This is a genomic window from Bacteroides sp. 2_2_4, assembly GCF_000157055.1.
GTDB classification, from domain to species: domain Bacteria; phylum Bacteroidota; class Bacteroidia; order Bacteroidales; family Bacteroidaceae; genus Bacteroides; species Bacteroides ovatus.
This window is the reverse complement of record NZ_EQ973369.1, coordinates 45,860-103,530: the sequence shown is the minus strand read 5'-3', so window position 1 is coordinate 103,530 and position 57,671 is coordinate 45,860. Positions and strand designations below refer to the sequence as shown.

At 39.6% G+C, this 57,671-nt stretch carries 51 protein-coding genes and 1 pseudogene (1 of these 52 cut by a window edge); 16 read left to right on the top strand and 36 right to left on the bottom strand.

Translation table 11 applies throughout. The annotated features are described in order from the left end of the window. The 6 genes from BSCG_RS04000 to pstC all read right to left on the bottom strand — a co-directional run. Positions 1-796, bottom strand: the 5' portion of a protein-coding gene (locus tag BSCG_RS04000) for a hypothetical protein (RefSeq protein WP_004321177.1). Its footprint begins 89 nt before the window's first position; the window shows 796 of its 885 coding nt (coding positions 1-796); its start codon is at positions 794-796; the stop codon falls past the left edge of the window. Positions 797-1,243: 447 nt separating this feature from the next. Further along, positions 1,244-3,052, bottom strand: coding sequence for a site-specific integrase (locus BSCG_RS04005; RefSeq protein WP_004321178.1), 1,809 nt, complete (start codon positions 3,050-3,052; stop codon positions 1,244-1,246). Positions 3,053-3,464: 412 nt separating this feature from the next. After that, positions 3,465-4,154 (bottom strand): phosphate signaling complex protein PhoU, encoded by a 690-nt coding sequence (gene phoU, locus BSCG_RS04010; protein WP_004296659.1) that lies wholly within the window; start codon positions 4,152-4,154, stop codon positions 3,465-3,467. 55 nt (positions 4,155-4,209) lie between these two features. After that, positions 4,210-4,968, bottom strand: coding sequence for a phosphate ABC transporter ATP-binding protein PstB (gene pstB / locus BSCG_RS04015; RefSeq protein ID WP_004296658.1), 759 nt, complete (start codon positions 4,966-4,968; stop codon positions 4,210-4,212). Between the two features lie 8 nt (positions 4,969-4,976). After that, positions 4,977-5,852, bottom strand: coding sequence for a phosphate ABC transporter permease PstA (gene pstA / locus BSCG_RS04020; RefSeq protein ID WP_004303878.1), 876 nt, complete (start codon positions 5,850-5,852; stop codon positions 4,977-4,979). A gap of 1 nt (position 5,853) precedes the next feature. Continuing rightward, positions 5,854-7,050, bottom strand: a complete 1,197-nt coding sequence (pstC, locus tag BSCG_RS04025; protein ID WP_004303879.1) for a phosphate ABC transporter permease subunit PstC — start codon at positions 7,048-7,050, stop codon at positions 5,854-5,856. 177 nt (positions 7,051-7,227) lie between these two features. Here pstC and BSCG_RS04030 point away from each other — a divergent pair, with 177 nt between their 5' ends. From BSCG_RS04030 to BSCG_RS04045, 4 genes are all read left to right on the top strand, one after another. Beyond that, positions 7,228-8,040: a PstS family phosphate ABC transporter substrate-binding protein gene (locus BSCG_RS04030; RefSeq protein ID WP_008777192.1), complete on the top strand. Its 813-nt coding sequence runs from the start codon at positions 7,228-7,230 to the stop codon at positions 8,038-8,040. A 48-nt stretch (positions 8,041-8,088) separates the two neighbouring features. Beyond that, positions 8,089-9,828 (top strand): glutamine--tRNA ligase/YqeY domain fusion protein, encoded by a 1,740-nt coding sequence (locus BSCG_RS04035; protein WP_004296654.1) that lies wholly within the window; start codon positions 8,089-8,091, stop codon positions 9,826-9,828. Positions 9,829-9,930: 102 nt separating this feature from the next. Next, the gene (locus BSCG_RS04040) at positions 9,931-11,382 is read left to right on the top strand and encodes a tetratricopeptide repeat protein (protein ID WP_004296653.1); all 1,452 of its coding nucleotides are present in this window, start codon (positions 9,931-9,933) and stop codon (positions 11,380-11,382) included. 30 nt (positions 11,383-11,412) lie between these two features. After that, on the top strand, positions 11,413-12,057 hold the full coding sequence (locus tag BSCG_RS04045; RefSeq protein WP_008777191.1) for a DedA family protein: 645 nt from the start codon (positions 11,413-11,415) through the stop codon (positions 12,055-12,057). A 169-nt stretch (positions 12,058-12,226) separates the two neighbouring features. Here the strand turns inward: BSCG_RS04045 and BSCG_RS04050 are convergent, their stop codons facing one another. Both BSCG_RS04050 and tpx read right to left on the bottom strand, forming a co-directional pair. Further along, the gene (locus tag BSCG_RS04050) at positions 12,227-13,111 is read right to left on the bottom strand and encodes a DUF3078 domain-containing protein (RefSeq protein WP_004296651.1); all 885 of its coding nucleotides are present in this window, start codon (positions 13,109-13,111) and stop codon (positions 12,227-12,229) included. A 198-nt stretch (positions 13,112-13,309) separates the two neighbouring features. Beyond that, entirely contained in the window at positions 13,310-13,810 is a 501-nt protein-coding gene (gene tpx / locus BSCG_RS04055) for a thiol peroxidase (RefSeq protein WP_004296650.1), read from the bottom strand. Positions 13,811-13,947: 137 nt separating this feature from the next. Between tpx and BSCG_RS04060 the strand changes: the two genes are divergently transcribed. From BSCG_RS04060 to BSCG_RS04075, 4 genes are all read left to right on the top strand, one after another. After that, on the top strand, positions 13,948-14,511 hold the full coding sequence (locus BSCG_RS04060; protein WP_004296649.1) for an HdeD family acid-resistance protein: 564 nt from the start codon (positions 13,948-13,950) through the stop codon (positions 14,509-14,511). A gap of 83 nt (positions 14,512-14,594) precedes the next feature. Then, a complete protein-coding gene (locus BSCG_RS04065; RefSeq protein WP_004296648.1) occupies positions 14,595-15,074 on the top strand; it encodes a DUF4494 domain-containing protein in 480 nt (159 codons plus the stop codon). A 6-nt stretch (positions 15,075-15,080) separates the two neighbouring features. Continuing rightward, positions 15,081-15,749: a YggS family pyridoxal phosphate-dependent enzyme gene (locus BSCG_RS04070; RefSeq protein WP_004296647.1), complete on the top strand. Its 669-nt coding sequence runs from the start codon at positions 15,081-15,083 to the stop codon at positions 15,747-15,749. A gap of 23 nt (positions 15,750-15,772) precedes the next feature. Further along, positions 15,773-16,750, top strand: coding sequence for a dihydroorotate dehydrogenase-like protein (locus tag BSCG_RS04075; RefSeq protein ID WP_004296646.1), 978 nt, complete (start codon positions 15,773-15,775; stop codon positions 16,748-16,750). A gap of 120 nt (positions 16,751-16,870) precedes the next feature. On the opposite strand, the gene BSCG_RS04080 is transcribed toward BSCG_RS04075, so the two are convergent. Continuing rightward, positions 16,871-18,196: a PhoH family protein gene (locus BSCG_RS04080; protein ID WP_004296645.1), complete on the bottom strand. Its 1,326-nt coding sequence runs from the start codon at positions 18,194-18,196 to the stop codon at positions 16,871-16,873. 131 nt (positions 18,197-18,327) lie between these two features. On the opposite strand from BSCG_RS04080, the gene BSCG_RS04085 reads away from it, so the two are divergent. Next, complete coding sequence (locus BSCG_RS04085) at positions 18,328-19,818, top strand: bifunctional folylpolyglutamate synthase/dihydrofolate synthase (protein ID WP_004303885.1); 1,491 nt, start codon at positions 18,328-18,330, stop codon at positions 19,816-19,818. Here the strand turns inward: BSCG_RS04085 and BSCG_RS04090 are convergent. After that, on the bottom strand, positions 19,786-20,160 hold the full coding sequence (locus BSCG_RS04090; protein WP_004303886.1) for a RidA family protein: 375 nt from the start codon (positions 20,158-20,160) through the stop codon (positions 19,786-19,788). The two genes, BSCG_RS04085 and BSCG_RS04090, sit on opposite strands and share 33 nt — an antisense overlap. 95 nt (positions 20,161-20,255) lie before the next feature. On the opposite strand from BSCG_RS04090, the gene BSCG_RS04095 reads away from it, so the two are divergent. From BSCG_RS04095 to BSCG_RS04105, 3 genes are read left to right on the top strand one after another with little or no spacing between them, the layout of a single operon-like run. Then, a complete protein-coding gene (locus BSCG_RS04095; protein WP_008777189.1) occupies positions 20,256-21,872 on the top strand; it encodes a formylglycine-generating enzyme family protein in 1,617 nt (538 codons plus the stop codon). Positions 21,873-21,893: 21 nt separating this feature from the next. Beyond that, entirely contained in the window at positions 21,894-22,562 is a 669-nt protein-coding gene (locus tag BSCG_RS04100) for a hypothetical protein (protein ID WP_004310258.1), read from the top strand. A 20-nt stretch (positions 22,563-22,582) separates the two neighbouring features. Further along, the gene (locus tag BSCG_RS04105) at positions 22,583-25,864 is read left to right on the top strand and encodes a CHAT domain-containing protein (protein WP_004321205.1); all 3,282 of its coding nucleotides are present in this window, start codon (positions 22,583-22,585) and stop codon (positions 25,862-25,864) included. On the opposite strand, the gene BSCG_RS04110 is transcribed toward BSCG_RS04105, so the two are convergent. The 6 genes from BSCG_RS04110 to BSCG_RS04135 form a co-directional block, all read right to left on the bottom strand. After that, the gene (locus tag BSCG_RS04110; RefSeq protein ID WP_004303891.1) at positions 25,839-26,132 is read right to left on the bottom strand and encodes a RyR domain-containing protein; all 294 of its coding nucleotides are present in this window, start codon (positions 26,130-26,132) and stop codon (positions 25,839-25,841) included. The genes BSCG_RS04105 and BSCG_RS04110 overlap by 26 nt on opposite strands. 22 nt (positions 26,133-26,154) lie before the next feature. Beyond that, a complete protein-coding gene (locus tag BSCG_RS04115; protein WP_004310255.1) occupies positions 26,155-27,222 on the bottom strand; it encodes a RyR domain-containing protein in 1,068 nt (355 codons plus the stop codon). Between the two features lie 4 nt (positions 27,223-27,226). Continuing rightward, the gene (locus tag BSCG_RS04120) at positions 27,227-27,799 is read right to left on the bottom strand and encodes a sigma-70 family RNA polymerase sigma factor (RefSeq protein ID WP_004296637.1); all 573 of its coding nucleotides are present in this window, start codon (positions 27,797-27,799) and stop codon (positions 27,227-27,229) included. Between the two features lie 4 nt (positions 27,800-27,803). Next, positions 27,804-30,062, bottom strand: coding sequence for a hypothetical protein (locus BSCG_RS04125; RefSeq protein ID WP_008777188.1), 2,259 nt, complete (start codon positions 30,060-30,062; stop codon positions 27,804-27,806). Positions 30,063-30,188: 126 nt separating this feature from the next. Beyond that, positions 30,189-30,695 (bottom strand): DUF805 domain-containing protein, encoded by a 507-nt coding sequence (locus tag BSCG_RS04130; protein ID WP_004303897.1) that lies wholly within the window; start codon positions 30,693-30,695, stop codon positions 30,189-30,191. A 137-nt stretch (positions 30,696-30,832) separates the two neighbouring features. After that, positions 30,833-31,192 carry a hypothetical protein gene (locus BSCG_RS04135; RefSeq protein ID WP_004303898.1) on the bottom strand — a complete coding sequence of 120 codons (360 nt, stop codon included), beginning with the start codon at positions 31,190-31,192 and terminating at the stop codon, positions 30,833-30,835. A gap of 152 nt (positions 31,193-31,344) precedes the next feature. Between BSCG_RS04135 and BSCG_RS30945 the strand changes: the two are divergent. The 4 genes and pseudogenes from BSCG_RS30945 (at position 31,345) to BSCG_RS29100 (ending at position 35,047) form a co-directional block, all read left to right on the top strand. Continuing rightward, a pseudogene (locus BSCG_RS30945) lies at positions 31,345-33,673 on the top strand (DUF3987 domain-containing protein). Positions 33,674-33,929: 256 nt separating this feature from the next. Then, positions 33,930-34,418 carry an HU family DNA-binding protein gene (locus BSCG_RS04145; RefSeq protein ID WP_004296631.1) on the top strand — a complete coding sequence of 163 codons (489 nt, stop codon included), beginning with the start codon at positions 33,930-33,932 and terminating at the stop codon, positions 34,416-34,418. A gap of 70 nt (positions 34,419-34,488) precedes the next feature. Beyond that, the gene (locus BSCG_RS30155) at positions 34,489-34,587 is read left to right on the top strand and encodes a smalltalk protein (RefSeq protein WP_004303901.1); all 99 of its coding nucleotides are present in this window, start codon (positions 34,489-34,491) and stop codon (positions 34,585-34,587) included. A gap of 16 nt (positions 34,588-34,603) precedes the next feature. After that, positions 34,604-35,047 carry an N-acetylmuramoyl-L-alanine amidase gene (locus BSCG_RS29100; protein ID WP_008020284.1) on the top strand — a complete coding sequence of 148 codons (444 nt, stop codon included), beginning with the start codon at positions 34,604-34,606 and terminating at the stop codon, positions 35,045-35,047. Between the two features lie 62 nt (positions 35,048-35,109). Here the strand turns inward: BSCG_RS29100 and BSCG_RS04150 are convergent, their stop codons facing one another. The 20 genes from BSCG_RS04150 to BSCG_RS04240 all read right to left on the bottom strand — a co-directional run. Further along, on the bottom strand, positions 35,110-35,343 hold the full coding sequence (locus tag BSCG_RS04150) for a DUF4248 domain-containing protein (RefSeq protein WP_004296628.1): 234 nt from the start codon (positions 35,341-35,343) through the stop codon (positions 35,110-35,112). Positions 35,344-35,706: 363 nt separating this feature from the next. Then, complete coding sequence (locus BSCG_RS04155; protein WP_004309206.1) at positions 35,707-36,510, bottom strand: glycosyltransferase; 804 nt, start codon at positions 36,508-36,510, stop codon at positions 35,707-35,709. Positions 36,511-37,079: 569 nt separating this feature from the next. Next, a complete protein-coding gene (locus BSCG_RS04160; RefSeq protein ID WP_004313287.1) occupies positions 37,080-38,297 on the bottom strand; it encodes a glycosyltransferase family 4 protein in 1,218 nt (405 codons plus the stop codon). Further along, entirely contained in the window at positions 38,298-39,515 is a 1,218-nt protein-coding gene (locus BSCG_RS04165) for a hypothetical protein (RefSeq protein WP_004313286.1), read from the bottom strand. 40 nt (positions 39,516-39,555) lie between these two features. Next, positions 39,556-40,686, bottom strand: a complete 1,131-nt coding sequence (locus BSCG_RS04170; RefSeq protein ID WP_004309203.1) for a glycosyltransferase family 4 protein — start codon at positions 40,684-40,686, stop codon at positions 39,556-39,558. 12 nt (positions 40,687-40,698) lie between these two features. After that, positions 40,699-41,439: a glycosyltransferase family 2 protein gene (locus BSCG_RS04175; protein WP_008771196.1), complete on the bottom strand. Its 741-nt coding sequence runs from the start codon at positions 41,437-41,439 to the stop codon at positions 40,699-40,701. A 74-nt stretch (positions 41,440-41,513) separates the two neighbouring features. Next, entirely contained in the window at positions 41,514-42,596 is a 1,083-nt protein-coding gene (locus BSCG_RS04180; RefSeq protein ID WP_004309201.1) for a glycoside hydrolase family 99-like domain-containing protein, read from the bottom strand. Between the two features lie 34 nt (positions 42,597-42,630). Next, positions 42,631-43,206, bottom strand: coding sequence for an acyltransferase (locus tag BSCG_RS30830; protein WP_008777184.1), 576 nt, complete (start codon positions 43,204-43,206; stop codon positions 42,631-42,633). Positions 43,207-43,236: 30 nt separating this feature from the next. Further along, positions 43,237-44,304: an acyltransferase family protein gene (locus BSCG_RS04185; RefSeq protein WP_004309199.1), complete on the bottom strand. Its 1,068-nt coding sequence runs from the start codon at positions 44,302-44,304 to the stop codon at positions 43,237-43,239. Position 44,305: 1 nt separating this feature from the next. Beyond that, complete coding sequence (locus BSCG_RS04190) at positions 44,306-45,178, bottom strand: alpha-1,2-fucosyltransferase (RefSeq protein ID WP_004313284.1); 873 nt, start codon at positions 45,176-45,178, stop codon at positions 44,306-44,308. Further along, on the bottom strand, positions 45,178-46,704 hold the full coding sequence (locus tag BSCG_RS04195; protein ID WP_008771199.1) for a lipopolysaccharide biosynthesis protein: 1,527 nt from the start codon (positions 46,702-46,704) through the stop codon (positions 45,178-45,180). Before BSCG_RS04195 ends, BSCG_RS04190 begins: the two co-directional genes overlap by 1 nt. A 273-nt stretch (positions 46,705-46,977) precedes the next feature. Next, entirely contained in the window at positions 46,978-47,991 is a 1,014-nt protein-coding gene (locus BSCG_RS04200) for a glycosyltransferase family 2 protein (protein WP_004309195.1), read from the bottom strand. Positions 47,992-48,053: 62 nt separating this feature from the next. Continuing rightward, a complete protein-coding gene (gene glf, locus BSCG_RS04205; RefSeq protein WP_004309194.1) occupies positions 48,054-49,208 on the bottom strand; it encodes a UDP-galactopyranose mutase in 1,155 nt (384 codons plus the stop codon). Beyond that, positions 49,195-50,115, bottom strand: coding sequence for an NAD-dependent epimerase/dehydratase family protein (locus BSCG_RS04210; protein ID WP_004309193.1), 921 nt, complete (start codon positions 50,113-50,115; stop codon positions 49,195-49,197). The genes glf and BSCG_RS04210 overlap by 14 nt, the downstream gene beginning before the upstream one ends. After that, positions 50,112-51,191: a CDP-glucose 4,6-dehydratase gene (gene rfbG / locus BSCG_RS04215; protein WP_004309192.1), complete on the bottom strand. Its 1,080-nt coding sequence runs from the start codon at positions 51,189-51,191 to the stop codon at positions 50,112-50,114. The genes BSCG_RS04210 and rfbG overlap by 4 nt, the downstream gene beginning before the upstream one ends. Before the next feature lie 3 nt (positions 51,192-51,194). Then, positions 51,195-51,974, bottom strand: coding sequence for a glucose-1-phosphate cytidylyltransferase (rfbF, locus tag BSCG_RS04220; RefSeq protein WP_004309191.1), 780 nt, complete (start codon positions 51,972-51,974; stop codon positions 51,195-51,197). Between the two features lie 171 nt (positions 51,975-52,145). Beyond that, complete coding sequence (locus tag BSCG_RS04225) at positions 52,146-53,555, bottom strand: undecaprenyl-phosphate glucose phosphotransferase (RefSeq protein WP_004309190.1); 1,410 nt, start codon at positions 53,553-53,555, stop codon at positions 52,146-52,148. A gap of 20 nt (positions 53,556-53,575) precedes the next feature. Beyond that, complete coding sequence (locus BSCG_RS04230; protein ID WP_004309189.1) at positions 53,576-54,712, bottom strand: chain-length determining protein; 1,137 nt, start codon at positions 54,710-54,712, stop codon at positions 53,576-53,578. A 12-nt stretch (positions 54,713-54,724) separates the two neighbouring features. Continuing rightward, a complete protein-coding gene (locus BSCG_RS04235) occupies positions 54,725-57,139 on the bottom strand; it encodes an SLBB domain-containing protein (RefSeq protein ID WP_008777182.1) in 2,415 nt (804 codons plus the stop codon). Then, the coding region (locus tag BSCG_RS04240) for a UpxY family transcription antiterminator (RefSeq protein WP_241762169.1) at positions 57,117-57,671 on the bottom strand (555 nt) is incomplete at its 5' end. The genes BSCG_RS04235 and BSCG_RS04240, both read right to left, overlap by 23 nt.

Here is a 57,671-nt window from a genome sequence, read left to right as displayed (position 1 = left end):
CAATCCGCAACTTCTCTGTTGCTTCAATGCTGTTTAACACATTACAGACTGTATCAAAGTCATATTGCGAGATGCAATAATTAATGGCCTTAATATATCTGGTTTGTTTTGCAGCTTTCACGCCAAAGGCTTGTACTGTTGCCTTCATCAATTGCTCTGCCTGCGCATAAGTTCTATATTCTTCTTTAAAAAGAGAAGAACTCATAGCAAGGGCTTTGCTTTGTAATAAAGAAACAGTAGTGCTTATACCAAAATATCCCTGTACGGCAGTACCGGACATAGAGTACATTATGCCGAACTTGCGGATATTCAGAAATAATTCATCTCCTGTTACAATTCCGGCATATCCTATCCACTCATCCTTTGAAGGACATTGGGAGAGATATGCAGTTGTTGCTACTCTGTGATAAGCGTCAGCAACGCTATCACATTCCACTAATTCAGCTTGTAGTGGCTCATCCGTCAAACCGAGCAAGTTAACATTGTCGGCTTTATCCAGATAGACCATTACGGCCGGAGCATTATCGGGAAGATTCTTTATTTTATTACCAACGTAATCGTATAGAGGAACATTCTCTGCATAGAATGGTTTTGCATCACAGAAGCAAAACACAGTCGGCAGGAGCTTGCTCTTATCTATAGCTTTAAACACTTTGTCCTTCTCAAAGTTTTTATGTTTGAGAGAATAGTCGGTGAAGGCAGGAATGATTTCCAGTTCTTCGCCATTTACTAATATAGTGGTAACAAAGTACCACTTGGGAGCTTCTTCGCTCCCTAGGTTCTTAATATTTGTCATAATTCTAAATAGTTAAAATTATTAAGCGGTATATAAGAGCGGGCATACTTACTTATACCTTCATATATACTCGGCAATCCGAGAATTGCCTAATTAATAATATTAACAATTATGAACTAATTGCCACAGCTTATCACTTCCAAGCAAAAAGTGATAGCTTAAAGCACCGAGGTGCTGGGGTCGAATTGTACATGATGTCAAAGAGCGGGTTGTTCAATGCTTACTCATCAACAATATGAGTTAATCATTTAACTGCTGCAAAGATAAACCATTTTACTGATAATATCCAAATTCTACAATCCATTATGGTTGATTTCGTCCGGATTATTGTACAAATATAGATTGTCTGTTAACGTCAGTTAATGAGATTTTACCATACCTCCTTACAGCCGTATCTGTCTGGGGGAGAATATGGCGGTTTGGGTAGTATTCCGTACCAGAATCACTTTACTTGTCTTTAGCCTTCAATATTGCCGCTACAATTTCTTTCATGTCATTAAGGCTGTCATTATCCAGAATCCCCATTTTGAAAGCCTTATCAACAATCTGCATGACAGTTTCCACATTTACCTCTATCTTTATACATTTGACAATTAACAGCTTAAGCTCGTCCCTCAAATTGGACAGATTACCAACAGACAGCCGTTCCACATATTTATGGGCTACTTCAAGGCCGGAGGCGGGAGATTGCATATAAGCCTCTATTTCTTTCACAATACCACTTATCTCGCTATTGTAATCATATAGTTTGCCGTTCTTCACATATCCCATACGTTCAAACATGTCACTGGCTTTATTGATTTTAGATGCAAAAAATTGAGTGTCTAACAGAGTATCGAACGTAATACCATTTATAGTATTTTGATACTGTTTTAAAATATTAATGGCTTCTTTGTTACCTTCTTGACTAATAGTAGTAGGTACTTTATCAGATTGCCTTACTTTTGTAGATTCTGTTTCCAACATTAGTAAAGCGGCATCCTCAGAGGTTAATCTTACATATTTCTTAAAAGACTTTGCATCATTATGTCCTGTTATCTTCATTATAATATGACTATCATAGCCATGTTTTAGCATATTACAGATAAAGGAACGTCTTGCTGTATGCGTTCCTATTAGTTCGTATGCTTTCACTTGTGTTGTAACAACTTCTCCTCCCCTATCCTCTGTTACATTATGTAATCTTGTTATACCTGCTTTTTCACCTATGTTCTTTAAATAGTTCAAAGCTGTTTGATTGGTATAAATAGGAAAACCATTTTTATACTTATTCAGAATATCTATAGCAACAGGTAAAAGAGGAATTGATACTCTATGCGTTTTCTTTTCTTGCACAATTTCTATTACTTTCCCTTTACCATTAGGCGCTTCCTTTATAATCCCCTCATTAATTGCTTGCGTATCAGAGAAGCGTTGCCCTATCCAACATTGTAATACAAACAAATCTCTCACTTCTTCTTCCCTTCCTGTTAAGCGCAAAGCATATATTTTATCTATTTCATCTTCCGTTAAATAAATCTCATTTTCATCACCTTGTCTACTTTGGGGCTTTTTATACTTGTCCAGTTTGGATTCGTGAATATCAATCATGCCTTGCTGCTCTGCTCTTTTAAGAATACATATTATCTTCTCTACCTTATTACCAACCGTAGTAGTTTTCGTTGTTTTACCTTTACCAACTTCCTTATTAAAAAGATAAGATTCATAATCCTTTATCAATGGTAAATTTATATCACTAAAATTAATAGGATATTTACCTACTTCATTCAGAAAAGCTTCAAAGAACTTTATTTGTTTCACATAATCAGCTCTTGTACTATCTTTTATAGTTCTATCTAAAGCTAATGTATTACGTAACCAATGTACTGCATTTATATTTTGCTTTTCTTTCTCCATAGTATCTTTGTATATAAACTTCTTTAATATCTTAACACTATTTCCGATTTCGTTGGGATTGTCACAAAGATAACGCTTATATTGCAGAAAGCGATTTTTAATCTCAATTATTTTCGTGTTAACAATAGTATTATTGAGATTATCAAGTTCACTTAACCTACAACTGATATAAGCCTCTTGCTTCTTCACATTCCAATGTTCTGGATATACCTTAACACCCGTAGAAAGTCTTATTTGCTTCCTATCTATCCTGCATACCAAATAGATATTAGTAGGCTTGTTTGATTTGGGTTCTCTCAAATTAAACTTAGCCTGTACTTCATAAAAAAAAATCTGTCCCGTTTGAGCCTTGTTATTCATTTCTGTGCTTCAATTTCGTAATTCAAACTCGTACTTCAATTTCGTGCTTACAAGGCTTTAGCTAACAAAATATCAAGAAGAATCCTCTCTTACAGTATTGTAGAACGCCAATTTACTATCATCAATAAGAGCAAAAAAAAATGGGGCTTTTCACAAAGCTCCATTTTTCAGTTTTCAATAGGTATTAGTTTTTTTTTAAGGTAAAAAGATTGTTTTCAGGATAACGGTGCAAATATAGGCGGTTTTACCGATACTATCCAAATTATAAAACATGTCATATAACATCTTTTTGAAAATTCTTTGGATTTATTATCATTTGAAGCAAAATCTCCTGTAACTTGTCCGTTACAGGAGACAAATATAAGATAATTTTTTAAGGAGCCCTAATTTCTGTTTAAAAATCGGCAGAAAATTACTTTTCCGGGTAATTTTCATCGGTTTTTCCACGATGTTTTAACACTTTGGCATCAATGAAGAATACAATCTCCTCGGCAATGTTGGTAATATGATCTCCCGAACGTTCCAGTTTACGGAACACGCTGACTAAATCTACGCAAGTATGTACAGCTTCCGGATGTTCGATAATATAGTCTGAAAGAATCCCTGTTGCATCCGCATTGATTTCATCTAGCAAATTATCCTTAGCAAACACTCCTGCCGCCAAATCATTACTCTCTTCATTCAAGGCACGTTTTGCCAGTTCCAGCATCGACAACACCTCTGCCTGCATCTCTGCCAGGCGAAGACGAGACAACAGCTCCGCATCCAATACCGGTTCTTTGCAACGAAGTACAAAACGGGCGATCCCTTCCGCAAAGTCACCCAAACGTTCCAGATTTGTGTTAATCTTCAACATAGCCAACACAAAACGAAGATCAATCGCCACCGGATTATACAATGCGATAATATCTTCCACATCACTATCTATCTTCAATTCAAAAGCATTCACCCTGCGCTCGCGAACCATCACCTGTTGAGCCAGCTCCTTGTCAAGGGTCAACACAGCCTCTCCGGCACGGTCAAGCTGGTTGTACACCAAGGTCCACATTTCATCAATTTCCTTCTTCAATAGGATGAGTTCCGATTCTATAAACTTTACCATAGTCTATTATATATAAATGATTAATATTCTATCAATTGGGTTCCAGATACCCGGATTACCCAAAACGTCCCGTTATGTAATTCTGGGTAGCCTCTTTCTCCGGATTGGTGAATATCTTTTTCGTCTGATCGAACTCCACCATTTCTCCCATATAGAAAAACGCCGTCTTATCACTGACACGGGCCGCCTGCTGCATATTATGCGTAACGATTACAATCGTATAATCCTTCTTCAGTTCATGAATCAACTCCTCCACTTTCGCCGTAGAAATAGGATCGAGCGCAGACGCAGGTTCATCCATCAGCAATACCGAAGGAGAGACAGCCATCGCACGGGCGATACAAAGACGCTGCTGCTGTCCGCCGGACAATGCATAAGCCGATTCCTTCAACTTATCTTTCACCTCATCCCAAAGAGCCGCTCCTTTCAATGTTTCCTCCACACGCTGGCGAATGAAAGCATTATCTTTTATTCCGTTCACACGAAGTCCGTAAGCCACATTCTCGAATATGCTTTTCGGGAAAGGATTGGGACGCTGGAACACCATTCCCACATTCTTGCGGAGTTCGTCCACTTCCACGCCTTTCGCATAGATATTATGTCCGTCGATACGGATTTCTCCCTCCAGACGGGTAGCAGGAATCAAATCATTCATCCGGTTGAAAAGCCGGAGGAAAGTAGATTTGCCACAACCGGACGGTCCGATAAAAGCAACAACCGATTTTTCCTCAATCTGCATGCTGATGCCCTTCAATGCATGAAAGTCCCCATACCAGAAGTTCACATCACGCGCATCTATTTTCACTGTATCCATATACTAATTTAGTTCGTTTTTACTCTTTTCTCAAAATACTTTCTCAAGGCATTAGCCAGCAGATTCACCAACAGGATAATCATAATCAATACCAATGCCGTGCCATAAGCCAGCGGCAGTTGTGCCTCCATATCCGTTCCACTGGTGGAAATCACATACAAATGATAAGGCAAGGCCATACACTGATCCAAAATGCCGGTAGGAAGTTGCGGCAGGAAATATGCGGCACAAGTAAACAGAATCGGCGCCGTCTCTCCCGAAACACGTCCCAAGGCGAGAATCAACCCAGTGATAATGTTCGGCATACCCATCGGCAAAATAACATGCCATATCGTCTGCAACTTCGTCGCTCCCAATGCCCGGCTACCTTCACGCATACTGTCGGGAATGGCTTTCAAGGCTTCCTCCGTTGTCCGGATGACCAAAGGTACGCAAAGCAAACCTAATGTCAAAGAACCTGCCAGAATACTATCACCAAACCCCATATAATTGACAAACAGCGCCATACCGAACAATCCGAATACGATGGAAGGAATACCGCTCAAGTTATTGGTCATCACCCGGATAAAGCGTACCAACCTGCCTTTCGGCGCATACTCATTCATATAAATCCCACTCATCACCCCTATCGGAAATGCAAATAGCGCACTTCCCACCATCAGGTAGAAAGTACCGACAATAGCCGGCCAGATACCGCCACCTGTCATTCCATCCGTAGGAGCCGAAGTGATAAAATCCCAACTGATAGCACCGATTCCTTTATAAACGATAAATCCCAGAATCGCAAACAATATCAGTACAATGCAAAGACTTAACAACCGGAAAATCCCGAAAGCGAGTTTCTGCGAACGGTGTTTAGCTTTATTATTACTCCGTATTTCCATCTTATTTGCTACGTTTTAATCCTTTAGAAGAAATATATTCCACACTAAAGTTGATAATCAATGTTATGAAGAACAGTACGACACCCAACAGGAACAATGCCTGATAGTGCGGACCACCCGCAGGAGCCTCTCCCAGTTCGGCGGCAATCGTAGCCGGAATGGTACGCAAAGGCTCAAGGATCGTTGTCGGAATCACAGCCGCATTACCTGTCACCATCAATACTGCCATCGTCTCCCCGATAGCACGTCCGATGCCAAGTACCACACCAGATGTAATACCCGAAATAGAATAAGGAATTACTACCTTATATATCGTCTGCCATTGAGAAGCCCCCAATGCCAGACTCGCTTCCCGCATTGCACGCGGACAGTTACGCATCGCATCTTCCGTCACCGTTATGATGGTAGGCAATGCCATAATGGCCAGTACGATACTCCCTGCCAGGCCGCTCTCTCCCACCGGAAGATTAAACAACTTCTGAATCAACGGAACGATGACAATCAACCCGAAAAAGCCATAAACCACGGAAGGAATACCACTCAACAGTTCGATAATCGGTTTCAGCCAGTTCCGTACTTTCGGGTTTGCCACTTCAGACATATAGATAGAAACCGAAAGCCCGAACGGCAAAGCAAAAAGGATGGCGAACAGACTCACCCACAACGTACCGGTAATCAACGGCAGGAAGCCGAATTGAGCTGCCGGAGTGGCCGTAGGAAACCATTCGGCACCCGCAAATACATCTTTCACGGAAATGGTGTTATCCTCTATGAAATGCACCGCGTCCGGATGAACAATAAACTTCTGCGGAACAAAAGCTACGATACCCGGTGTTTTCTCTACCAGTTCCGTAATCTTGTCGCCTGCATATTCATAAGCAGGTCCCAACTCCTCTTCCGTACAATATTGCGTTATATCCTCCAAACGAAAAACCCGGATAGGGAGATCTTCCCCACCGAGTTCCTTCCAGTTTGTAATCTCCTCATCAAAAACATCCTTTATCTGTGCAGGGCTCAACACACTAACTTTGTTACTCTTATTCAGCGCCAACACATATCCCTCTTCTATCACCTTACTCTTGAACAACCCGAAAGCTTCCGTGAAAAGGAAGAGCACAATCAGCAGAATAGTAATACTTGTCACGAAACCGCTACAAGTCAACATTCCTTCTATAATCCTTTCAAATACCTTTTTCATACCTACTATGATTTCTGATGCAAAGAAAGCGTCTCTTTATTAAGGAGGTGTGACTAACGTTTGAAGGAAATGTTTCAATCATGTTACGTTTGTGTTACAAGTATCATTTCCATTCCGGATGAAATGGAAATGTAATATCCGATTGCTTAATTTGCAAAGTCAATAAAAAGAAGAAATATGAAAGTGAGAAGAAACTTATTAATCGCCCTTTCCTTACTCTCGCTCGGTGCCAACGCACAACGTATAAAAGGTAGCGACACGGTACTGCCTGTCGCACAACAGACAGCAGAGCGGTTTATGAACCAGCATCCGGATGCCCGTGTCACTGTAACCGGTGGCGGAACCGGTGTGGGTATCTCCGCTTTAATGGATAATACAACGGACATTGCAATGGCTTCCCGCCCGATCAAGTTCAGCGAGAAGATGAAAATTAAAGCGGCAGGAGAAGAAGTAAACGAAGTGATTGTTGCCTACGACGCCCTCGCCGTGGTGGTGCATCCCTCTAATCCGGTGAAACAGCTGACCCGCCAACAACTGGAGGATATTTTCCGGGGGAAGATAACCAACTGGAAACAGGTAGGCGGAGACAACCGAAAAATAGTAGTCTACTCGCGTGAAACATCGTCCGGTACTTACGAATTTTTCAAAGAGAGCGTACTGAAAAATAAAAACTACATGGCAAGCAGCCTTTCCATGCCGGCAACAGGTGCTATTATCCAGTCTGTCAGCCAGACCAAAGGAGCCATCGGATATGTAGGACTGGCCTACGTGTCTCCCCGTGTCAAAACGCTTTCCGTGTCTTATGACGGAAGCTACTACGCCACCCCTACGATAGAGAATGCCACCAACAAAACCTACCCTATCGTCCGGCCGCTTTACTACTATTACAATGTAAAAAATAAGGAACAAGTTAGCCCCCTGATTCAGTTTATTCTTTCATCCGACGGACAGGACATTATAAAAAAGAGCGGTTATATTCCGGTTAAATAAAAAAAATGTCCTACTTTTGTAGCCTAAATACAGATAACATTAACCGTTATGACAGATATTAAAAACGAAGAAGCAGGCGAAAAGAAAAGCTTGAACTTTATTGAACAGGCAGTAGAGAAAGACTTGAAAGAAGGTAAAAATGGTGGAAAAGTGCAGACGCGTTTCCCGCCCGAGCCCAACGGCTATCTTCACATCGGCCATGCCAAAGCTATTTGCCTTGATTTCGGCATCGCAGAAAAACACGGCGGTGTATGTAACCTTCGTTTCGACGACACAAACCCTACCAAGGAAGATGTGGAATATGTAGAAGCTATCAAAGAAGATATCCAATGGCTAGGCTACCAGTGGGGAAATGAATACTACGCTTCCGACTACTTCCAACAATTATGGGACTTCGCTATCCGCCTGATTCAGGAGGGAAAAGCATATATCGACGAACAGAGTTCCGAACTGATTGCACAGCAGAAAGGTACTCCTACCCAACCGGGTGTGGAAAGCCCTTACCGGAACCGTCCTATCGAAGAGAGCCTCGAACTTTTTAAGAAAATGAATAGCGGCGAGATCGAAGAAGGCGCCATGGTGCTCCGTGCCAAGATTGACATGGCTAATCCGAATATGCACTTCCGCGATCCGATTATTTACCGTGTAGTGAAACACCCGCACCACCGTACGGGTACTACCTGGAAAGCTTATCCGATGTATGACTTCGCCCACGGACAGAGTGACTTCTTCGAAGGAGTGACTCATTCTCTGTGCACACTTGAATTTGTGGTACACCGTCCGCTTTACGACCTCTTCATCGATTGGTTGAAAGAAGGAAAAGACCTGAACGACAACCGTCCCCGTCAGACTGAATTCAACAAACTGAACCTAAGTTACACCCTGATGAGCAAACGTAACCTGCTCACACTGGTGAAAGAAGGATTGGTAAACGGATGGGACGACCCTCGTATGCCGACGATCTGCGGTTTCCGCCGTCGCGGTTATTCACCGGAGTCCATTCATAAGTTTATCGATAAAATCGGATATACCACTTACGATGCCCTGAACGACATCGCCCTGTTGGAAAGCTCTGTCCGGGATGATTTGAACAGCCGTGCTACCCGTATATCTGCAGTAATCAACCCGGTTAAACTGATTATCACCAACTATCCGGAAGGACAGGTTGAAGAACTGGAAGCAATCAACAATCCGGAAGATCCGGAAGCAGGAAGTCACCTGATCGAGTTCAGCCGCGAATTGTGGATGGAGCGCGAAGACTTCATGGAAGACGCTCCCAAGAAATATTTCCGCATGACACCGGGGCAAGAAGTACGTCTCAAAAATGCTTATATCGTGAAATGTACCGGTTGCAAGAAAGACGAAAACGGTGTTATCACAGAAGTATATTGCGAATATGACGCAAATACCCGCAGCGGCATGCCGGATGCGAACCGCAAGGTGAAAGGTACGCTCCACTGGGTAAGCTGCAACCACTGCCTGCAAGCAGAAGTACGTTTGTACGACCGTTTGTGGAAAGTGGAAAATCCACGTGACGAACTGGCCGCCATCCGCGAAGCAAAAAAATGCGAAGCACTGGAAGCCATGAAAGAAATCATTAATCCGGATTCATTGAAAGTTCTGCCCAACTGCTACATAGAGAAGTTCGCAGCTACCCTGCCTCCACTCTCCTATCTGCAGTTCCAACGGATCGGTTACTTTAATATTGACAAAGAATCAACCTCGGATAAACTAATCTTCAACCGTACAGTAGGGTTGAAAGACACATGGGGTAAGATTAATAAATAACTAAGCTTTCAAGCTTAACTTTACAATGGGGCTGTGTCAAAAGGATCATCATCTGAACTTTTGCAACAGCCCCATCTTAGCAATTAAAAATCTAAAAGTAAAATGGGTAGAAAAAATTCGCCATCAGCAAAAAAGGAACTAGTCACACTAATCACAAACTACGAAGAAGCAAAAGCAGAAAACCGACAACTTTATCTGGATGCTGACCAATTGGCCGACATCGCCGACTGGTATGCCTCCGAACGAAAATTTGAAGAAGCACAAGAAGTAATCACTTATGGACTTAAAATACATCCGGGAAACACAGATTTGCTTATAGAACAAGCATATCTTTACCTGGATACCCAAAAGCTGCAAAAAGCAAAAAAAGTAGCGGATTCGATTACCGAAGAATTTGATTCCGAAGTGAAACTGCTGAAAGCCGAACTATTGCTGAATGGAGGAAAACTGGAGGAAGCTCAATGGCTGTTAAGCACAATAGCGGATGCCGACGAGCTGGAAACAATCATTGATGTTGTATTTCTCTATCTGGACATGGGATACCCGGACGCAGCCAAAGAATGGCTCGACAGAGGTAAATCCCGTTATACCGAAGATGAAGAATACATGGCTCTCACAGCCGATTATCTGGCATCGACCCATCAGGTAGAATCAGCCATCATCTATTACAATAAACTCATTGACAAATCTCCATTCAACCCTTCCTACTGGATGGGACTGGTGAAATGTTACTTTGTCCAGGAACAAATAGACAAAGCCATCGAAGCCTGTGATTTCGCATTGGCAGCCGACGATCAGTACGGGGAAGCTTATGCCTACAAGGCACATTGTTTCTTCTATCTGAACAATTCGGATGATGCCATCGAGAATTACCAAAAGGCGATTGAGCTCAAAGCCATTCCCCCCGAACTGGGTTACATGTTTATGGGAATATCCTACGGTAATAAAGAAGAATGGCAAAAAGCCGATGACTATTACGACAAAGTGATCGAACGTTTTGAAGAAGACGGAGACAAGCAGTCTATTTTATTGATAGACACCTATACCAGCAAAGCATTCGCCCTCTCTCACCTGGAAAGGTATAAAGAGGCGCATGAGTTATGCGAGAAAGCCAAAGAGATAAACCCGAACGAGGGATTGATTTATCTGACAGAAGGAAAACTATACCTGGCAGAGGAACTAGAAGACGAAGCTGCCATCTCTTTCGAAAAAGCGATAGAGATCAATCCGAACATAGAAATGTGGTATATGATTGCCTCTGCTTATTCGGAAAGTGACTATCTGATCGAAGCGAAAGAATACTTTGAAAAAGTGTACCAGATAAATCCGAAATACGAAGATGTGACGGAGAAATTGAGTGTTCTTTGCCTCATGCACGGTGAAATCGACAACTTCTTTAAATATAACAAGGAATGTGAACATCCACTGGAAGAAGACATGATCCTGGATCTGTTGAACAGTCCCGAACACAGAGAAGAAGACGAAAGAACTCTCAAAGAAGTGTGGGAACGCATGAAAAAAGAGAATAAGAAAAAAACAAAAGGAAAAAAATAAATCAATTTATAAATTCTATCCTCAAAAAACATGGAATCAGTAGCAGAACTTCTTAAATGGGTATTAGAAAACTTGAACTATTGGGTAGTCACTATTTTTATGGCTATCGAAAGCTCTTTTATTCCCTTCCCCTCGGAAGCCGTAGTACCCCCTGCCGCATGGAAAGCTATGGCAGACGACAGTATGAATATCTTTCTCGTTGTCCTATTTGCAACTATAGGAGCAGATATCGGTGCATTAGTTAATTATTACCTGGCACGTTGGTTGGGTCGTCCTATTATCTATAAATTCGCTAACAGCCGTTTAGGGCACATGTGCCTTATTGACGAAGAGAAAATACACCATGCAGAAGAATATTTCAGAAAGCACGGTGCAGCCTCTACTTTCTTTGGCCGTCTTATTCCGGCTGTACGCCAACTTATCAGTATTCCCGCAGGGTTAGCCGGCATGAAAATAGGTCCTTTCCTGCTTTATACAACTCTCGGCGCTGCTATATGGAACAGCATATTAGCTTTGCTCGGATACCTGATTTACCGTTTTACAGACCCCAAAACGACTAACGATGTCTATGTAATGGCCACCGAATACAGTCACGAAATCGGCTATGTCATTATAGCAGTGGTGGTAATTGTAATCGTTTTTTTGGCTTATAAAGGGCTGAAAAAAAGAAAATAAGTAGTAAAATACTCATTGCAAAGCCACAGAGGACGCAGAGAACACAAAGCAAGAACATAGAGTTACCGGGGCATCCATTATTGTAAATCGGCTATTACCCGTTAAATTCTTACTTCTTTGTGTATTCTACGTCCTCTGTGGTTTATTTTTTGTGGTAGATAAGAGCTAATTAGAAATTAAACTGAACTCCTACTCCCAATATCTCTTTAAATTGCACACGAGCACCTTTTGTACCATCCTTTTGCACGATTTTCACATCATCGTCATACATCAGGTTAGTAGTAAGTGTGGTTGAGAACCATTTATTGATAATCATATTTACTTGTACTTCCCAGTTCACATCTATATTCAGCGGCTTATGCAGATAATCGGAATATAGATCCAAACGTGAATATACCGTCATATTTTTCAAGAATTCATATTTGGCTTCTCCTTTCAAGTTAGCACCGAAGCTGGATAATAGATGTTTGCCCGGATCCACTCCATAAGCTCCTTCGTCAGAGAGACGGTCATTGAGTACAAATGTTCCGCGCCACGCAGCAGGAGACAATACAACGGTAAATATCTTACCCGGATCATACGTAAAGCCCAAACCGGTAGTCAAATAGGCAGGAGCCATAAATTCGGAGATAGCAATGTCTTTATTGACGGAGTAGTCATATCCTGGAGAAAACTGTGTCTGGAAAGTGGCGAACGCACTGGCATACCAACTTTTGGCAATAGCATAGCCATAATTCGTATTCAAATAGATTTTATCATTTGCTTTCCTGGTTCCGTCGTCACCGGTCTTATTTAATCCATAAGCCAGTTCGATACGATTATTCCACAGATGTTTTCCTTTCTTATAATTAATCTGATAAGTGCCCTGCAAGTCAAAGGCAACGGAGTTATCACCTCCGGCAGCCCAATTAGTGAGGCTCACTTGCGTTAGTTTCAGTCCGGCAAATCCTTCTTTTGTCCAGGGAGAAATTTGTGTACTATCGGCAGTTTGGGCCGACAAGGTTCCAACGCCCATACATAACAGGGCGATGAATAGAGTTTTCATTTTGTTCATGATAGTTGAGGTTTAGTGTAGAAAAAACACAACCTAACAAGAACGGAGCCTTGGCAGTTTACCAAGCCTTTTTACCAGTTCCCATTAGGTCAAAATCTTTAAGATAAGTAGCAGGCTTAAGTATTAAGTATTAGCCATATTCGTTTATTAGCTGCAACTAATAGTTAATACCTAATACTTAATACTCCATATTCTATATTACTTTACAGCAGCTAAGGCTTTGTCATAATCAGGCTCCTGGGTGATTTCAGGAACAAGTTCCGTATATGCAATTTTGCCATCTTTGCCAATCACAACTACCGCACGCGCCAAAAGTCCTGCTAACGGACCATCTGCCATACGCACTCCGTAACTTTCGTCGAAATCAGAGAAGCGGAAATCAGACAATGGAATTACATTTTCAATACCTTCTGTCGTACAGAAACGGCCGTGTGCAAAAGGAAGATCCTTAGAAATAGCCAATACTACCGTATCTTTCAATCCGGCAGCCATTTTATTAAACTTACGTACAGAAGTTGCACATACGCTGGTATCCAGACTAGGGAAAATATTTAAAATCACATTTTTACCATTTAAATCTTTCAGAGAGAAAGAAGATAAATCTGTTTTTACCAGCTCGAAGTCAGGAGCTACCTTACCTACTTGTATAAATTCACCGATCAGTTTCACCGGTTGTCCTTTGAAATTTGTTGTTGCCATAATGCATGTATATTTAAAATTTACTTTATATAGGAAACAACTATTCCCCCAAATATGTTCACGGAAAACCTTTTCTAAATTCAATTTGTTATTCCTCAACGAAATCACTCTAGTGTTCAATTTAAAATATAAAATGTATGGAAACTGTATTCAATGAGATTCAACATTCAGTAAAAAATTGGTGGACTTCTCTTCTTTTGGGAATCGTGTATATCATTGTAGCCCTTTGGCTCATGTTCTCACCCGTAAGCACCTATGTAGCTCTAAGTATCATTTTCAGTGTATCGATGCTGATAAGCGGTATTCTGGAAATCATCTTCGCTCTTAGCAACCGGAAAGGTGTCCCGAGCTGGGGGTGGTATATCGTAGGAGGACTCATCGACCTCGTTCTGGGTATTTACCTGATTGCCTATCCGATGGTCAGCATGGAAGTTATCCCTTTCATCATAGCCTTCTGGCTTATGTTCCGAGGGTTCTCCTCCACCGGCTATTCCATCGACCTGAAACGTTACGGAACCCGCGACTGGGGCTGGTACATGGCTTTCGGTATTCTTGCCATCCTGTGCTCTCTTTTAATATTATGGCAACCCGCCATAGGAGCGCTCTACGCAGTGTATATGATTTCTTTTGCTTTCCTCATCATCGGACTTTTCCGTGTCATGCTTTCATTTGAATTAAAGAATCTGCATAAAAGAAAATAAAAAGCTTTCGGCACTTACTTTGGGATTTTGTTTATCTTTGTAGGCAATTTACATAAATCAATTAATTAAAAAGGAAGAAAATTATGGCAATGCATACATGGTTTGAGTGCAAGATCCGTTATGAAAAAGTAATGGAAAACGGAATGCAGAAGAAAGTAACTGAACCTTATCTTGTTGACGCACTCAGTTTTACAGAAGCAGAAGCACGGATTATTGAAGAAATGACTCCGTTTATCTCCGGAGAATTTACCGTTTCGGATATTAAACGTGCCAACTATAGCGAACTTTTCCCTAGCGACGAAGAAAGTGCCGACCGCTGGTTCAAATGCAAACTTATTTTCATCACTCTGGATGAAAAAAGCGGTGCTGAAAAAAAGACTTCCACCCAAGTACTGGTACAAGCTGCCGACTTGCGCGACGCAGTCAAGAAGCTGGATGAAGGAATGAAAGGAACCATGGCAGATTATCAGATCGGTATGGTATCCGAGACTCCGCTCATGGATGTATATCCTTACAGCGCCGAACCGAATGACAAACCGGAGTTTGACCCATCAAAAGCATAAGTAACAATGAGTATTGCTGACAATTTAAAGCAAGTGCTGGCCGAACTCCCTCAAGGAGTCCGGCTGGTTGCTGTCTCAAAATTCCATCCCAATGAAGCGATAGAAGAAGCATATCAGGCGGGACAGCGTATTTTTGGAGAAAGCAAAGTGCAGGAAATGACAGCTAAATACGAAAGTTTGCCCAAAGACATTGAATGGCATTTCATCGGACACCTGCAGACGAACAAAATCAAATACATGATACCATACGTAGCGATGATTCATGGAATTGATAGTTATAAACTGCTGGCCGAAGTCAACAAACAAGCTGTCAAAGCGGGACGTACAGTGAACTGCCTATTGCAGATTCACGTTGCGCAGGAAGAAACCAAATTTGGTTTCAGTCCCGAAGAATGTAAGGAGATGTTGAATGCCGGAGAATGGAAAGAGCTGACTCATGTACGCATCTGCGGATTAATGGGGATGGCCAGCAACACCGATTGCATTGAACAAATCAACCGGGAATTTGGTTTACTAAATAGGCTCTTTAACGAGATAAAAACAACTTGGTTCATCCACTCCGATACTTTCTGCGAGCTGTCGATGGGAATGTCACATGACTACCACGAAGCCATTGCCGCAGGAAGTACGCTGGTACGGGTAGGAAGCAAGATTTTCGGAGAACGAATTTATTAATCAGGAGTAAAAAACATATTGCTATGACCGATTTAAAAACTACTTTCGCAGGGCTTTCCCTTAGAAACCCTATCATTATCAGTAGCTCGGGGCTGACCAACAGTGCCGGCAAAAACAAAAAATTGGCCGAAGATGGTGCCGGTGCAATTGTTCTGAAATCACTGTTTGAGGAACAGATCATGCTGGAAGCAGACCAACTGAAAGATCCGGCTTTCTATCCGGAAGCCAGTGACTATCTGGAAGAATATATCCGTGAGCACAAGCTATCCGAATACCTGACTTTAATAAAAGAAAGTAAGAAGGTATGCCCCATTCCTATCATTGCCAGCATCAACTGCTACACTGATTCCGAATGGATTGACTTTGCAAAGATGATTGAAGAAGCCGGTGCCGACGCATTGGAAATCAATATCCTTGCCCTGCAATCGGAAGTGCAATATACATACGGTTCATTCGAACAACGCCACATCGATATTCTCCGCCACATTAAAAAAACAATCAAGATACCTGTAATCATGAAACTGGGTGATAACCTGACAAATCCTGTGGCATTAATCGATCAGTTGTATGCCAACGGTGCAGCAGCAGTTGTTCTCTTCAACCGTTTCTATCAGCCGGACATCAATATCGAAAAGATGGAGCATATTTCAGGCGAAATATTCAGCAATGCTTCCGACCTCGCCATTCCGCTTCGTTGGATCGGAATTGCGTCTGCAGTAGTAGACAAGATCGACTATGCAGCTTCCGGTGGTGTTGCCAATGCAGAATCAGTAGTGAAAGCTATCCTTGCCGGTGCTTCGGCTGTAGAAGTTTGTAGCGCAGTCTATCTAAATACAAATGCATTCATCGGAGAAGCCAACCGCTTCCTCTCTGCATGGATGGAACGCAAAGGGTTCAGGAATATAGCTCAATTCAAAGGCAAACTGAATATTAAGGATGTTCAGGGTGTTAATACATTCGAACGTACACAGTTCCTGAAATATTTCGGAAAGAAAGAATAAGGAAAAAGTATACTAAATCAATAAAGAAAACGGTGAACAAATTGTGCTATTTGCAACAGGATGTTCACCGTTTACTTTTTTAATCACTTATTAATTTATCTCGCTTAGCAGAGAAATCTGTTATAACAGGTTGCTTGCCAGTTCACTCAATTCACTTCGTTCACCTTTCAGCAAATTGACGTGTGCAAAGATATTCTGGTCTTTCATACGATCAATCATATATACCAAGCCATTGGACTGACTATCCAGATAAGGTTGGTCAATCTGCTGGATATCTCCCGTAAATACCATCTTCGTACCTTCTCCTGCACGGGTGATGATTGTCTTTATTTCATTCGGGGTCAGATTCTGCGCTTCGTCAATGATGCAATACATTTCGCTCAAACTACGACCACGGATAAATGCCAGAGCTTCAATCACCAGCTGCTCGCTTTTCTGCATATCTTCTATGCGCTTCACTTCGGTAGAGTTTGTAGCAAACTGACGTTTTATGACGTTCAGGTTATCAAACAACGGCTGCATATAAGGAGCTACTTTTTCCTGTGCGTCTCCCGGAAGGAAACCGATATCCTTATTGGAAAGCGCCACAACGGGACGTGCCAGCAAAATCTGTTTGTAATCCGTCAGCTTGCCCAAAGCAGCAGCCAAAGCCAGCAAAGTCTTACCTGTTCCCGCTTTTCCTGTCAGAGCCACCAGTTTGATGTTCGGGTCATTCAGAATCTCAAAAGCAAAACTCTGTTCCGCATTCCGTGGTTCGATTCCATAATTCTTACCCTTCATCACACGGATAATAGAATGGGTAAAAGGATTGTAGCGTGCCAATACACTATTCCGGTCACTCTTCAATACAAAACATTCATTGGGATGAATCAAATCCTTAAAGTCAAATTCACTCAAGTCAATGCCTTCCTTTGAAGAATAAATACGGTCGATCAATGCCGGATCTACATTTTCAAAAATCTCATTAGATTTCTCGAACACATCTACATTTACCACCTTATCCGTAATATAATCTTCGCAAAGCAGACCGATTGAACGGGCTTTCATGCGCAGATTCACATCTTTGGTCACTAAGATAGATTTCATTTTCGGATACTTGTCGGTCAGGTATTCGGTTGCCGCCAAAATCAAATGATCGGGTTTCTTTATAGGAAACGATTCCCACACTTTGGCAGCCGGCACATTGCTTGTCACGACAAACAGACGTCCCAATCCTTCGCCAAGCTTCACTCCGTCGGAGAAAAGCTCGTCGCTTGTCAGCACATCCAATTCGCGCACGAACTCACGAGCATTGAAATTTATCTGCTCGTTTCCTTTTTTGAACTTATCCAGTTCTTCGAGTACAACAAGAGGGAGGTAAATATCATTTTCCTGAAAATTCTTCAAGCAATTGTAGTCGTGAAGAATAACATTTGTGTCTAGCACAAAATTTTTCTTAGTTCCCATGATTTCTTAGATTTAAATGTTGATATTTGCAATCTCATTCGCCAATCCCCCATTTATAGTCAGATTGACGGTTCTAAAGATAAACAAATTAGTGGGCAATAAAGATTGCCCGACGTTAAATATTATAAAACATGGACTATCAGAACACTTTAAAGTACTTATATGAGAGTGCGCCAATGTTTCAACAAATAGGAGGCAAAGCATATAAGCCGGGTTTAGAGACCACACACAAATTGGACGAACATTTTGGGCATCCTCATCAACAATTCAAGACGATACATATCGCCGGAACCAATGGAAAAGGATCCTGTTCACATACCATCGCAGCCGTATTGCAGTGCGCCGGTTACCGGGTAGGACTATTCACCTCCCCTCATTTAATCGACTTCCGCGAACGTATCCGTATCAACGGTGAGATGATACCGGAAGAGTATGTAGTCAATTTCGTAGAAGAGCATCGCTCTTTCTTCGAGCCGCTGCACCCTTCATTCTTCGAACTGACCACCGCTATGGCATTCCGTTATTTTGCCGACCAGAAAGTAGATGTAGCAGTTATCGAAGTAGGCATGGGCGGAAGATTGGACTGTACGAATATCATCCATCCGGATTTGTGTGTTATCACCAACATAGGCCTCGACCACACCCAATATCTGGGTGACACGCTGACGAAGATTGCCAAAGAGAAAGCCGGAATTATCAAAGAAGGAGTTCCGGTCGTTATCGGCAGAGCCCAAGGGGCAGTGAAACGTGTATTTACCATGAAAGCTAAAGAAAAGAATGCGCCTATCGAATATGCCCGTGAAAATGCCCGGTACTGGGACATGGAAATAGTTCCTTATTCGAAATTGCAAGAAATAAGACCGATGATGGACAACACAATTCAGAGCATGCACGAAATGATCGAAGCAATGGACGAACAATCAGAAGAAGAGGCAAACCAGATGCGGCAAGCATTACTCATGTTAGACCTGTCAGACAGTCTACGTACGCTAGACCAGATACTCGACAAAAGAAAAGATGCTATCAAAATCCACAATGAGATGTTTCCTTTCGGACTTTTCACAGAGTTGAGCGGAGCTTACCAATTCGAAAATATGTTTACCATCCTAAAAGCCCTTGCGACACTGACCCGTCTGAACTACAACATCAGATCCCAGGACTATCGCGCAGGTCTTGCAAACGTATGTCAGCTCACCGGTCTGATGGGGCGTTGGCAGAAAGTACACAGCTATCCGGATATTATCTGTGACACGGGACATAATGTTGATGGAATCGAATATATCCATGTACAGCTCAATGCCATTCACAAAACCTTCGATCAGGAGATCCATATTGTATTCGGCATGGTCAATGACAAAGACATCCGGGGGGTTCTGCGAGCATTGCCGAAATATGCCACCTATTATTTTACCAAAGCAAGCGTTAAACGCGCGCTTCCGGAAAATGAACTACTGGCATTGGCAGAAGAAGCCGGATTGAAAGGTACCACCTACCCCACTGTTGTAGAAGCTGTACAGGCGGCAAAAAAGAACTGCCCCCCCAAAGATCTGATCTTTGTAGGAGGCAGCAGTTTCATTGTCGCAGATTTGTTAGCGAACCGCGATACACTCAATCTCTACTAACGCATCCTTTGGCAGAGCTTTTACGGCAACCGCCGAACGTGCCGGAAAGGCTCCGTCAAAATACGTGGCATACACACCGTTCATCCCTGCAAACAGGGACATATCCTGAAGAAAGACAGTGGTTTTGGCAATGTTTCCCATTGTCAATCCTGCTTCTTCAAGAATGTGTTTGATATTCTCCAACGACTGGCGAGCCTGTCCTTCTATCCCTTCAGCCATCTGTCCCGTAGCGGCATCAATAGGCAACTGACCGGACACAAATACCATACCATTGGCTTCTATCGCCTGACTATAAGGGCCGATAGCCCCCGGAGCTTTCTCACTGCAAATTACTTTTTTCATATATATTTCTTTTTTCTGTTTACCGAATTTCAAAGATAAAAATAAATTTCGAGTAAGATTGACAAATCTGTTTCTTTTTATTATCTTAGCAGCTGATGAGCAAGCATAATTACGACATATTCATAAGTTACCGTAAAAGATGTTCGGGCGACAAGCCTGAAATGCTACAACTGATGCTGGAAGAATCCGGATTCCGCAAAAGGGTGAGCTTTGATAAAGACAATTTAAACGGTCGGTTTGATGTTGAGTTGATTCGCCGTATTGATGAGTGCAAAGACTTCATTATGTTTATGGTGCCGGAGACGTTTACAACGATCCGCCCGCTCAATGAAGAAGCGGTCGAGACAGGCGAAAAAGCAACATGGGACATGGAAGAAGTGGCTTTCTACGAACGGATGGCATCCTTGACCTATGAAGAGTTTGAAACGGAAATTAAGCAGATCAGCCATACCGGAGAAATCGATTTTGTCCGGATAGAATTAGGCCGTGCGTTACACCGCCGGAGTAGAAACCCCAAACAGATAAATATCATTCCGATTGCTCCGCAGGAAAGTGAAAGCTATGATTTCGCCACCCTGCAACTACCACCGGACATTAGCGGATTAAAAGATTTTCAAGCTGTATTTTACAGCAACTCACGAGTAGCCCGATTCAAAGATATAAAGGGTGACCTCCTGAAACAAATGTTATCAAAACCTTCTTATGTATCTGCCAAATGGCTTGTGATGACTTTCATTGCTCTATCATTAATAGTAGCAGGAAACAAAACTTATACTTCCATCCAAAGAACGGCAGAACAAAAACTGGAATTCAAGGATTGCCGCACTTATGACGATTACAGTAGTTTCATAAAGAAACACCCGGACAGTTCTTTGAAATCTACGTGCGACTCCATCCTGCATGAATTCAATGTGCTCCGGAATGACGGACGCGCCTCCGTAAACAACACCGGAAACAGGGATATAAAAGACAGAGAGAAAGAATGGGTAGACGTAAAATGGAATCCCATAATCACACTGCCCCAGCTCCGCTCCCTGGTGGACATGATGAATAATATGCTGCTGATTCCGGCCAAAAACAAAGAATTCATCATGGGGAAAACTATGGGAAAAGGATATGACTCACCGCAGCACACCGTTGTATTAAGTTCCGATTATTATATGTGTAAATACGAAGTAACACGTTCGTTGTGGTATGCCATTATGAATGACTCCATTGTTACGGAAGAAGGCATGCTGCCTATGACACATATAACGTGGAATGATGCAGAGGCCTTCACCAAGAAACTGAACAAGCTCACCGGTTTACCTTTTTCCCTCCCTACGGAGGCGCAATGGGAGTATGCAGCCGCCGGAGGCGAAAGCTATCCTTATGCCGGTTCAGACAACATTCGTGATGTAGCCTACTATGCCTCCAATGCCAATGAACGCCTGCATCCCGTTGGCGAGAAACGCGAAAACGGATTCGATTTATACGACATGTCAGGCAACGCCGCCGAATGGTGTACAGACTGGATGAGCCGGTATGAAAATACACGGGTCACAGATCCCCAAGGTCCGGCAGAGAATCCCGGACACCATAAAAAGATAGTGAGAGGAGGCAGCTACCTGGCCAACGAACGTGATATGGACATTCGCCATCGTAGCGTACAGACTTACGATACATCAGAACCACATATCGGATTTCGTGTGGTACTTAATCCTATTCAATAACACTATGAATGCAGAATAAAAATGAGCAGGAAAACTATTTTCAGAGTATTCATCCTCCTGTTTTTTTCCATCGGAGGGCAAATGAGTGCCAATGCACAGACAACGACACCCTTTGAAACGGTGTTCGACGCCTGTAAGAAAGCATGTGAAGCATTGGACGGCGGCTTTGCCAGTGGCGAACAACTGCTGGCAGTAAGCAAAACGCTGCGTGATGCAGCCCCTATCCCATTAACCGTCAAACAAACCAAGGGCGATGTCTTGAGCCTGAAAGGACATCTGGTATTTGACTACGAATTCATTCAAGCCTGCGTTGATAATGAAACAATCTATGAAATTGCGGACAAGTATGCGGCAGAAGCGAGGATGAGAGGTGATAAGGACTCCGCCAACAAAGTAAGATTAGATACCAAAATGGTGGCTGCCGGTCAGACCTGTACTTTCGAGATTCCGAGCTGTTCGGGAACCTCGCAGATAGGCTGTGTGGCAGAGGTGAATCGCTCTTTCAGTTGGAAAATAAAGACAATCGGTTATCAATCGAAAAGTGAACGGGAATACAAATGTAATGACAGCGTCCGGAAAGGTCTTCCCTTCCGAAAAGAAAAGGTTAGCTCGGATGAACGATATAAAATCATCGTCTCGATCACCAATAAAAGCAAGAGAGACGGGAGCTTTGCCTTGATCTTATTTTAATCCACTAAAATCTCTATTATATGCGACAATTCATTCTATCTCTATTAGCCTGTCTATGTCTGACAGCCTACTCACAGACTACAAGCCAAGCCGACCTACTGGTTGAAGAAGCTCAAAAACTAGAAAGTAAACAAGATTACCCAACTGCCATTACCAAACTGAAACAAGCGGATGAATTATATGTCAAAACAGGAAAGACACAGAGTGCGGAACGCGCTACCTGCCTGCACATTCTCGGCCGTTGTTATCTGAATCTGGAACGTCCCGAAGGACTAACCTATACACAAATGGCAGCAGATATGCGCAAGACCATACTGGGCGAAACAAATATCAAATACATTTCCTCCCTGAACAACACAGGACTCTACTACCTGACTGTTGCAAAAGACTATCCTAAAGCAGCAGAAATTCATGGCAAGACATGGGAACTGTGCAGTCGCATTCAGCCCCGTCCTGAACAGGCATTCATGTTTCATATCAATCTCGCCCGCTGCTACATAGCTTTAGGAGAAATGGACAAAGCAAGTGCCATCGTAGAAGAGGAAATAGCCATCAGTAAAAAGATGTATGGCGAAAAGTCCCTTTCAGTTGCCCGTCAACTCCAGCAGATAGGTTCGTTGTACTACCTGTCGGGACGTAAAGATGTAGGAGTCACTTATTATGAGCAGGCCTTCAACATCTTTCCTGACGATTCAAAAGAATACGAGCAACTTCTCGATTGGATATCATCCATCTACGTGGAACTGAACAATCAGCCGAAAGTATTAGAATACATGAAATTGGTAGAAGCTCACAATAAAAAAGAATTGGAAAAGCCTTGCGACGAACCTGATTGCCTGACCGAGCGTGCCCAGTATTTTGCCAGCATAGGTAACAATGATAAGGCAAGGGCACATTTTCTGGATGCTTTAAAGAAATGCGATGTGAATACTGATAAGGAGATTGTTTTTAAAGTACGCCACAACTATGCGCAATTTCTTTCCGGAATACAAGATCACGCATCTGCCGGCGAATACTACGAACTGGCAGCAGACATCCTTCGCAACAATCCTGCCGAACAGGCTAAATTTGCATTGGAATCTTATCTGGGCGGACTCAATTATAGCATTGCCGCCAAGTATGAGGCCTCCAATCGTATGCTCAACCAGGCACTGTCGGTTTATGCACAGATGTTGCCGGACAAACTGGACAAATATGTAGACGCCTCCGTTGCATTGTGCCGTAACTACGGATTCACCAAGGAGTACGGAAAAGCCCTCGAAATACTCACAAAAGCCGAAAAACTGCTTCCGACGGGTGATAAGTCAGATAAGATGGGGGAAATTCTGCGTTCCAGAGGCAGTATCTTATACCGACAAAAACAATATGCAGAAGCAGCAGCAAACTACCAACAGGCTGCAGACATTTACAAAATTCTTCCCGGCAGTGATGTAAAATATCAGGATGCACTTAGCAGTCTGAATCGTTGCCACACCATGATGGGCAATGAGACAGCAGCCAGGCAGACAGAACAGGATGCCGAACGTCAACGAATGGCGGTTTTAAACAGGCTATTGAAAGAGAATCTTGAACAATTGGACGCTTATCGCCTGCAATGGGGAGAAGACGGTTTGATGTATGTCTCCGCATTAGGGACTATCGCTGACATCTACTATACCCAAGGACAGACCGACAAGGCATTAGCCTATATGGAACCTTTCCTCTCCAGCGAAACAACCGCGCTGCGTAATCTTTTCCGTCTCTCGAAAGCCGATGAACGCCTGGCATTCTGGAAGGATATCCGTTCCTCACTGGACAGTATTCCCCTCCGTGCAGCCAATATCGCCGCAACAGGTACACCTGAACAAAAACAACGTTTTGCCCGGTTAGGTTACGATGCATTATTGTTTTCAAAAGGTATTATGCTCAATTCGTCTATTGAACTGGAGTCTCTGATCCGCGCTTCGGGAGATAAATCCCTGCTCGACCAATACAACAAGGCTACCCTTATGGCGGAACAAATTTTATCCATGCAAAGTGAACTCCCGAATGCAACCAATCAGACGGAAGCACGGAAAAATATCATCCGCCAGAAAGAGGAGTATGAACAGCTGCAACTGGACTTGATGCGAAAATCTACTGATTTCGGCGACTATACCCGTTATCTTTCTGTCAAATGGCAGGACGTACAAAAGCATCTGCATGGAAACTCCATCGCCATAGAATTTGCTCTCATAGACGATGAACTACTAGCTCCGGACAAACACCTGGCCGCTTTCGTACTTCGTCCGGGCGACACGTCTCCCACCGCAATCAAGTTAATGAGTCAGAAATTGCTATCGAAAGAGATGCAATCGCCTACGGCTTTCACCACAACCGAAAACGGGGCACATTTCTGGAAAGCGCTGGATGAATATATCAGCAAAGCGGATACTATTTATTTTTCACCTGACGGGATACTTCATCAGTTACCTGTAGAATATCTTCCGTATGGAGCGGGTAACCTGCCGTTAGCATTCCAGAAAGCCGTCTATCGTTTATCGTCAACAAAAGAAATCGCACTCGACAAAGCTTCACTGAACTACTCATCAGCCGCACTTTTCGGAGGATTAGACTACGAAATGGCTTCAACCAAAGTTCGCAATATTGTTTCTACAGATCATAACTCCGGGAAATTCCGTAACGGACAGAATGGGTATCATGAGTTACCATATACGCTCAATGAAGTAAATAACGTAAATTCCCTATTGAAAGAAAAGAAGATTAAAACCAATCTATTCGTAGGTGAAAACGGAACGGAAAAGCAGTTCCGGGCACTCGACGGCAAAGCTGTTTCGTTGATTCACATAGCTACTCACGGAGACTATAAAGAATTGAAGCAACGTGAAGCCGATGATGCGATGAAGCATTGCTTCCTGATTATGTCCGGCGCCAATGCCACGGAAGAGAATAACGACGGACTGCTCCGTGCAGATGAAATCAGTACACTAAACCTCCGCGGTTGTCGTATGGTTGTTCTTTCTGCCTGCAACACCGGTCAAGGTACTCTTGGTGCGGATGGTCTTTTCGGTCTTCAACGAGGCTTTAAGAATGCAGGAGTACAAACCATCCTCATGACACTTTCAGCTGTTGACGACCAGGCCTCCATGCTTCTCATGACTAAATTCTATGAGAACATCATTTCAGGGTTATCCGAACGACAGGCTCTTATAAAAGCGCAACAGTACCTTCGTGAGAACGGATATGCAGACAGTAAATATTGGGCACCATTTATCTTGTTGGATGCAGGCAAATCGCCTATTCCTCATCCTTCGAAATCTTGAACCCTAGTTTCATAATCAGTTTCAAGGTTTCCACCGAAGAATTTCTGTCGTACACCTTTTCTTCTTCAGGTAATTCTTCATACGGAACCAGGCACGGATGCTGCTTCAACACATCATCCCGCTTTTTTCCATACGTCCAACCTTGTTCTATTCTGGTTTTCGACCAGACTTCATGAACATTCTTAGCCATCTCTTCTACCAAATATTCCAACTCCTTCGGGAGTTGGATATGTCCTGTATCCACCGGATTGGGAATATACTCTTTCATTTTATGATTCATTATTTATATATTAGCGGAACAATTTCCAATCTATCTTTTTACCACAATGACTGCAATAGATTTGGTCCATAAAAATAGACGCACCACATTCACAGACTTTGGCATCACCTTCATTCTTCAATTTTCTCATCAGCTCATTATGAAGAGCCGTATCGCCCTGTTTGATAATACTATACCCCAGCTTTTTCATCAGCTTGATCGTATCAAACGCCATACGTCGATCATATTCTTTTTCCGAATAAGGAAGCATGGAATAAGGCACCATGTCCGGAGTCTCTTTCTTCTCGTCATCCCTCTGCGGTCCATAAGTCCATCCCTCTTCCTGGCGCTGGTCGGCCCAGATTTCGTGCGCATTTTCAGCAATGGCTTCACGCAATTCAATCAAATCAGTGCTCAATTCAACATCTTCCAGATCAATAGGCCGCGGATTATAATCCAGATCAGGCACTTTCACTCTCGCAAGATACGCTTTTGCATCATTCCATGCCGCAATAAAGTGATCCTTGGGATAGGCCGTACTTTCCTCTCCTGTTGCAGGATCATAAAGCGTCACTTCCTCTTCATTTACATCAAGCACTACTGCTGCATGATAAGCAATTTCCTCCTCACTATTTCCCGGCAACCGGCAACTATTTACCACAACAATCGCATCATGTCCGGCCTTGAGGGCACGTATGACACTGTCAATACTGGAACCATAACTGCGCATCACAATCAATCCGCGTTGTTCGAGCAGGCGGCCTACACTATGCAAAGGAGTTCCCCTCTCCCTCAACCAACTGTTATTCCTGGCCTCCTCCGAGAGTTCATCCGAATTATATTCAATCTTTCTACGTTTCAAAATAAACTGCTCACACTGGAAATCACAAAGATTACCTTCCGATTTGGCTGCCATCTGCGCCATTGGCAGGAAGTCCGTTTCTTCATCATCAGCTCCCATCATGGCATCCAACTGTTGAGACAAGATAAATTCCTCTTGCAAACTTTCATCAGTCGCCAGATATTCAAGTACCAAAGCTGTTTCTTCAGCATTCGTCTTACCTTCTTCAAAAGCAGCCAACAATTCTTCGGTTATCATATTTTTATCTTTTGTTTTCATACTTCTTCTTATCATTCATAGCTAAGTGAGCCAATGCTGCCAGCGCACGCTTTTTAATATTGTACAGATTAGCAACAGTTATTCCCATAGATAATGCTAAAAATTCAGGTTCGACCTCTTTGAGTACTAATTCCCTGATGACCATCACATACCGCTTATTCGACATCAGATCGAACAAACGTTCCAAATCAATCTTTGCGGCTATTTTCGATTCAGAGTCGTCTATTTCTTCTTCATGATTCTGCTCATAAAGAGGCTCTTTACTCTCGTCTTCTATCATCTGTTCACGTTTTTTCCGGGAACAGAAAAAACGAATTGCCACAATCTTAATCCATGTTCCAATGGTGCTACGTCCCTCAAAATTACGAAGAACGGCAGCATCATTCTTCATTAGATGATAGTAGAGTTCGCTGATACATTCATCGTAATCAACCTGGTAATCAAATATCAGCTTAATTACATTGATAAACAACGGACGATATTTTATGTTGAAAAACCAATCGGTGATTTTTTCATCCCGATTGATTAATCCGTCGACTATTTCCTGATCTGTCATATAGTTAGTTCTTTTTCAATCTAAAACTTAGCTCAACCACACACTGGTCATAAGGGATGGTTTCCGGATATTTACTTCTTAAAATATCATTATCGACGATGCATTTATGCTTCTTCTGCTGAAAGTCTTTATCTCCGTCACACGTTACAAATCCTTGCAGTTCCATACATGCATTCCAACGCAAATGTTCGCACTTACTCAAATTATCAAATAATGTACTGGAAACAACGTCACAAACCTTAGAATAGTTCAATGTATGGGCATCACGCTGCGTCAGCTCAACCATCTCTTTCAATCTTTCCTTATTATCTTTGCCATCCTCTCCCATGGCCCCGGCTAAAAACTTTTTGGTATCGATATGCCATACATTAGCCCTATCCTGCTCTTCCTGATAAGCCAATTTAATTTGTGCATCCAAGCTATGCTTGTCCTGCAATGCCTCTCTACGCGCATTCCATTCTTCTTCCGCTGTTTGCTTCAGGCTTTCCTTCGCTTTCTTCTTCTCTTCAATTTCCTTCTCATTCGTTTCAGGCATTGCGTCAATCATAATTTTCTGATATGCATAATAAAATTCCTTTGCCAATACTTCAAGCACATCTGTCGATACCACATCGTACGAGAATATTTCTTCCTGCGCTCCAAAAGTTATGATTACATCCCGGGTATTGCCATAAATATTAAAATACTCTTTTATTTGCTTCAGCTGAATGGTGTTGCAACTTCCATTGACGCGCAGATAAATCCTAAAATCATTGAAACAATCCTTTCTATATCGATAGGCATATTCGTAGAGATCAATCGCCAATGCCATCCCTTCATTATCATTTCCTATAGCAATTACAACATAGTTTAGATCATGAATGATTTCAGAAAATTTTTCCCAAAAACGTTCGGAATGGATAGACATTTCTTCACACCATTCCAACTCATTTTTCCTCTCCTTCAAGGCAGGTGCTTTCATTAAAAAATCACCTTTCAATTCATCCATATGTTCATCAACCACATATATTTTTTGAGGGTTCCTATTGCCATTTACATCGATCAATGCCCCAAACTCATATAGAAAACGAAATGCATCACGTCCTGTTTCTCCAAAGCCAATAATCATCGACGTAAAAGGTTTCTTTACACAAGCCTTCGATGTATCGACATCTACAAAATTCACGGGGTGATTCCTCACATTCTTTTTTAATTGCAATACAGCAAGATTAGACGAGTCGATGATATGAATCTGATGTTTCAACCCATCACATATTTCCAACTTCTGGTTCTGGTTGTTCTTACGCGCATGGCAATAAATCTGAACCTGATTATGGACTCTATCTTCTTTACATTTCGCTATTTCCTTAAAAACAGACACCGCCTCCAGATTCAGTTCTTCATTGGGAGACAAGAAATAGAAAGTTGCCTGCGGGTACTTCTTGATTAGGTTTCCCAATCTCCTCAATCCGAGATATTTGTATAAATCAAATTCCGATTTGACTTTATCTATAACCCGGCCTGTGATTCCAAATTTAGAGTTAACCAGTATGCCGTCAAGCTCTTCTATCTTTTCTATGAATTTTTCAGTTCCGTCATGAGACGAATTAAAGAAATGACTGAATGTGAACCGGCCATGAGAACTGCTTTCATTAGCAGAAAGCAACCTCACGAAAATGAACTTACAATTCTCCCATCCTTCTTCATTCTTCCCCTTTGGCTCTGCCGCTTTTTTTCTTATACTGTTAGCCAGCAATATCGCATTATCATTGACACCCCAGAAAATAAACAGCCGGCATTTCTTCTTTCTTGAAAGATTCGCCATACATAACCGCACCCATGAGATGAATCTGAATCCTAACAGTTTGATGATAAAAACCGCACTCACTATAACGGCCAGGAAATGTATCACAGAAAATATCGTCATGTAGAAAGGATCATGATGCAGATCTTCAGGAACCTCCAAAAGATCGGAATGCGAAGCGAACATTTCCATAGAAGACAGAGCAGACCTAAACGTCAACGCTATCGAATTACTATCACTCCCTCCCTCATTAAAAGCATACCAATATATCAGGAAACCTGCAATAAATACCGTACCTGCAATCCATTTCAGGTTATCCACTAAGAATTTCCGTTTCTTAAAAAGCAGGTATACTAAACCTATCCCGATAATGATTAACAAAAGGGTAGAATATCCCCATTGATTTAAAAAACAAGGGTCTGTCGCGTGCTGTGCATTGCATTCACCAGTTTGAGAGATTACTGTGCTTAACATATACATATTCGATAGATTGATTATTTATTCTACAAATTTATACAAAATATTGAATAACAAACAGATTAGTAACAAAAAACCTCCTGCAAAACGAATTTTGCAAGAGGCTTTCTTATTTCTTCTTTAATAAGATTATTCAGCTTTTTCTTTATTCTCCTCCGCTGGAGCTTCTGCAGGTGCGGGAGCATCCTCCACCGGCTTGTCAACTTTCACCTCTTCTCTTGAAACGTTTACAGTCACATTTACAGAAGCAGGCTGTGCCTGATATGGCATACGGTTTTTCGGATCTGCTCCGTAAGGATTAGGACCTACCGTACCATCTGCAAACAACATATACAATGCAAAAATCCAACCAATGATAGGCACACAGCACAACAAAATCAGCCAACCGGATTTGTTTAAGTCGTGCAGACGTTTCACACCCTGTGCCAAAGAGAACCAAATGGAAGCAATCATAGCAGCAAGACCGATCAATAAACCAAATACTGATCCACCGGCCGATCCGCTGGCAGCACCCAAAATAAATGTACCTACACCAAGTGCCCATGCAATACTGGAAACTATACCACCGATAATGCCCGACAGGAAATATTCAATTCTACGAATACGCCCGTCAAATGAGAAAGGAGCTTTGAACATAATTTATTAAATTTATATGAATAAATAAGTGAGTTTTTATCCGTGTTTCTCAATATGAAAGCAAAGATATAAAAAAAATTAAATAAAGAAAGAAATCGGGCAAAAAGATTGAAAAAATGCCCTATTTTCTGTAGAAATCACAATTTCACTCCATCCCAATGCATCACTGCCACCCATTCTGTCGGCTGACAAGTTCCGCAAGAACGATGCGGAACCGTAGCGACCACCAAGTCACAATGGGAAGACAGTACGATTCTTAACTCCTTCAGCAACATATCCAGCTGAATAATCAAATGAAGATATTTCGTCATACACCGGATCACCCGTACATACTGATAAATGCACATATCCTCTCCCCGCCTTATCTCCCCTAATGTTTTAGGAGAGATAGCGAATTCGCTTATGAAAAAACTGTTACTGAAAATACGATCCATATCCATTAAAGCCAATACCAAATTGCTTAAAAACTCATAAGGTTCCTGTTTTTCTTTTGCCATGTCATTCTATGATTAATAAATTATAATATTTCATTTTTTATTTGCTTTATCAAGTGCTATCCACATAGGGAAGCAACCCTATTTTTAATATCCCGACCTTTGTTCCCGTTATCTGATAGTCAGGTAGCTCAATCTTACAAAAACAATTTTATATGAAAGTTTTAGAAGAAATCAAAGTCTCGGTTTACGAAAATGTGTATTCAAAAAAGCCCCGAGTCATGTCTTTCCTTGAAGTCATTATTATGTGCATTCATCCGATCTATGCCTCCATCATAAACGCTATTCGGCGGTACTATGCAGAAGGAGACCATGCCGCGGCACAGAAGCTGAAAAACCAACTCCCCTGCTTCACTCCGGCAGGCACATTCGACGGAGCGCACGCTATCAAAAACTTTCTTCTCCCCAGCCATATTGTCGGACTTGATTACGATCATGTAAAAGATCGTCTTCAAGTCATCCAACGTTGTGCGGCAGATCCCCACACAGTAGCGGCAATAGAAAGCCCTACCGACGGAGTGAAAGTTTTCGCCTATGTAGAAGGTATCGAAAACCGCCATCGTGAAGGGCAGCAACTAGTGAGCCGCTACTACAATCAACTGCTGGGATTGGAGAGTGACCCGGCATGCAAGGACGAAAGTCGCCTGTGTTATTTCAGTTATTCCCCCAACGGATATGTTGCGGCGCTCTATCAGGCATTTGTGTTGGAGCCACTTATAAAAGAAGAAACAAACACTTTCTCTGAAAATGAAGTGCTTCCTCCCTTTCCCCTTCAGGATAATACTCCGGAAAACGTGTCTGAAGAAGGAATCGCCCAATTTATTTCGTCCTATATTTTCTTTCATCCGCTAACAGCCGGTCAGCGCCATTCCAACGTCTTCAAACTTGCCTGCGAAGCCTGCCGCCGACACTATCCCCAGAAAAGCATATTACGCGAAACTTACTGTATTTTTCGAGCACACGGATTTTCGTCCCGAAGAACTAACAAAGGTTTTATCGTCTGGATATAAACAAGTTAATGAACATGCACCCGCTTCCTCTCCGGCCAGCGCCCCTTCTTTTCAAAAGGACATAAGGACAAAAAGACAATATAGTACTGCAGAAAATTCCGATACCGACGACGAAGCCTATTGGCTGGGAGAAGAATTCCGAAAAGGAACTCCTTTATTTCCCCGCAGTTTGTACAATAATCTTCCCGACCTATTAAATGACTGTATCATTGAAGACGGAAGCGAACGCGAACAAGATGTCGCTCTCCTTTCCGATCTCACGGCCTTGAGCGCAGCACTTCCGCAGACTTTCGGAATTTATAATCATAAAAAATACTCCACGCATATATTCAGTGTCATACTTTCGCCTGCCGCCAGTGGTAAAAGCATCGCCCAAACCGGACGATACCTGTTGGAAGAAATACATTCAGAAATCCTGTCTACCAGTGAATCTATGATGAAAAACTACCAAACTGTACATAATAACTGGCAATCAGAATATCAAAAACAGAAAAAGAAAGGAGAAGCATGCTCCGAAGAACCTCAACGACCTCCTTTCAAAATGCTATTCATTCCTGCTACTACCAGCTATACCCGCATGCAAATGCAGATGCAGGACAACGGTCCACAGGGAAGCATCATTTTCGACACGGAGGCACAAACGCTATCCACAGCCAATCATCTGGATTGTGGCAATTTCGACGATATGCTCCGCAAGGCTTTTGAGCACGAAAATATAGATTCTTCCTACAAAGCCAACGGCCTCATTCCGATCTATATACGCCATCCCAAATTGGCTTTGTTGCTGACGGGTACTCCCGGACAAATAGACGGCCTATTGAGCAGCTACGAAAACGGATTGCCCAGCCGCACCCTGATTTACACTTTCCGCGAAGCTCCGCACTGGAAAGAAATGGGCGACGACTGCGTCTCACTGGAAGATTCTTTCAAACCGATTGCGCATCGTGTCTCCGAATTATATCACTTCTGTCTGGCTCATCCGGTTCTTTTTCATTTCAACCGCCTGCAATGGAACCGTCTGAATGAGATTTTCTCACGTATGCTGTCCGAGGTGGCATTGGAAGGCAACGATGACCTCCAAGCTGTAGTGAAACGCTATGCTTTTCTGGTGATGCGCATCAGCATGATCCAGACCCGTATCCGGCAATTTGAGGTAACCGATCTTTCTCCCGAGATTTATTGCACAGACGCTGATTTTGAGCGTTCTCTTCAGATCGTTCTATGTTGTTACGAGCATAGCCGGTTGTTGCACTCATCCATGCCGTCTCCTTCGGTCCGTCCACTGAAGAATCCGGACACTATTCGTAATTTCGTTCAAGAGTTGCCCGATAGTTTCACGACAGATGAAGCGATTCAGATTGGCGCAAAATATGATTTCAACCATCGTAAGGTAACACGTCTGCTAAAATCGCTTAATGGAGTAAAGATCAATAAGATATCTCATGGTTCTTACACCAAGATGAATGAGCAATAGTCACATCTGTCCTTTTTGTCCTTTTGTCCTTTTGAAGAGTCCGGAAAAACATCGGGAGATTTGAAAAAAACATCTCAATGATTGAAATCAAACATTGGGAAGTTTCGATACAAATCTCCCGATGTTTTTTCTTTTTATCTGTGCGCCTGTGTGCGTCATTATGCGTCATGCCGCTTTCCCGATGTAGTACTTTTGTCATGTAATCGATTACAAGGCAATTAGACAATTAAAAATTAATGATTTAAAATTAAAAGTTATGGCACAGAATTACACTCTCATGGCTCGTAAGAACCTGTTGAAACCTAGTGAAACTCCGAAATTTTATGCAGTGGCGCGTAGCGGTCGTAAAGTGACGGTCAAGGAAGTTTGTAAACGTATCACTGAACGTTCTTCTTACTCCAAAGGGGAACTAGAAGGTTGTATCGGTGAGTTTTTACTCGAAATCGTCAATGTACTGGATGAAGGAAATATCGTCCAAATGGGTGACCTGGGTAATTTCCGTATGAGTATCAAGACCGGTACTCCTACCGATACGGCAAAGGAATTCAAGGCATCATGCATTGATAAGGGCAAAGTGCTCTTCTATCCGGGTAGTGATCTCCGCAAGTTGTGTAAGACATTGGATTATACATTGTATAAGAGTGATTCTTCCACTGATTCGGATAAAGATCCGCTTCCTGATGATGGCGGTGATGATAATCAGGGAGGTTCCGGCAGCGGGGAAGCTCCGGACCCGGCAGCATAATCAACCGGTTGTTGACTGGTTCTTGAGTTCATAATGTATCAGTAGTATTTATTCTTTAATTCAAATTTATATGAAAAAGCAACTTTGGAAAAACATTCTCCAGTTTATCGTGACTATCGCGACTTCGATCATTTCGGCTATCGGTGTAACGTCCTGCGTGGGACATTAATCTCCTGCTGACCGATATGGAAAATTCAGAAGAAAACTATCTCCCACGTGAGATTAAGTTGTTGGTGATTCATTGCAGCGCGACGCGCTGCAATGTTTCCTTCACCGTAGAGCAGCTTCGACAATGTCACCTGCAACGAGGTTTCAAGGATATAGGGTATCATTTTTACATCACCCGTAATGGAGAACTTCACCATTGTCGCCCGGTATCGGAGCCCGGTGCGCATGTGCGAGGTTTCAACCGGCATAGTATTGGAATTTGCTATGAAGGTGGGTTGGATGAAGAAGGTCGTCCGGCGGATACGAGAACACAGGCGCAGCGCTTCGCGCTACTTGACTTGTTGACGATTCTCAAACATCAGTATCCGGATGCGCAAATCCTGGGACATTATCAACTTAGTGCTTCGATTCATAAGGCTTGTCCCTGTTTTGACAGTCGAAAAGAGTATATGAATATATAAAAAGAACTACGGGAGCTCGCGAAAGTGCAGTCTCCCGTAGTTCTTTTTTATGTTTATATCATTTACAGTTCCCCCGGCTTTCCCAAGTAATAGGTAATAAGCCGCACTTCTCTCACAGAAAATGCCTTTGTCTTCGGATGAAAGTCAGTAGATAGTATCTCATTCATCAGCGGCTTGCATCTCCGCATCCACCTCCGGAGTTTATTGACTGAAGCACGAATCGTCAAATCAGGAAAATACATCTGGGCCAACTCTTGTTTATTATAACATTTCACTACAAAGTCTGAATGTTCCATTGTTTCTTTATTACTGTTTTATATGCTATAAAGTTACAAAAATTTCAACATATAAACAAAGAAAACCGATATTATTATCCAGTATAATGGGAGTAATAAAAATATCAACGATCTTCACAGACAGTTGATATAGTGGGAAATTCACATCGGCTTTAACCTCCGATGTCAGGGCGTAGATCAGAAATGTACCGTCGTACGATTTCCAATCCACAATGTAGGAGAATCATACTGTTTACAGCATGAAGCTAGGGACCTACATTTTTTTCATCTCACATACGAAACACTCACGTGTTTATTACATCTCAACATTTTATTTTATACCATTTCTTATTTTTATACACATCAATTATATCACCTAATCACTCATAACAATTCTTTTAATAACCGCTTGTTCCATTTTTTTCGTTCGCTATCAAATACCCATCCCCATTTATTGAAATATTTAATCGCATTCCGAATATGAATTATAAGCATCTTTTTACTTTTATATGAAGCAGCACGATGAGCATGAACAATAGTAACCCCTGGCCAAAACATTGTTCGATAATACTTATGTATTCTTCGAGTAAGATCAATATCTTCAAGATACATAAAGAATCGTTCATCAAACAAACCAGTCTTATTGAAACATTCAATACGGAAAAACATAAAACTTCCTTGATGATGAGGGATATTCATAGCCTGTGTATGATCATTAAACTTAAGTATATATCGATTATTTCTTTTTTCTATCATTTTCTTTGGTAGAAATCGACGGAAAATAAGATCAACTGGTGTTGGCAATAATCTACAGGTATATTGCATTCTTCCATCGGGATATATAATATTAGGTTGTACTTGAGCTACATCTTCATTTAAATCCATATAATCAGCCAACTGCTCCAACACACTCGGGTCAAAATAGACATCTGAGTTTAGTATCAAATGATATTTACTCTTTGACTTCAAAACCTTACGCAAAGCTTGATTGTGTCCTGCACCATACCCCACATTTCTACTGCCGATATATTCTACATTAGCATATTCTTTACAAAAATCGGCAATATACTGCTGGCTTGAATTATCAATTATATACACTTTAGATATCAAGGGAGAAAGCAAAGAAGTTAAGCACTTAGCAAGTTCTACCAAGTCTGTTTTATAAGTTACAATAGAAACTGTTATCATTAAAAATAATATAAGAAATTGTTATTAGCTCGACATTATTTAAATAAATAGACAGCTCTCCCCAGAGCTTTCTATCCTCTCCTAACCATCTCAATAAATATTAAAGAGAATAATTATACCAAAGCATAAACATAGCAATGTTTGTAAAATATTTCTACCAGCTGGTGCCATGAGGCTCAACAACTATAATTTTATATCAAATACACTTAGCATCAATGTACAGAGTTTAAAGCCAACAAAGTGTAAAGCTATAATATAAAATGACTCCTTACCACGCCCATGCCTTACCTACTGTTCCATTTTCTATCCCATACTCCATATATTTTCTACCATAATCAGCCACTGCATCATAAAAAACAATATTCAGCCACACATTTTGTAACAATACTACTAGAATATGAAAGTACAACAACAATTGATAAAAGCGATTCATCTTCCCTTTGATAAATCTGACAGGGGAAAATCGTTTTTCTGCTTTTAAGAAAAAACACCTACAACGAAAAATACCGAAACGATCACTATACCTTTAATGATATATACCTAGCAGAAATGAGTAGACTTTAACTTATTCACGATTCTGTAATTATTTCATTATATACTTGTACTAGATTCTTTATATGAGATATCAAGCTCCAATCGTCTGCAATAAAATTATTTACAATATTATTTTGCATTACTTGGATATCAGCATTCTCATATTTGACAAGCACCTCTTTTAAAGAATCCAAATTTCCTGTTTTGAATAAATAACCTGTTTCTCCATCAATAACCTGTTCACTTGCAGCACAAGAATCTGGAACTATACAAGGAATTCCATAAGACCTAGCTTCCGCCACAGATAAACCAAACGTTTCATAACATAACGAAGTGAAGACCAAAGCTTTTGCTTTTTTAAAGTAGGCTTGTTTATCTTTACCTGCAACCCACCCAACAAATTGTATATTAGGATATTTTTCCATTAATTCGCTTCTCAAATATCCCTCACCCAATACTATTCCTTTCCGATTCAAATCCGTTACAGCTTGACAAAACAGCCCAATTCCTTTCTCAGGAGATAATCTGCCCATAAACAAATAAACATCGTTATTTAATAATTTATTAGGTAATTGATTCTCATTTATTTCTACAGGATCTGCAATCGTATATATTTTACGACTATCATTCATCAGCTGCATACAAATCTTTCGAGTCAACGCCGAGATTGATATGAAATATATTTTCTTATTTTTTGCCATTACATGATTCTGAATCGCCATTCTTATACTTCGCCATATTTTCTGCGGATAGCTTCGGACATCGCAGTTACAAGTCAAACATGAATAACTCATCGGTTTCCTAAAGCAAATCTCATTACGTTGATAATCATAAAACCCTCCATTGGGACAAAAGCAAAAAAAATCATGAAGTGTTATCACCGTCTTAAAATCCATTTTGGCTGTAACAGCGTAGAGCGAAGCGGTTAACGCTTTTGTCCACGTATGAAAATGTATAATAGACTCTACGGGACTCAACGTAGCTAAAAGGCGTTCAAACACTCGCTTTGTTTCGTTATCCCACAATCCCTTAGATATTGCACGAATCCGATTCTCATCATGCAATATGTCCTTTTTCCCAATACATATAACGCGCACGCCGACCTCCTCCAACCTCCTATCAATAGGCTGAACGGCAGAAAATAGATATACAGAATAATGTTTCGCTAACCCAATAGCAGAATTTATGGCAACACTTGCAGCCCCTCCCTCTATATGTGCACAATCATTAACAATTACTATATTTTTAAGCATCTATATTTTTTTGAAACAGTTTATTTTGTAAGGAGAAATAAAATAATAAACAATATGAAAGAAAGCTGTCCCATAGAGCATATAATGACCGCCTTTTATCAAATAAGAAATAAAAAATACAATAAGACAGAGGCTTATAATATTATCCTTATTATAATACCTTATTAGAAAAAAAGCATAAAGACAAAGTCCTAACACTCCAAATTCAGAATACAGCCGGGCAAACATCGAATAAGCATCATCTTTATTCAATCCATATCCACCAAAGTCTGATTTATACATACGCTCATAATTCTGGGCGTGTGTACCCAACCCTGTACCCAAAATGCGACAGGGAGCATTGAAAGCAATCCAATAATTAGTCAATATCACATACGAACTCGTATTTAAGTGCTCAAAATCTTCAGGCTCCGCATATTCAACCATAGATAAGGTTTGTGTTATCTTCTCTTGAATAGCTCTTAATTGTGGATTCACGAAATATTCAGAAGATGATAAAATATCCCTATTATTAATACACCAACACACACCCACAATGAAACATACCACAAGACCAATTCTTAAATATTTAAAATAGTAGTAGAACTTAAGAAATAGGATAATCACAACTGCAACAATCATACTGGTGGTCAATGTCAGTATTAAAGCGATCCCAATGACTAGAGACTTCATTCGATTATATTTCATAAATCCCGGAGCCAAAAAAACATATGCAGCGGCTGGTATAGAAAAAGCAGTGAAAGATCCTGGTTCCATTAACATTGCATGCAACCTACCCGTATTCTGTGTCATCGTGCCATCTAATGTATAAGGAAAGATATCTATTTGAGTCGCTGACATAATGACAAATTGAACAATGCCTATAATGGACAAAATATAAACTAAACTCACATATCTACGGAACCATTCAGAAACAGGTATCTGACAATACCGAAAAATCTGATAATAACAAAACACACAAGTAAACAATAGCACAATCTGCTGAAATAGTTTTCCAGTATCATAGCCATTATACACAACCATTGACAATGAATGAAAGAAAAAAAGAGTGCCTACAAACAAACAAGAAGTACTTACATATACTTTATTAAGTTGGAGCATTATAAATAAAGTTGCTATTATTAGAAATGCGGGTTCAGTATATCGACCTAGAACCATTCCTGCCAACACAAACCAAACAAGCGATAATTTCAATGTGATAGAAAGACGCATTTTCATATTAAACACAAGGCTAAATGCATTCGTAAATAATTCTGGATTAAAGATTGTTTTCTTCCATTATTTTCCTGAATCTCTTTGACCAAGTGCTCCAATTTAGTCTTTCATTAAAAAGCGTTATTCCTCCCTTATGTAATTGAAGAAATTCATTTGATTCCAAGCTCTTTTCAATAGCATCCGCAAACTCCTGTTCGCGTGCTGCTAGAGGAAGTTTATAACCATTTACACCATCTATTACATAATTCCCTGTCCCTCCCGTATCATAAGTAAAAATAGGCAAACCGAATGCAGAGGACTCACTAAAAACAATAGCAGAACATTCCGCATTAGTTGGTAATAAAAGTAAATGAGAGTTCTTCACTATATCTACATACTTTCGGTAATGCTCCGGATTATTCTTATCCAGAAATCCCATTATTCGAACAAATGGAAGATTCGCATATTTTAGAGGTATTTCGGAAAGCCCTACAATGAACAGACAAGAGTTAATCCCACGCTTATTTAAAAGTTGCACCGTTTTAACAGCAACTTCCCCTCCTTTACGAATCCAGTCTACACCTGAAAATAAGATATTCAAAGCTCCACTTTTATAAGGAGTAGCATGCAAAAGATCCTTGTCATCAAAGTTTGCTCCAAACTCAAGAACATAATTTCTCTGGAGACACCCATCGTAATCGTTGATAACAGAAGCTGCTGCCCATTGAGAAGAACGAATATTAATAAACGCATTCTTAATCGCTTCTTTTTCATAGTGTTCCCCTTGAGTAATCAACCATGAGGACAAACCATGCCAATAATAATCTATCATAATATGAAAGGTTGCATCTGTATAATAAATTATCGGTTTCTCAAAATTAACAAAAGCACTAATTTGCGCCCCACCAGGAAAGAAAATATAGTCGCACAATCGTACTTTATTCATATTTATATGTTTGGCGCAAAGCTTAAAATAATACCGATTATGTTCTACTATGGCTTTTTTCCCAAAAAGCATTTTAAGTAATATTTTCAAAAATATAAAACATATTTTACTTGGTTTACAAGAAATCCATACCACTTCATAACCAGCATTTTGGAGAGCTTCCCTTATTTTATATTTCGTACCACTCCATGCCTTTTTGTCTCGGAAAGGGTCTTCAGCAGAAACGTATCCTATTATTTTATTTCTCATCACTAATATATCTTAATTAATTATCTTAATTTTCCGCATGTAATATCCAATGACACCTTTTGTCAAATAATATACATTCAACAAAAGAGGAATTGACTTACAATAACGCTTAACTTTAAAACTCTCCCAAAGCCCTCTGATTGTATTACTAACTCCTCCCACTTGCATGGCTATAGTAGGTGTTTCAATATACCTAGCATTCAATTTCTTACGAAGCAAAAATTCGTAATCTGCACAAATTTTAAATGAGATATCAAAATTCCCCAATTCATCAAATAACTTTCTATTATGTAATGTCGAACCATGAGAAATTTTCATACAACATCGAAATTCTTTTATATTATATGGATTCCCGAATACTCTCTTATATTTCCCTTTAGCATCAATTAATTTACTTTGCGCCGTTATTATATCGATACCATCCAAAGTCTGCTTTTTTAGATAATTCCAATATACATTCATAGCACCTTCCAATAAATAGTCATCAGCACCCAAAAACATAATCCATTCCCCCGTAGCCAAACGGATGCCCTTATTCCACGCATCATAAATCCCTTTATCTACTTCCGAAACAATAACATCAATACTCTCTGCAAACTCTCTGACAATATCCATTGTCCGATCTGTAGAGCATCCATCGATAATTAATAATTCCAACTGGTCTTTTTTTTGAGAAACAATGCTATTCAAGCAGCGCTTAAGAGTCTTTTCTGCATTATATGTAGCAATTATAATTGATATTATCTTTTTCATAGAATTAACAATCCCAATAGTGTACAGGAATAGAGCATTATACAATCTTTTTCTTACATACAAATTTTATGATTCTATTTAACCTTTTCTAAAACGTCTCTAATCACATCTAAAAATTGAGTCCCATATTTTAAATCTGGTTCCAAATAATTTCCTTCCCCCCATTCATTCCAAGCTTTTATGAAAACCAGATTGTCCTCTGCAGAACGCACAGATACTTTTGAAAACATCTCATGACAAAGTTTCTTCCATTTTTGGGGAGTACTATTAACGATTATAGTTCCACGAAATTTGCTTCGCGGTGAATGATCATAGTTAGGGCATATAGAAGGATAAACATTCTCATTAACTATGTAATTATTTAATAAATATTGAGAATATTGACTATACTCAATCGTTATTGGTTTCCTTAATAATTTCCTTAATATTTTTTTTATATATATATTCGGAAGAGTTCCACTTTTTTCACTAGCTCCAAATACAAAATCCACCAATACACTATCAAAGCCTACCTTAAGGATTTCTTGCTTCAAGCTATCCTTAATAGTAAATCCCATAAAATAGAAACCTTCCAATCCATTTTCTCTAGCCAACCGATTCCATGTCTCAATAAATAATTGCGGTTCTGGGATATTCAATGGATCATAGACGGCAAATAGTATTTTTTCATTTATTCTAATATAACGCCTATCTTTAAATGCAGGCAACATGGCGTAGAAGTGTTCTTCATAATCTTCAATACCTGGATAAGTTTGTTCTATCAATAATTTAGAAGGCTTATTAGGGTCCCATGTCTTTGCATACCATGAATGATTAGCCCAGCATAAGCAAAAAGGAAAATCAGGCTTACCTGTTTCTACTACTTCTCCAAAAACTCTATCTAGCATTCGTTTACCGGCAAACCAATAATGCCAGTAGCAAAACCCTTCAATGCCAGCATTCTTTGCCATTTCCGCTTGTTGAATTCGAACTTCTGGAACTCTTAAATCATAATATCCCAAATCTGCAGGAACACGAGGCTGATAATGCCCTTTAAATAGAGGCTTCGCCCTACCTACATTTGTCCACTCCGTAAATCCTTTTCCCCACCATTCATCATTTTCTTTCGTAGGGTAATATTGTGGAAGATAAAATGCGATCAATCTTGGTTTTGACATAATATACTACTGTTTATTCTTTATATATTCATAATTACTTTGTTGCAAACGAAGCAAGGTGCTGTAGTTGTCCGTCCTTCATGCGATCTTTTTCACTATAAAGAATTCCCTCATGCTGCTTTACTTGTTCTATAGTGAATCTTATATTCAACACATGTGCTGGAATTCCTCCTGAAACACAATAAGGTGGTATTGATCTAGTTACAACTGCACCGGCAGCTATCACGGCTCCACGACCTACTGTAACACCCTTTAGAATCGTAACATTTGCACCAATCCACACATCATCTTCTATTATGATATCAGCATCATCACTTGCCTCTTTTTCATTATTATCAATTATTGGAACTCCTATTTTCCTCATATTATGATCCCCATTCACCATAGTAACATTAGGGCCTAAAAGAACATTATTTCCAAAAATTATTTTTTTATAAATACAATACAAAACAGCATTAGGACCAATAGATACATGATTGCCTAATTCAATCATAGATGCCGAATTGATTATACAATTCGAGCCTATAAAACATTTATCTCCTCTCTTAGCAAATTTATATTCTGGACGAAATATGTAAGCGATTAGCTTTTTAATAATATTTTTCAGCATGATGTAACTATTTTAAATCAAACAGAATATTTATCCTCGGCTACCTGTAAATAATAATAGTAGCCGTGGAGAAAGAATACGCAATATTAAGAATGATAATAAAGATATTATTAACGTCAAAAAGATGCACGCAAAATAAATTAAAACTACTGTTATTTCACTTTCTGGTTGTATCATAAATACTACACATGATGTTAAAGGAGCAACATAAATCCAATGAAGACAATATGTAAAAAAAGAACTTGCAGTTAGTATCTTTGGAACATTCATTTCATGTTTATCAATATATAAGAATAATGCAGAGACCAAAGATAGCCCTAATAAGATACTTAATCTAATTGGAAAGTTATATGCTAATTCATCATATTCCCAAACAGCCCATAATAACGAAATTATATAAACAGGCCAATATCCTGTAAGTGATGCCATTTTTCTAAAGGGCTCTATCCCTTTCATGGCAAAATATGCTCCCCATGTAACAAATAGTATAATATCTATACCAGGCACAATAGGCAATCTAGGCCACAAACCTAATAACCAGATAAAAGTCAAAACTATAACAACATATTTACCACATTTATTTATCACAAAAAAAATGATAGGAGCCAACACCATAACAGCCATCAAATCACGAACATACCAAAGAGGTGCATCAGAAGGAGCATACATACCCCAAAATGAATTAAAAATCTCTTTGCACAATAAGAAAAAACTTTTAGGGAGAAGTTCCAACTTATCAGACGATATCATAAAAAGTCTCCAAATTTCAAATATAATATTCCATAATAAATAAGGTATCAATAACGTTTTTACTCTTGATTTTAATTTTAATTTATACTTTTCCTTAAAACAATCAACAGTATTCAATCCTTGAAAAAATAAATAGCCAGATATGATACAAAACATAGGGACCGCCACACGAGGAAATATCCAATTAAAGAAATAAATAAACCTATGAGACCATGAATCGGTATTAAAAGGGAATGTATATTCTATGCCACCTTGAGATGCTGCAAATGGTAGAACATGAATAAATAAAACTAATACAGTCATCGGGAAACGTAACCGCTCAATAGTTCTTGATGTAATATTATCCATATCAACAAGATTTTATTTTATGCCACCGTTCAGGATAGAAATCTTTTGTTACAACATTTCTTATAAAGCGTTCAGGACAAACAGTAATTGAATCTTCAAATTTACATAGCCAAGCTCCCCACCATGAGAATGTACTATTCGCATTAATATGATAATGACATTCACTCATCAAATACATATCACGCCATGAATTTACACCTTGATTACACTCAATATAAAAAAAATTCTCTACTCCGAATTGCTCCTTGCACCAATCCAAATCATTAGAAAAAACATAGAAATGAGGAGTATCCACATATTGCCGAATATAATCAATTGCTTCATGGTAGTAATCCAATGTAGCTACACCATTCAATTGATAATAACCAGTCGGTTCTATATTCATATAATCTCCCCGTCGAATATGGACAGAAACACTACTATTATCACCACGAATAACCTGAAGCCATTCATTAAATCGATCCTCATTAGGTTGTTCACGGAACATAAATGCTTTTTTGACTTCATCAGGTACATTCATGAAATTTTTTTCGGAATGCCATCCACCCACATAGTAATTGATCCCCCAAGGTCCTTTCTGCATCAATAACGGCGTGTAGTCATAATTGAGAGGTTCATAGATTGTTCGAACACCAACACTCTTGAATAGTCTAAATTTTCTACTTAATACATAGATAATTTGTAAAACCTTTATCAACAATGTTTTATTCACCTCTATACCAAATGCCCGTTCTAAATCATATCCATAGTGATTATGCTTTGACATGATATCAAATATTACTTTTGTGTTAGGATTTACTTTCTTCTTAGCTAAATAGTACGCATACTGAGACATTTGATTTCCCAAACCATTAAATATAACAACAACATCCATTATACAGTAAAATTATTTATATTATTCCTATACTTACCGAACCGTTTTACCCACGCTGCTCTTACTATTTTTCTCTCTGAATCATCAATTCCTATAAAATAAGCCGAAATAGAGAAGATCACAAATGAAGTTACGGTGGACAGGATCAAACGAGTAAAAGATTCATCTTTCAATATAATCCTAACGCAATAAACAGCACATAATGTAATTATCCCTACCAAAAGCATAGGCATAACAACTCTACCCAAAAAATGCCAGAAAGGAAAACTCATCACTTTTTTAAGATAGAAATAGCTCATAAAAAATAAAAGTATTTCTAGCCCGAACCCCAGTTGCATACAAATAATAACATTGATTCCCCTCTCACAACAGAGATAACAAACAGGCAAATACATAAAATTAAGGAGACTGCCTGCCAGCTGTAAATTCCGAATACGTCCCATCGCCAAATAAATTGGGCCAAAAGCACCTGTAATCGCATGTATAAAGCTTATCAGTATTCCCCAACATACAAACTCCTGAGTGTATACAGGAAACGATTTCAACCATATTGTAAGTATATAATGTGACTCTAATAAAAATGGGATCATCATTACAAGAACAAGATACCCCTGTGCTTTAGCAGAAGCGAAAGTCAAGCTGATACTACGTTTAATATCACCTTGACTATAAGATTTTGTTATTTGTGGTGATATTGCAAGTCCTATATTTGAAGCAAAACTACTAAAAACAGACATCACCTGCATACAGATACCACGTGCCGCATTTACTGTTAAGCTATAAAATATATTTATAATAATATTCAGGCCCTGATCTTTTAAAATACCTGATGCTGTTCCAATCCCCATCCATACAGAAAAGGAAGTCATTTGTTTGGATATATGTTTATCCAGAATAAAATGATATTTTGATTCTTTAAAATGACGATTGCAATATATTCCATAAACAACACGAGATATCACACTTATCAAAGCCAGAAGAAAGGCATAGAAATATAAACGATCAAACGAAACATAAGGCAAAAACAAAACTACAATCAACTTAGCAACAGATTCAAATATACTCATTATGGCATAAAAATTCATATGTTCATGAGCTATAATGATTGCTTGATACGGCACTGCAAGAAGTGTCATTGAGAATACAAATAAAGAACAATAAAAAACAAAGTAAGCCGCATTCATTCGCTCTGGCGGTATATTGAGATATGTACTTATTAGGTATGTCCCCCCAACAAGTCCAATAATAAATACACCAATAGCAATAATAATAAGCAAATTTATAATTGTAGATATTGTTCTTTTCAAAATTTCAGGATTTCCTATACCTATTTCATAGGTAATAAAACGAGCAGCCGTACCTGAAAAAGTTCCTGTCAGAATAGACAACATAGAAACAAAGCCTCCTACCAAAGAATAGAGACCAAAGTCATCTACTCCAAGTATCTCCAGCACTACCCTGCTAGTGTATAGGCCAATAGCCATTGATAAGAACAATCGTATATATAGATATACGGTATTCTTCATTATACGCTTATTATCTGCAGAATTATTTGACATTCTAAAGTAAAATGGGGCTAATCATGTTATTTAAAGTGCCCCAACAATAAAGCATTTACAATCCTATTCTTCTGTAATAACTCGTCTATGCGAATAACTATCCACATGAGAGAAACACCTAACAATAGTCTCCAAAACAGGTTAAATAAAATTTAATTAAATAGTCTTTATGAAAATCGCCATACACAAATTGTAGAACTCATCATTATTATCCTTCTGTATATTTAAGAGCATATATAATTACTTAAAAGTGTTCTTAAGTCTACAAACCTGTTTACTTGACAATAATGAAGCAATAAATAATTTAAGGTAAATCATTGAAGATGTATTTCTAATAATTTCATTAGCCATTGGATGTTTCATTTTTAATAAATATGGCTTTAGATACTTATCAAAATCTTTTCTTTGATCTCGTGGTATATATGAATAGTATTTATACATACGATTACATACTTGATAAAAATCATATTTAAGATTTTCAGGAAGAAGTCGGTCTCCCACTTCATAGATTGCTCGAAAATCAATGGCATCACGTTTAACACCTGAAGCATAGGGAGAAGCATAGGGCATCATTGCATATAAATACGATTCTTTTGAGTACATCAATGTTTTTCCTTTAGATAAGAAGTTCCAATAGAAAAACAAGCTCATATAAAAACAACCTTTCAAAGCTACAGGCGCTTCTACATTTTTAACGGCTTCAGTTCTGTATATAACTGACGAAATAAACGTTCCTAATCCTAGTATGTTGTTACATAATAAAAAATAATTACGCATTGCCATCTCATCTTTAAAGTTCACCTTTAAAGACTCTACTTCTTCACGAAGGAAATAAATAGGTTGTAATGGCTTTAGTTCAGGAGACATGCCAATGGGGCTTGATACAATCACATCCACATCTTGATTTTGATCTAATAAATTGAATATCTTATTTAGTCCTCCATCCATTAAATAATCATCATCACCTTTAAGAATAGACCACTCTCCATCAGCCATTTTCATTACTTGTTCATGATTAGCATCCAAACCACGATTTTCACCAAAATAATTTATTTTAAAGTTAATAGTAGGATATTTTCTTTTCATTTCTTCAATGATATCTTTAGTTCCGTCAGTAGAGCCATTATCAGAAAAACACAGCTGAACATCATTCTCTCTATGTTCAGAAAGAATTTGTTCAATTATCTTGGTAGTTGTATCTTTAATAAAATATACACGATTATAAGTTGGTTGACAAATAGATAGTTTAAACATGTTTTTGTTGTTTATAATATGAGTATATTAATAACTTAAGTAATTTAACAATTGATTTATATTTATGTCAAACGTAATACTGCAAGGATTGCTTGATCCATATTATAATATTTATAATTAGCCAGCCGCCCACATAGTATTAGATTATCATAATTCCCAGCTTTTGCTTTGTATTTAGAATAAAGCATAGCTGTATCATCTGTTGGAACAGGATAATATGGTTCATCCGCTTTACCTTCCTCAAACATCATAGGATATTCATAAGCAATAGTTGTAATCCCTAAAATATTTTGTTTAGGGAGCTGCTTGTATTCTGTTATACGGGTATATCCTTCAACCTGAGGATAAGCCACTACTGGAGTTGCTTGAAATAACTCCTCATTCAAAGTCTCATATTTAAATGTTAAAGAGCGATATGGTAATTTTCCAAACTCATAATTAAAAAGTTCATCAATAGCACCTGTATATACTAATTTACAATTAGTGGACACTTCTAAACCATGGAATTCAATCCTATGGTCTTGATCATTCAAAGATATATATTTAAGTGCATCCTCATTGTTTATATATTCAATATTATCGTGATCCAAAAGGTCCTTAATGAAGGAAGTAAAACCACCCTCTGGCATACACTCGTACTTATCAGAGAAATACATCTCTTTATAATCTAAGCGAACTGGAACTCGTTTCAATACATTGATATCGATTTCACTAGCTTTAATACCCCATTGCTTTGCTGTATAAAGACTGTAATCATTATCAAAAAGCATTTGTGCATACTGCTTAATAAGAGGCTCTTCACTGTTCAATAATTCCACGATTGTTACAGTACTTTGATTAGGATACTTTAATAGCAAAGCTTCCTTAATTAATTCAGCTTTATCTGTAGCATAAAACTGATCTATGGTTTTAAAATTGAAAGGAGAAGGTGTTTGTTGTCCACACATATCAACAGAACACCTTAATTTAAAGGGATTCCATTTATGATATTTAGTTATAAATGAATATACTTCCTCACTATTAGTATGAAAAATATGTGGTCCATACTGCTGAACTAATATGCCATACATATTAGTTTCATCATAAAGATTACCAGCTACAGTGGATCGCCTGTCTATCACTAGAATTTTAGAGCCTTTTTCAGCCCTCAATCGTGCAAATGTGCTTCCACTCAAACCTGCACCAGCTATAATATAATCAAAATTACTTAATCGCATTTTTATAGTAATCTATTGTCAATTTTATTCCAGACTCAAAACTATACCTTGCTGTAAATCCTGTATCTTCATTTAATTCTGATATATCAAGTATCTGATTATCAATAGTTTTATTTTTATAAGGTATATCTCCAATTCCTAAAGGCAAGGTAGGATCAATCATATCACGTATAATCTTGACATATTCTACTATTTGTTTATTTTCACCACTCCCAATAGGATATGTCTTTCCTCCTATTCCTTTTTCACCAACAGCAACTAGCGCATCAATTAAATCGTCAATATACAAGTAATCCCACTGCTGTTCAAGCCCTGTAAAAGATGGTTTTTCACCTTTTAACAATGTCTTAATACAATAGGTTATCAAATTTTCATCATTACGACCAGGACCATAAATACTTGTAATTACAGCCCAAATTAACGAAATACCATTTTGTCTTGCATAGGTTTGACACAAGAACTTGGTTGCTACCTTGGAAGCACTATACAAATCAGAAGGCGATGGAATACTGCGCCCATTAATAACTTCATTACCACAAGCATATTCGGATGCAGAACCTGGAAAAATTACTCTAGAAATTCCATTACGATGGGCAAACTCCATCACTTGTATTCCATACAATATATTTGAAACTTGAATTTCGACTTGATTTTTATAAGTTGAGCTAACACCCGCCCAAGCCATATAGAACATTGTATCAGCACCTTTTATCTCCTCAATTCCATCCCAATCAACAATCCGCGATAAATCAAATTCGATACAGTTGACATTATGCAAGCTTTTTGCAAAAGAGTAATCACCTCCTTTAGCAACTAAAGCAACAACTGCAATACCTTTGGATGCCAGTTTCTTACATAATTCCCTCCCTAAAAAGCCATTAGCACCTACAACTATTACTTTTTTCATTTGATTAAATATTGCTTAATCTGATCAACACACAAGCTATATACATTCTCAAATGTATACCTTTTATACCAGTCAACAGTAAGAGCAACACATTGATGAATATTCATACGTGGTTCCCAGCCTAGTTGAAACTTAGCTTTACTAATATCAAGCATTAAAAATCTAGCTTCATGAGGAGCATTGGGGATGGAGATATCATTGAGCCCACCACTACCATAATTCTTGACTACATCATTTGCCACATCCCATACAGAGGTAATACTTTCCGCACGAGGCCCGAAGTTCCATCCCTCACAATATTTTGTTGGTTCTTCCCAAATTTTTGCAGTTAAAAGCATATAGCCACTCAATGGTTCCAATACATGCTGCCATGGACGGACAGATTTAGTATTTCGAATATCAATATTCTTACCGGATTCAAGAGCTTTAATGCAATCTGGAATAATACGATCTAATGCCCAATCGCCTCCACCAATCACATTACCTGCTCGAACACTAGCAATACTCTTGCCATGTTTATCATACTGGTCAGGATTGAAGAAACTTCTGCGCCATGAGGCAATGGCTATCTCTGCCGCCCCTTTACTACTGGAATAAGGATCATATCCTCCCATCGGTTCATTTTCACGATATCCCCAAATCTGCTCTTTATTCTCATAGCATTTGTCCGTAGTTATCATAATACCGACCTTCACACTATCTGTTACTCGTATAGCCTCTAAAATGTTTATTGTTCCCATCACATTCGTTTCGTATGTTTCAACAGGAATATCATAACTTAGACGCACTAAAGGTTGAGCAGCTAAATGAAAAACAATTTCAGGTTGGTATGTCTGAAAGATTTCTTTCATTCGTTGACTGTCACAAATATCGGCACGTAAGTCAGCTTTAATTTTCTTTCCTATTCCCGATAAAACATAATTATCTTTTTCTGAATATGGATCTTTCGCTACACCAACTACCTCTGCACCAAGTTCATGAAGCCAAATAGAAAGCCAACTACCTTTAAAACCAGTATGTCCAGTTACAAGAACACGTTTTCCTTTATAGAAATTGTTAAATATATCTATACTCATTATTTACCAAACTTTCCAAGGAGCTAGCCCCTTATCCCACATCTCATTCAATTCTACATTATCACGCAGTGTATCCATCGGTTTCCAAAAACCAGTATGACGATAAGCATGCATTTTACCATCTTTTGCTAAATTTTCGAGAGGTTTACGCTCGAAAATAACAGTATCATCATTTTCGGGAATATATTCTAAAATTTCAGGTTCGCAAACAAAGTAACCTGCATTTATCCAATTGCGATCACCATCTGGTTTTTCTTGAAAAGAGAGCACTTTGTTACTTTCCAAGTCAATTTGTAACGCACCAAATTTTCCTCCAGGTTTATAAGCCGTCAATGAAATGGCACATTCTGATAATTCATGTTCTTTAATACTCTCTGCTATATTAATATCTGCTACCCCATCACCGTAAGTAAGAACGAAACGTTCAGCACCAATATATTTCTGTACCCGCTTCAAGCGACCACCTGTTTGGGTATTCAACCCTGTATCAACCATAGTCACTCTCCAATCTTCTGAATGGTTATCCAAAATTTCAACACAATTATTAGATAAATCAACTGTCATATCACTATTGTGCCGAAAATAATTGGCAAAATATTCTTTTATTACATATTGCTTATAACCGCAACAAATAATAAACTCATTAATACCATAATGACTATAAGTCTTCATGATATGCCAAAGGATAGGTTTTCCTCCTATTTCAACCATCGGCTTAGGAATTAAATTGGTTGCTTCGGACAATCTAGTACCCAAGCCACCTGCAAAAATTACAGCTTTCATATACAGGAAAAAATTATAAGCCCCTGTTTCTATATCTACTTCTAAAAATATATCTTTAAAAATATCCCATAGAAAATAGACAATTTTCTATAGGTTCTCTATATGCTATTGCAAACAGGGGTAAGTAGTATTATCTCAATATATTTGACTAATTTAAATTGATCATCAATCTTAATACGCATTCTTTTCTCCAATGACCACATTTGCTATAGTCTTATAAATGATATATAAATCTAGGAATATTGTCCAATGCTCCATATACCAGATATCAGCCTTCACACGTCCTCCCATCTGTGAAAGTTCTTTGGTTTCACCACGAAAACCGTGTATTTGCGCCCATCCGGTCACTCCAGGCTTAATAAAGTGTCTAACCATATATTTATCAATTAACCGAGCATAAATCTCCGTATGAGACAACATATGAGGACGAGGACCGACTATTGACATTTCACCTTTAAAAACATTTATAAACTGTGGAAGTTCGTCAATATTAGAACGTCGAAGAAAGTCTCCAAAACGAGTTTTCCGGGGATCATCAGCCGTTGCCTGTTTGCTGTCAGCTTCATCATTTACTTTCATTGAACGGAATTTGTAACACACAAAATCGACGCCATTCAAACCGGTACGCATTTGTTTAAAAAGTATAGGACCGGGAGAAGTAAACTTTATGATACTTCCCACAATGAGATAAACAAAAGGAAAAACAGTAACCAGAAAAATACCAGATAAAGCAATATCGAATATCCGTTTTAATATACGGTTCTCCATCTTACCTAGAGGTTCATAACGCAAATTCAAAATTGGCATATTACCAACCATACTATGCCAGATACGACGGGGAAAACCCTTACAAACATTAGGAACACCATGAAAATAAAGTAAATGGTTCTCACAATAATTCATGATAGAAAAGTTATAGCGTCCTTCCTCCATTGACAAAGAACAAAAAACATGCTTAATTCCTGTGTGTACGGACATAAAGTCCGAGAAACCATCAGGACTACCCAAATAAGGACATTGGGAGGAAATAGTGTCATTCGATTTAATATCAAAATAACCGACTACCTCATAAACAGAAGATGCCAAAGAACTCTCCATTTCCTCATATAACATCTGCATATTATTACCTCCACCTATAAATACAGCATAGCGCCTATGTTTACCTTTCGTGCAATAAACTATCAGCAAATGACGAATAATAATGCGGTAAATACTTAAAACAAGAAAGAGAATAAAAAAATAAGAGACAAAGAAAAGAGGAGAAAAAATAGAAATTCCACTAAAAGTCATAATACATGCCCAAAAGATAGAAAAGGCTATAATGTTCTTCAATACACGTAATACGAGCTGATCTGCACGAATCCCCCTACTGTCCCAAACCCTCCCACGAGATCCGAAACAAGCCAGATAGCAGAGAGTAAGAGAAGCCATCATAAAAGAAACAGTACAAGAAAACGGCAAATTTATAAACGCTTTCTTCCAAAAGAAAAGGAGCAGAGACAAACACAGGTTCAGGATAATTAGGTCTCCCAAAACTACAATAGACTCTACAACTTTATTTATCTGGTTAGTTGATGCCATAACACTTTACTAATGGATATTTAAGCCCGGATTTCTTTAAACTTATTCAAGATATCTTTTCCCAATAAATGCCAGAATATAACAATACAAACAGACAGAAATACAAATGCCAGCACACATATCTTTTTGTCGGTTCCTGAAGGAGTCAGCGGCACTACTGCAGGCTCTATAACAGCAAACACAGGCTTTTCCTCCTGAACTTTGGCTCTAGAGACCTGAAGTTGACTTCCAACTTGGCTATATATCTGGTAAGCAAGACTCATATCATTCTGTAAACGTTCCTGTTCGGCACGAACACTTTGCAAAATGATATTATCATGAGAATCCAAATAATCAGCATATTTCTTTTGGGCAGCATAATATTCCTGCTGACGTTCTTTGAAAAGTTTCTCCAAGTAGATACAGTCTTCTTTCGCCTTGGAAGTACGATAGTCAATGATGTATTCCTGCAACTTTTTCACAACCGAATCTGCAACAACAGCAGCCACTCTGGGTTCTTGCAAGGTTACGGCAACGGAAGTCATGGATGTTTTCTTATCTACAGAGGCAACAATCATTTTCTTTAAAACACCAATCTTACCCAACTCTTTCTTTGATAATTCAATTGTACCCTGACTTACTTTATCAGAAGATATGAATTCATCCTCACCTTCAATAAACAAAGACTTTACTCCACCAATTACCATAGCAGGAAATCCAATTACATAACTCCACCAAGGAGAAGACTCCTCATCCAGATAAGCATTCAAGGTCATCATTTCATTTTTCAATACAGGTATTTTCATTGTGGAAAGTTCCAATAAGAAAGGAGTGGAAGATACAATATCTGCAGATAAAGAAGCATTCAAAGCATCACTGCCATCACCCATAGTAACGTCACTTCCCAAGAAAGAAGCTGCCAAACCAGATAGACCACCACCTTTAGCACTTCCCATCTCCGGAGAAAGAGTCACTTCAACCGTGTACTGCCTAGGAATACTGATTGCTATAATAACGCCAATTATCAGTCCGATACCGGCTGCCTTATAAATCTTCTTACGAATACCCATAATCCTACGAAGAACACCCATCAAATCAATTTCGATCTCTTCATCCGTATGATTATTCCGTTTTTGTTTTATATCTTTTTCAGATTTTTGTTCTATCAAAGTAGTCATAAAAGGAATTCGTTATTTCTTTATTAAGTTAGCAATAGAAGCAACCATCATTCCCAATGTGCTGAATGTAGTAGCGTACCCTAAAATATTACCCATATTAGTCCTTTTCTTAGCCTTACTAGGCACAATTATCTCACATCCCGGCTCGATCTGTTTCTTACCACTACCTTTCACTTTAGTCACTTGGCCATTCATATAAACTATAAATTTCTTACTCTTCTTTGCATTTTCAGAATAACCACCAGCCTGATTCAGATAATAGTCTATATTCTTTCCTTCCATATAAGAAACCGTATTCGGGACCATTACGGCACCATTGATCGTTACTGTATTATTATTTTTCGGAATAGAAATTACATCACCCACACGCAAGACAATATCTGCTGTACTTCCAGGGTTAGCTAATGCTTTCTCCAAGTCAATACCAACACTAAAGGTATCTTCCACACGAACACCTAATGAGTCCATCATAGCTTCACCCAACTGTCGACTCATCAAGCGGACCACATCACCCATGCGTTTCTTTTCACTTGCATTGGCTACACGAGTCAATTTGGCACCACGTAAGTAGGCATAATTCGTTGCACCTCCCGCTTTATTGATTAAGTCCGAAAGACGTTCTTCACGACTGGTCATAGCATAAGAGCCTCCGAACAGAATTTCACCTTCAACAACCACATTCTGTTGAGCTTGATACCCCGGACTACGACGTACATAAACTTCATCATAAGGTTGAAGGACAAAGCCAGGGGTTCCATCTACAATAAAACCTTCTTTTAGGGAGAATGTATATATCTGGCCGATAGTATCGTTATCTACTGTACTGCGAGGATTCTTAATTCTACGGGATACATCTACACGGACTACAGAAGCGGCTTCACGCAAGCCACCTGCCTGAATGATCAAGTCTTCAAGGGTCATGTTATCAGCATAAGGATAAGAATCAGGTTTGGCTACTTCACCATGGATTACGACGTTGCCTCTGTCTTCCAGGTCATGAATACTAGGAATATAAAGGATATCGTTTTTCATCAGGATGATGTTTTGGGAAGTACCGTCCATGATAGCTTTAATGTCTACAGGAACAACTTCGGTAGTCAAGTCCTCACGCTGGCGGTAGAGAACGGCACGGTTCAAGAAGGCATCACCGGTCAGGCCTTGGGCTTCGTTTACCAGTTCACGGACAGTATTCAGTTTTCCATTCAACTGGTAGATGCCGGGACGATAAACGGCTCCACGGATTTCAAGTTTATTGATGAAACGATTAAGGATGGCTTCGGCGGTCACAACATCACCGTTTCGCATTTTATAGACACTATAGTCAAGGTCTTTGACTGTGTTTACTTCATATTCCTGTCCGTTCTGACGTACGACACGCAAGGAACGGGTGTAGGCGTCGGCTTCAAAGCCACCGGCATAGCTGATAAGAGTGGATAGACTTTCATCCTTTTTCATTTCGAAACGCATCGGGCGTTTCACTTTTCCGTCGATCTTAACCAATACGTCATAGGCGGGGACTATTACTACATCGCCTTCCTGAAGACGAATGTCATCCTGAATGTTTCCTTTCATGATAAATTGGTAGACGTCGATCGTGGCGATATTTTTGCCATTACGTACCAACTGTACATTGCGAAGGCTTCCTATGTCACTGACTCCACCAGCGCAGTAAAGTGCATGAAAGACTGTGGCAAAAGAAGAGAGGGAGTAAGTGCCCGGTTGGACAACCTCACCCATTACATTGATCTGGATAGTACGTATGCTACCCAAAGTCAGACGGATGTCAGAGGTGGGATCATTCGCATTATTAAGACCATTATATATCTTGTTTAATGTCTTTTTGAGATAGTCATTGGCTTCAGCAATAGTTAATCCGTTCAGGTTGACAGGACCTATTTTCTGAATGTTGATCGTGCCGTCAGGAGAAATCTGTTGGCGGATAGTGTTCTGGCTGGCTCCCCAGATATCAATAATCACTTCATCACCGGGACCCAGACGATAGTTCAAGGGAGTGGCGATGTTGACGCTGGGTTCAAAAGTCAGGTTACGGGTGTTGAAAATATTTCGTCCGAAAACCTGATTGCCACGTGCAAGGTCTTGAGTGCTCGGGTGGTCTTCCAGCATATCGGAAGTGTTTTCTTTCTTTTCCTCACGAAGGCGTGATTCATTGACATCGGTACCCGTTGCATTGGAAGCATTAACATTGTTTTGTTGTTCATATAGTTGCTTCACACGAGTTGCCTGTTCTTTGGTCACACCTCTACGTGCCAGTTCAGAGGCTAGTTGTTTCTGTTCTTTACCCTGGCGGATGCCGTCCTTTACATATTCAAGAACTTGGGAGTCGCTCATGCTTTGAGCCATTAAGGGAGAAAAAACTCCCAGCAACAGAATGAATAGAAATACGTTAAATTTTCTTCGTGTTGTCATTGGTGATTTTTGTGGATTCTACATAACCGATTGGCATATCTACACAAGCACAGCCAAGCATATTTAAACGAACGGCAATCTTACTCTTCCCGCCTACAGTCACAAGTTCGCCAACAAGTCCACTCAAAGGACCTTTTATGACACGAACTTTCTCACCATGCGCTAGTGGAGTATCATTCATACAGACTGCTTCTTCGGAATAATCGAGCATGAAACGGAAACGGGCCATCTGCTCGTCAGGAATAACGGCAGGAGTGCTCTCTCCACGCATCACCATATAACGGCTGACCGTAGAAAATGAAAGGACTTCCATACGTTCTTTTGGATTGACATGTACAAAAACCATCATTGGGAGTAAGACTGTATCAACCATCTTACGACGGTCACTCCATTGATGAATTTGTTGTTGAACGGGAACAAAAGAATCAATTCCCATCTTAGACAAACGCTCGGCAACTTTTTTCTCGTGATGCATTCGAACGAGTGCTACATACCAGCGTTTTGAGTGTGCTACGCCTTCCCCTGTCCCACT

What these genes read in the sequence shown, in the direction of transcription:
- BSCG_RS04110 (WP_004303891.1), bottom strand. Translation starts at nt 26,132, where the DNA reads ATGAAAGAGTATATTCCCAATCCGGTGGATACAGGACATATCCAACTC.
- BSCG_RS04130 (WP_004303897.1), bottom strand. Translation starts at nt 30,695, where the DNA reads ATGTTCAAAGCTCCTTTCTCATTTGACGGGCGTATTCGTAGAATTGAA.
- BSCG_RS04100 (WP_004310258.1), top strand. Translation starts at nt 21,894, where the DNA reads ATGAGCAGGAAAACTATTTTCAGAGTATTCATCCTCCTGTTTTTTTCC.
- BSCG_RS04045 (WP_008777191.1), top strand. Translation starts at nt 11,413, where the DNA reads ATGGAATCAGTAGCAGAACTTCTTAAATGGGTATTAGAAAACTTGAAC.
- BSCG_RS04170 (WP_004309203.1), bottom strand. Translation starts at nt 40,686, where the DNA reads ATGAGAAATAAAATAATAGGATACGTTTCTGCTGAAGACCCTTTCCGA.
- BSCG_RS04165 (WP_004313286.1), bottom strand. Translation starts at nt 39,515, where the DNA reads ATGAAAATGCGTCTTTCTATCACATTGAAATTATCGCTTGTTTGGTTT.
- BSCG_RS04210 (WP_004309193.1), bottom strand. Translation starts at nt 50,115, where the DNA reads ATGAAAAAAGTAATAGTTGTAGGTGCTAATGGCTTTTTAGGGAGGGAA.
- BSCG_RS04090 (WP_004303886.1), bottom strand. Translation starts at nt 20,160, where the DNA reads ATGAAAAAAGTAATTTGCAGTGAGAAAGCTCCGGGGGCTATCGGCCCT.
- BSCG_RS04155 (WP_004309206.1), bottom strand. Translation starts at nt 36,510, where the DNA reads ATGATAACAGTTTCTATTGTAACTTATAAAACAGACTTGGTAGAACTT.
- BSCG_RS04105 (WP_004321205.1), top strand. Translation starts at nt 22,583, where the DNA reads ATGCGACAATTCATTCTATCTCTATTAGCCTGTCTATGTCTGACAGCC.
- BSCG_RS04040 (WP_004296653.1), top strand. Translation starts at nt 9,931, where the DNA reads ATGGGTAGAAAAAATTCGCCATCAGCAAAAAAGGAACTAGTCACACTA.
- BSCG_RS30155 (WP_004303901.1), top strand. Translation starts at nt 34,489, where the DNA reads ATGAAAAAGCAACTTTGGAAAAACATTCTCCAGTTTATCGTGACTATC.
- BSCG_RS04005 (WP_004321178.1), bottom strand. Translation starts at nt 3,052, where the DNA reads ATGAATAACAAGGCTCAAACGGGACAGATTTTTTTTTATGAAGTACAG.
- BSCG_RS04230 (WP_004309189.1), bottom strand. Translation starts at nt 54,712, where the DNA reads ATGACTACTTTGATAGAACAAAAATCTGAAAAAGATATAAAACAAAAA.
- BSCG_RS04030 (WP_008777192.1), top strand. Translation starts at nt 7,228, where the DNA reads ATGAAAGTGAGAAGAAACTTATTAATCGCCCTTTCCTTACTCTCGCTC.
- rfbF (WP_004309191.1), bottom strand. Translation starts at nt 51,974, where the DNA reads ATGAAAGCTGTAATTTTTGCAGGTGGCTTGGGTACTAGATTGTCCGAA.
- BSCG_RS04070 (WP_004296647.1), top strand. Translation starts at nt 15,081, where the DNA reads ATGAGTATTGCTGACAATTTAAAGCAAGTGCTGGCCGAACTCCCTCAA.
- BSCG_RS04225 (WP_004309190.1), bottom strand. Translation starts at nt 53,555, where the DNA reads ATGGCATCAACTAACCAGATAAATAAAGTTGTAGAGTCTATTGTAGTT.
- BSCG_RS04120 (WP_004296637.1), bottom strand. Translation starts at nt 27,799, where the DNA reads ATGACAGATCAGGAAATAGTCGACGGATTAATCAATCGGGATGAAAAA.
- BSCG_RS04115 (WP_004310255.1), bottom strand. Translation starts at nt 27,222, where the DNA reads ATGATAACCGAAGAATTGTTGGCTGCTTTTGAAGAAGGTAAGACGAAT.
- BSCG_RS04150 (WP_004296628.1), bottom strand. Translation starts at nt 35,343, where the DNA reads ATGGAACATTCAGACTTTGTAGTGAAATGTTATAATAAACAAGAGTTG.
- BSCG_RS04095 (WP_008777189.1), top strand. Translation starts at nt 20,256, where the DNA reads ATGAGCAAGCATAATTACGACATATTCATAAGTTACCGTAAAAGATGT.
- pstB (WP_004296658.1), bottom strand. Translation starts at nt 4,968, where the DNA reads ATGGATACAGTGAAAATAGATGCGCGTGATGTGAACTTCTGGTATGGG.
- BSCG_RS04080 (WP_004296645.1), bottom strand. Translation starts at nt 18,196, where the DNA reads ATGGGAACTAAGAAAAATTTTGTGCTAGACACAAATGTTATTCTTCAC.
- rfbG (WP_004309192.1), bottom strand. Translation starts at nt 51,191, where the DNA reads ATGAGTATAGATATATTTAACAATTTCTATAAAGGAAAACGTGTTCTT.
- tpx (WP_004296650.1), bottom strand. Translation starts at nt 13,810, where the DNA reads ATGGCAACAACAAATTTCAAAGGACAACCGGTGAAACTGATCGGTGAA.
- BSCG_RS04235 (WP_008777182.1), bottom strand. Translation starts at nt 57,139, where the DNA reads ATGACAACACGAAGAAAATTTAACGTATTTCTATTCATTCTGTTGCTG.
- BSCG_RS04160 (WP_004313287.1), bottom strand. Translation starts at nt 38,297, where the DNA reads ATGCTTAAAAATATAGTAATTGTTAATGATTGTGCACATATAGAGGGA.
- BSCG_RS04075 (WP_004296646.1), top strand. Translation starts at nt 15,773, where the DNA reads ATGACCGATTTAAAAACTACTTTCGCAGGGCTTTCCCTTAGAAACCCT.
- pstC (WP_004303879.1), bottom strand. Translation starts at nt 7,050, where the DNA reads ATGAAAAAGGTATTTGAAAGGATTATAGAAGGAATGTTGACTTGTAGC.
- BSCG_RS04195 (WP_008771199.1), bottom strand. Translation starts at nt 46,704, where the DNA reads ATGAAGAATACCGTATATCTATATATACGATTGTTCTTATCAATGGCT.
- BSCG_RS04035 (WP_004296654.1), top strand. Translation starts at nt 8,089, where the DNA reads ATGACAGATATTAAAAACGAAGAAGCAGGCGAAAAGAAAAGCTTGAAC.
- BSCG_RS04185 (WP_004309199.1), bottom strand. Translation starts at nt 44,304, where the DNA reads ATGGATAATATTACATCAAGAACTATTGAGCGGTTACGTTTCCCGATG.
- BSCG_RS04060 (WP_004296649.1), top strand. Translation starts at nt 13,948, where the DNA reads ATGGAAACTGTATTCAATGAGATTCAACATTCAGTAAAAAATTGGTGG.
- BSCG_RS04085 (WP_004303885.1), top strand. Translation starts at nt 18,328, where the DNA reads ATGGACTATCAGAACACTTTAAAGTACTTATATGAGAGTGCGCCAATG.
- BSCG_RS04135 (WP_004303898.1), bottom strand. Translation starts at nt 31,192, where the DNA reads ATGGCAAAAGAAAAACAGGAACCTTATGAGTTTTTAAGCAATTTGGTA.
- BSCG_RS04175 (WP_008771196.1), bottom strand. Translation starts at nt 41,439, where the DNA reads ATGAAAAAGATAATATCAATTATAATTGCTACATATAATGCAGAAAAG.
- BSCG_RS04180 (WP_004309201.1), bottom strand. Translation starts at nt 42,596, where the DNA reads ATGTCAAAACCAAGATTGATCGCATTTTATCTTCCACAATATTACCCT.
- BSCG_RS04065 (WP_004296648.1), top strand. Translation starts at nt 14,595, where the DNA reads ATGGCAATGCATACATGGTTTGAGTGCAAGATCCGTTATGAAAAAGTA.
- BSCG_RS30830 (WP_008777184.1), bottom strand. Translation starts at nt 43,206, where the DNA reads ATGCTGAAAAATATTATTAAAAAGCTAATCGCTTACATATTTCGTCCA.
- phoU (WP_004296659.1), bottom strand. Translation starts at nt 4,154, where the DNA reads ATGGTAAAGTTTATAGAATCGGAACTCATCCTATTGAAGAAGGAAATT.
- BSCG_RS04050 (WP_004296651.1), bottom strand. Translation starts at nt 13,111, where the DNA reads ATGAACAAAATGAAAACTCTATTCATCGCCCTGTTATGTATGGGCGTT.
- BSCG_RS04145 (WP_004296631.1), top strand. Translation starts at nt 33,930, where the DNA reads ATGGCACAGAATTACACTCTCATGGCTCGTAAGAACCTGTTGAAACCT.
- BSCG_RS29100 (WP_008020284.1), top strand. Translation starts at nt 34,604, where the DNA reads ATGGAAAATTCAGAAGAAAACTATCTCCCACGTGAGATTAAGTTGTTG.
- BSCG_RS04190 (WP_004313284.1), bottom strand. Translation starts at nt 45,178, where the DNA reads ATGGATGTTGTTGTTATATTTAATGGTTTGGGAAATCAAATGTCTCAG.
- BSCG_RS04125 (WP_008777188.1), bottom strand. Translation starts at nt 30,062, where the DNA reads ATGTATATGTTAAGCACAGTAATCTCTCAAACTGGTGAATGCAATGCA.
- BSCG_RS04200 (WP_004309195.1), bottom strand. Translation starts at nt 47,991, where the DNA reads ATGTTTAAACTATCTATTTGTCAACCAACTTATAATCGTGTATATTTT.
- pstA (WP_004303878.1), bottom strand. Translation starts at nt 5,852, where the DNA reads ATGGAAATACGGAGTAATAATAAAGCTAAACACCGTTCGCAGAAACTC.
- glf (WP_004309194.1), bottom strand. Translation starts at nt 49,208, where the DNA reads ATGCGATTAAGTAATTTTGATTATATTATAGCTGGTGCAGGTTTGAGT.